This is a genomic window from Aggregatibacter sp. (genome assembly GCF_057314075.1).
Genome location: NZ_DBHLAR010000004.1, coordinates 57,672 through 115,342 on the forward strand (window position 1 = coordinate 57,672; position 57,671 = coordinate 115,342).

Consider the following 57,671-nt stretch of genomic DNA (forward strand, 5'->3'; position numbering starts at 1 on the left):
CGTTGAACGTTATTCTACTTTAGGTGGCGTTTGTTTAAACGTAGGTTGTATTCCGTCTAAAGCCTTATTACACGTTGCAAAAATTATTGAAGAAGCCAAACACGTTGAACATCACGGCGTTGTTTTTGCTGAACCAACGATTGATTTAGATAAAATTCGTGCCGGTAAAGAAGGTGTGGTTTCCCGCTTAACCGGTGGTTTAGCCGGTATGGCAAAAATGCGTAAAGTGCAAGTGGTACAAGGCGAAGCAAAATTTGCTGATTCCCACACTTTAGCAGTGACCGATAAAGACGGTAATGTCACTAACGTGAAATTTGATAATGCGATTATTGCCGCGGGTTCTCGTCCAATTGAATTGCCATTTATTCCACACCACGATCCGCGTGTTTGGGATTCTACGGATGCGCTTGCATTGCGTGAAGTGCCAAAAGAATTTTTGATCATGGGCGGTGGTATCATTGGTTTGGAAATGGGTACTGTTTACCAAGCGTTAGGGTCTAAAGTTGATGTAGTTGAAATGTTTGACCAAGTGATTCCTGCAGCAGACAAAGATATCGTTAAAATCTTCACTAAGCGTATTGAGCAAAAATTCAATTTAATGCTTGAAACCAAAGTGACTGCCGTAGAAGCAAAAGAAGACGGCATCTATGTATCTATGGAAGGCAAAGCAGGCAGCATCACAAAACGTTATGATGCCGTATTAGTAGCTATTGGTCGTACACCGAACGGTAAATTGCTTGATGCAGAAAAAGCCGGAGTGAACGTTGATGAACGCGGTTTCATTCGTACCGACAAACAAATGCGTACTAATGTTTCTCACATTTTTGCTATCGGTGATATCGTTGGTCAACCAATGTTAGCCCATAAAGGTGTTCATGAAGGTCACGTGGCTGCTGAAGTGATTGCAGGTAAAAAACACTATTTCGATCCGAAAGTGATTCCTTCTATTGCCTATACCGAGCCTGAAGTGGCATGGGTGGGTAAAACCGAGAAAGAATGTAAAGCGGAAGGCTTGAACTATGAAGTGGCAAACTTCCCGTGGGCTGCTTCCGGTCGTGCTATTGCTTCTGACTGTGCCGACGGTATGACAAAACTGATTTTCGATAAAGACACTCATCGCGTATTAGGTGGTGCTATTGTAGGGACCAACGCAGGTGAATTGTTAGGTGAAATCGGTTTGGCTATCGAAATGGGTTGTGATGCGGAAGACATCGCGTTGACCATCCATGCTCACCCAACATTACACGAATCTGTCGGTTTAGCCGCCGAAGTATTCGAAGGTTCAGTTACCGACTTACCAAATCCAAAAGCGAAGAAAAAATAATTTGCTTGATTAAACATAAAAGCCTTTCTGTTTAGGAAGGCTTTTATATAGGAGTAATTAATTGCCGGTAGCAATGATTGGTAAAGATATTATTTAGTTTGTCTTTTATCATTGATATTGTCTTTCTCTCTTTTCCGCTTTTATTGTAGTGCTCATTTTGAACATATTTTAAATTATTACAATGGAGCTTACCAAATAAAGCAATTTATTCAAATAGACTATTTATGCCAGTAACTTTATATAAATTTACAGAAGAATGTAAGCATACACATTCATTTCATTGGACAAAAAAACACTCGGAATTTTGTCTAGATAATAAAATTTATCTTTCACATAAAGGAGAAAAAATTTATAAGGAAAAGAAATTTCTTATAACCAAAGGGACAAAGATTGAAATTGAAGATAATGTTATTGTAGAGCAATATTCAACAATGCCAGTCAGAAACTTTTCTAGTGTAGGAGCATTTTCTCTTCCAACCTGTCACTTTACATGTAATGTAAAAATTGGAAGATTTTGTAGTATTGCCTCTAATGTAAAAATCATGGCAGGAAGTCATCCATTAAATCGATTTACAACTCATATGCTTACTTATAATGGAGAGTTCGATAAATTTGCATTAAGTGAATTTGGATGTGATTGGGTATTAAACCCTATAAAAACTATCCCAGAACCTCCAATTATTGGTAATGATGTTTGGATTGCTGAGGATGTGGTTTTAAAGGGCGGAATAACTATAGGCGATGGCGCAGTGATAGCTTCGAATTCAGTTGTCACAAAAGATGTACCACCTTATGCAATTGTTGGAGGAATTCCTGCCAAGATTATTAGATATAGATTTAGCCATGATGTGATTGATGAGTTGCTCAGAATTAAATGGTGGAATTACAACTATGTTGATTTACCTGATAATAGCAAATGTGACGATATTGATTATTTTCTTAATCAGATGAATATTATGATTTCCTCTGGTGAAATAAAAGAGCGTACATATAAAAATTTTAATTTATCTGAGATATTTCTTTCTCTTTAATATCATAATATAAATGTTCTTGAGCTTGTCTTAAGTATTAACCTACTTTATTCAGTGTGCATTGAAAAATGCTCACTATTGTTCTATTCCTTTTCCTCCTTCATTCAACGCATTGATCAACCTGATTTCTTCAAACAAACTCAAATCCGTGGCTAAAATCGACCGCACTTTTATACGACCTTGGGCTAATAATGTCGCCCGTTGGGTGCCCTCAAGGAGTGGCGTGTCGGGCGTGAACCATTGTGTGCCCTGGCGGAAAATAAGGTTGCCGATAGTGCAATCGGTGACATGCCCGTTTTTGATGATCATGATTTCATCGCAATCGCTTTTTTGCGCGAGTAATTCGTTTAATAAGGTGCGGTCAGCGTATTTCAAGCCGTAGTCAATGTGGTCGCAGATAACCGGTTTAAAGGTGCGATAATGTTTGCGTTGATAAGGAAAATAACGGCATTGAATTTGCTCGGCATTGTAATCGATTCGGCAACGAATTAGCGGTTCGGTAGCCAGTTCGAGCGGGACACGAATATGTTCGGCAAGCTGAAAAATGCGAGGAAAAACGACCGCACTTTGTTTGCCATAAAACGCCTGTAAACTGCGTTCGTAGCGTTGTTGATGGAGTGCGATATTGCAGATCTTGCCTTGTTCGATGGCAAGGGTTTCAAATAAAGGAAATTCCATGGTTAAGCCCTCTGTAACGGCACATACACTTTTTGAATCAATTCTTGATATTCTTCTTGTGCATCACTTTGAATGGTAATGCCCCCACCACTGCGGAAAACAAAGCCTTTTTCTGTGTCTTCAATAAAACGAATTGCCACCGCACTTTGTAATTTTTCACCGTCAAAAATACCGAATATGCCGGTGTAATAGCCGCGAGGTTGTTTTTCGGCCTGTTGAATAATTTGTACGGTTTTTTCTTTTGGGGCGCCACTGATCGATCCGGCGGGTAACAGTTTGGCAAGAAGAGAACCGATTTCTTTCTGCCAGTTTTCCGTCAATTCACCACGAATTTCGGAACTGGTTTGCAAAATGGCACCGCGTTCTGTTTGGATTTCTTCCACATAACGAAAGCGCATCACGTGAATATTTTCTGCCACTGTGGCTAAGTCATTGCGCATTAAATCCACGATGGTGTAATGTTCCCGCTGTTCTTTTTGATTGTTGAGCAAGGCGGCTTGGGCATAGGGAAGTGTTGCATCAATCGTGCCTTTCATCGGATAAGTAAAAATCTGGTTGTCGTATAAATTGACAAAACATTCCGGTGAAAAACACACGAATTGATCTTTGAACAACAACTTGTATTTTGCCTGACTGTATTGGAAGAGTTGACGCAGTGAATAATGGGTTTCAATTAGCGTTGGATAGGTCAGATTTAGCAAATAGGAATTACCGAAGCGCTGTTCCTGTTGTACCAAATCAAAGCCTTTTTGATAGGCGGCAAAATCCATTGGCTGTTTATGTAAATGAAAAGGTGGCATCGGCGATATTTTATGCTGCGATGCTTCCTGCCAATTCACGTTGGTATAATCAGGAAATTGGACGAAAATCCCTTGTTCAGCCATTTGATTTAACGGGCACAATATCGGTTTTTGTTGCTCAAAATCGATTAAAAAGAAGAAGGGGGTTTTTGTTTCGCCAAATTGGTTCGTTTGTTGAATAAAATCTTGCCACATAACATTATCTCGTGAAAAAACGGCGAAAATTTTAGCTTAAATCGCCATAAAATTATATACTTCACCGCCTATTTAGCCCTTTGAGAAAGATGTTATGTCACTACTGATCATCAATAATCACGATTCTTTCACGTTCAATTTAGTGGATCTCATCCGCCGGTTGAAGGTGCCATTTCAAGTAGTCAATGTGGAAGAATTGGATTTAGATGCCGTAGGCGATTTTTCTCATTTATTGATTTCTCCCGGCCCGGATGTGCCGCGCGCTTATCCGCAATTATTTGAGTTGCTGGCACGTCATCAGCACAGTAAATCCATTTTGGGCGTGTGTTTAGGGCATCAAATGTTATGTGAATTTTTTGGCGCAGAATTACACAATCTCCCGTCCCCACGTCATGGACAAGCCAAGCAGTTGCAGTGTGTGGCGGAATCCCTTCTCTTTAAAAATATGCCGCAGGCCTTTCAAATAGGCTTATATCATTCTTGGACAGTAAGTGAGCAGAATTTCCCAAGTGCATTACAAATCACTGCCCGTTGTGATGACAACATCATTATGGCCATGCAGCATAAAACGTTGCCGATTTACGGGGTGCAATTTCACCCAGAATCCTATATTTCGGAATATGGTGAGCAAATTTTGCGAAATTGGTTGCTGGACTCTTAAGAATCGCCATCAAAGTGCGGTGCTTTTTCGCTGCATTTTTTAGATCGGGATCACACAAACCACAAAAATCCTTTCTCTCCCTTGTTTTTGCGCAAGGACTCCTTTAGGGTTAGACGATATATTCAAACGTTGTGAAACTAAAGGAGTTTTTGATGAACATTGTTTTTCTCGATCGTACCAGTATTCCCGCAAGCCATGATATTCCACGCCCAAGCTTTCCACACACTTGGACGGAATATGACCGCACTTTGCCGGAGGAAACCTTTGAACGCACCAAAGACGCCGATATTGTGGTGACCAACAAAGTGGTGTTTGACCGAGAATTATTAAGCCGCTTACCGAAATTAAAACTCATCGCCATTACGGCGACCGGTACCAACAACATTGATTTAGACGCTGCGAAAGACCTCGGCATTGCCGTAAAAAATGTGCCCGGTTATTCCAGTGTGGCCGTGCCGGAGCATGTATTGGGCATGATTTTCTCATTAAAACATAGCCTTATTGGGTATCATCGCGATCAAGTGACCTCTGATCGTTGGGCCACCTGCGGACAGTTCTGCTATACCGATTATCCGATTACCGATGTGCGTGGCGCGACGTTAGGTGTATTTGGTAAAGGTTGCTTAGGCACAGAAGTGGGGCGTTTGGCGCAATTATTGGGCATGAACGTGCTGTATGCGGAACACAAAGGTGCAGGCCACATTCGTGAAGGCTACACTGCGTTTGAAACCGTATTGAAACAAGCGGATATTGTTACGCTGCATTGCCCGTTAACCGATACTACCAAAAACCTCATTAATGCGGATACCTTAGCATTAATGAAACCAACGGCTTATCTCATCAATACCGGGCGAGGCCCATTGGTGGATGAAGCAGCATTGTTAGAGGCGCTAGAAAACGGCAAAATTGCCGGGGCAGCGTTAGACGTGTTGGTAAAAGAGCCACCGGAAAAGGACAACCCGCTCATTCAAGCGGCAAAACGTTTGCCGAATTTATTAATCACGCCGCATATTGCATGGGCGAGTGATTCCGCGGTGACCACTTTAGTGAATAAAGTCGCACAAAATATCGAAGATTTTGTGGCGCACGGTAAGTAATTTTCGCTTCCTGTGCTATGATGTGGCGCCTGAAAAAGGGCTCCATTTTTTGTGGCAAATTTCGTCTTTCACATTGGAAAATTTAGAATGAAGAAGAATCTTATTACGACAGCAATGTTATTCAGTTTACCGGCGCTTGCCTTTGCCGCTGAACAAGCAAAAACCGAATTAAAACCTATCAGCGTTTATTCTGCGTACGCCACACCGGTGAACCAAGATCAAACCGCTTCATCTGTTACGGTTCTCACTGAAAAAGATTTTGCTGAGCGCAACGCGACTTATGTGAGCGATATGTTGAAAACCGTGCCGGGAGTGGCAATGGGAGTCAGTGGTGGACGCGGTGCGATAACAAGCCTTTTCCTACGTGGCGCAAATTCAAAACATACTGCGGTCATTATTGACGGCATTCGTGTTAATCCGGCTGATACTAACTTTGATTTCGGTGGTTTAGCGTTAAGTAACATTGAACAAATCGAAGTGTTACGTGGCGAGCAATCTGCACTTTGGGGCAGTGATGCCATGGGTGGCGTGGTTTATATCACCACCAAAAGCGGATTATATAAAGACAAAGAATTTAACGTTGATTTCGACTTAGGTGCAGGTTCACACCGCACCCGTGATGGCTCTGTCACCCTTTCCGGTCAACATCACGGTCTTTACTATGCTCTTCATGGTGATAGTCATCGTACGCAAGGGATCTCTGCGCGTAGCGAACGCGTATTTAATTATACGAGCGTATCCGGCGCAAAAAGTACAAACGTGCCGGCGACTGAAAAGGATGGCTTCCACCGTGATAACGTGTCTATGCGTTTAGGTTTTGATGATGGTCAAAAAGGCGTTGATTTCCTGGCTTCACATTCATCTCAAACGGTTCATTTTGATAATAGTGCAGAGCACGAAAGAAAATTTGATGACAATACCCGTATACGCGAAACTCGCTATAAATTAAGCGGTTATTTTGGTAATGCAGAAGATTTATTCGTGCATAAAGCGGCGGTAAGTCAGGTTAAAACCGATGCTGATACTGCACAATATAGCAGTTGGACTTCTGCTGTTGGTAAAACAGAATACGACAGCAAAAAGTTGAATACGAACTATCAACTTGATATTAACTTCGACCGTGAAGGTGAAGTCAAACAAGCCGTCAGCGTATTAGCGGATTACCAAAATACGAAATATGTTGCTTCCGCTTACAATTTTGCTGAGAAAAAATTAACTGAGAAAAGTGTTGCCGCAGAGTACCGTTTATTTACTGAAGCGGACCACAGCCTTTCTGTTAGCGGTCGTTATACTGACAACAGCGTATTTGAAAATGCTTTCACCGCACGTCTTGCCGGTGCTTATCGCTTCTCACCAAATGTAAAAGCACACGCTAGTTTGGGTAAAGCTATTCACAATCCGACCATGTCCGAATATTACGGTTGGGGTGGCACTTGGTTAGCTAACCCGAACTTGAAAGCAGAAAAAAGCTTGGGGGGCGAATTTGGTGTTTTACTTGAAACCGATGATAAGCGTCATAGCTTGGATACGACCTATTTTGCCCGTAATGTAGATAATTTCTTAAGTGATGAAAATTCTCTTACCGGCAATTACATGAATCCAACAAATCGTGCAGTAAACCGTGATGGTAAAACCAAAATTAAAGGCGTAGAGATTGTGTATAACGGAAAATTCACTGATAGCTTTTCAGGTTATGCAAACTACACTTACACCTATATTAAATCTGAAAATGATCAATATGGTTCAAACTATGTTCGCCGTCCGAAACACACAGGAAACCTAGGGTTAGCTTATCAAATCACGGAAAAATTAGGTTCTGATGTCAATGTGTCTTATGTGGGTAAACGTCTTGATTCCGGCGATTTCAAAATGCCTTCATACACCTTGGCGAATCTCGGCGTAAACTATCAACTCACGTCAAATCTCAACATCTATGCGAATTTAAACAACGTATTTAATAAAAAATACGAAAACGTCCTTGGCTATGGTCAAGACGGACGTCATGTTTATGTTGGCTTGAGAGGATCGTTCTAATCGTAAGGCGGGCTTTGATTCGCCGAATTTTTTAATCATGGCGGGCTGAAAACCCGCCTTCGTTATATGAAAAAAACATCCGTTATTTTCACCGCACTTTTTCTTTCCTTTTCTTCACACGCTGAGGAATTTGTTTCGCTCACCTTGTGTAGCGATCGACTGCTTGCGGAAATTGCCCGTCCGGAACAAATCGCGGCAATGTCGCCTTATTCTCAAAATCCGCGCATGATGCTGGATAAAATTAATCGAGATAAACCTATCCTTGAGCCGCAACTTACTGCATTGTTGCCTTATTTGGATAAAACCCTGTTGATTAATGAAACCTTTTATCCGCAATTGGTCGCCGATTTAAAACGCCTTGGCGTAAAAATTGTACCGATTAATGACAGCCCACAAACCGCTGAAGAATTATTTAAACTCCTGTTGCAACTCGGGAAAATCACCGGTAATGAACCCCATGCGGAACAGTTGGTGGCAAAATTAAAATCACAAAAGACCAAACTGAATGTGCCCTTGACTGATACACTAATGTTATCGGAAACCGGCGTAGTAGAGCCCATTTTCCCGCAATATAACGTGCTATTAACATTGCTTGGTTTAACACCATTAAAAGACCCATTGACCCCGCAAAATTTTTCATTGGAAAAAGTGTTGCTTGCTCAACCTAATGGGTTAATCGAAATCACTGACCAACAAAGCTATAACGAACAGGCAGAATTGCTTGACCATCCGCTGTTAAAAAAATACTTTGAAAATCGACCGCACTTTCGTATTCCGATGAAATATACTTATTGCTTTGATCATGGCGTGTGGCTGGGGGCGGAGAGGGTTTATCAACAATCAATGTCATGGAACTCGACAAGTCTCCCTTGAATGCGATAAATCTCCCCTAACCCCTCTTTACTAAAGAGGGGAATTTCGTTATTAAATTAACCCCAGATGGCATATTTACTGTTTTTATGTATGAATGATTAAAATAAAACATCAGAATGATAAATTATCGATACAATAGTCCCCCCTTTAGTAAAGATGGGCATTTCATTATTAACCATAGATGGCATATTTACTCTTTTTATGTATGAATGATTAAAATAAAACATCAGAATGATAAATTATCGATACAATAGTCCCCCTCTTTAGTAAAGAGGGGCTAGGGGAGATTTGTTAAATTAAAGAGGAGATTTGTTAAATCTAAGGAAGAAATTTGATAACACTAAAACGAAGGACATACCCAATGATATTTGGATGACACAGGAAATAGCCCATTGACAAAAACACAAAAATTAAATACCGCACTTTTTTCATTCTTGCTGTTGATAACAGGCATCGCCCTTTATCATCAACTCGGCGATTTTGCCCATCTTAAAAATGCAGATGGGATGCTGACTGATATGCGTTCGCTTGTGCTGTGGGATGTTCGTGTACCGCGTATTGGTTTAGCGATTTTAACCGGTGCCAGTCTTGCCCTTGCGGGCAATGCCATGCAGGGTATTTTTCAAAATCCATTGGCAAGCCCGGGTTTGCTCGGCAGTAGCGCCGGGGCAACTGCTGCCAGTGTGCTTATTCTTTATTATTTTTCTGTGCCATTTACGGTATTGCTGTTCGGCGGTGTTGCGGGGGCATTAGCGAGTTTTTTATTGGTGTATGCCATTGCCAAAAATCATGGCACGACCATGATGCTCCTCAGTGGTTTGGCGGTGAATATGTTGCTTGGCGCCGCTATTGCGTTGTTGTTATCTAACGCTGAAAGCCCTTGGGCATTGGCGGAGCTTTATCGCTGGTTACAAGGTTCATTAGTGTGGGCGAAGCTTGACACTTTGGTGATTTCACTGCTGATTGTTCTGTTTGGTTTAGTTTGTTTATATCGCGAACGTCGTTATGTGGATTTACTCAGTTTCGGTGAGGAGACCGCCGGCACCATGGGGATCGATCTGAAACGCAGCTTTTTTATCACCACCTTTGGCGTTGCGTTGCTCGTCGGCGCAACCATTCCACAAACGGGTGCCATCGGTTTTATCGGCTTAATCGCACCGCACTTTGCACGAATTTTATTGAAGCAACGCCCATCACAACTTTACATAACAAGTGCCTTATTTGGGGCTTTATTGCTGCTCATTGCGGATCTTTGTGTGCAATATGTGCCGTTTTTCTCTCACATTTACATCGGCACACTCACGGCAATGATTGGTGCACCATGTTTGATTTGGATTTTATTGACGGAACAACGCAGATTGGCAAGGTAACTTTATGATTAAAATCGAGAATCTCTCCCAACCTTACGGCTTAAAAGACATTAACTGTACTATTTCAAAGGGCAAATTGGTCGGCATTATGGGCGCTAACGGTGCGGGTAAATCGACGTTGCTGAAAACCATTGCCAGTATTTTGCCTATCAAAAGCGGTGAAATTTGGTTCGACAATCACAAATTAACCACAATGACCGCTGAACAAAAAAGCCAACAGTTAGCTTACCTTGCACAAAATACCGAGATTCACTGGGATTTATCTGTGTATGATGTTATTGCGTTGGGGTTACCGAATCCGCTTAATCGAGCCAAAGAACAAGAAAAAGTACGGTCGATTTCAGAAACGTTTTCCGTTTCACATTTATTAGAAAAATCCTTTCGGCAACTTTCCGGCGGTGAAAAAGCCCGTGTACAACTTGCCCGTTGTTGTATCAAAAATGCTCCTTTATTGCTTGCTGACGAACCCATTGCCGCCCTCGATCCGTTTTATCAAATCGATATGATGGAACAACTGAAATCTCTTACGCCCAGCCACACCTGCGTGGTCGCAATCCATCATCTTTCTTTAGCCTATAAATTCTGCGACGAAGTGATTTTATTGAATCAAGGACAAATCATCGCTAACGGTGAAACAACAGGTGTATTAACTGCCGAGAATTTGGCAAATGCGTTTAGTATTCAGGTAGAAATTGATGAAGTAAAGAAAGAAATTATGCGTGTTGAGAAGTTAAGTGGTGGGCCATACTAAACCGATTACGCGTAATATGCTCTAACTGTAAGTTATCATTATTGTTTTAATAATGTTAATAAATTCAATGGGCAATGTGATCCTTATCACGAATCCAAGATTCTCCCGCCTATTTAATTGACACCCAATTCCTGCAAGTTTATTAATACACTAATAAATTTAAATAAGCCAAGCAGGAAGGATGTCAACATGGCAAAGTTAGAAATTAAAAATATTACAAAAAAATTTGGTGATTTTTACGCGGCGAATAATATTACTTTTACCGCCGAGGAAGGGGAGTTTGTCACCTTATTGGGACCTAGTGGCTGTGGTAAAACCTCGTTGTTGAAACTCATTGCCGGTTTCCATGTGCCGGATGAAGGTGAAATTCTGATCGGCGGAAAAAATGTTAATGATGTTCCGCCGGAAAAACGCAATACTGCCATGTGCTTCCAATCTTATGCCCTTTTCCCTCACCTTAACGTCTCTCACAATATTTGCTATGGTTTAAAACAACGTTCCATCGATATTGAAGAACAAAAACAGCGTTTAAACCTTGCCTTGAAACAAATGGATTTAGAGTTTCATAAACTAAAATTACCAAGCGAGCTTTCCGGTGGACAACAACAACGTGTTGCATTGGCTCGTGCTATGGTAACCCGCCCTGATGTAATTTTATTTGATGAGCCGCTTTCGAATTTAGACGCCAAATTGCGCGAAAGTGTGCGTTTTGAAATTAAACAACTTTCCAAGCAATATAATTTAACCAGTATTTATGTGACGCATGATCAGGCTGAAGCCTTAACCATGTCCGATAAAATTATCGTGCTAAATAAAGGGGCGATTGAGCAAATCGGTTCTCCGCAAGATATTTATCATCACCCGAAAAATCGCTTTGTAGCAGATTTTATCGGTATCGCGAATATCACAGAAGCTAATGTAAAAAATATTGGTGAGAATCTGTATGCGGTCAGTTCTATTTTTGGTGATTTCACCGTGTTTTCTGAGAAAAAGCCGGAATCGGAACGGATTTATATTTGCTTCCGACCGGAAGACATTGAATTGTTACCAAACGCGCAAACGGAAGTGGAAAACCAAATCACGGTGGACATTGTCAACACCGCATTTATGGGCAATATCACAGAAGTGCAAGGTGTTATTAAACGTAATGGCGAAGAGAAAAAATTACGTTTACAACTGACAAAATGCCCGAGTCTGAGCGATAAACTTACTTTTACGATTCCTCGCCATGCGATTACATTCTTGGAGTCTGTAAAATGAAAAACTTCAAAAATGATTTAAAAGCATGGCTCTTGCTGTGTAGTGGCTTAGGTACGATCTTATTTTTAATGGGATCCACATTCTACATTGTAGTTTCGCAGAGCCTCGGCTTATACAGCATGAGTGGTGAAGAAAGCCGATTTAGTTTGGAATATTGGAAAGCGGTATTAAATAGCCCTGTATTTCAAAATTCGTATATTTATTCCGTAAAAGTGTCCCTATTAGGCGCGATTTTATCCATCATAGTGGCTTATCCTATTGCTATGTGGTTGCGTAAAAAATTACCTGCCAAGGTAACGATCATCACCATCTTACGGGCGCCTATGTTGGTACCGGGTTTGGTTGCTGCCTTTTTGTTTGTCAATATGATTTCTTATCACGGCATTCTTAATGAAGTATTCGTTTATTTAGGCATTTGGAACGAACCGAAAACCCTACAAAATGACGAATTTGGCTGGGGGGTAGTGATTTTACAAATGTGGAAAAACATTCCTTTTGCTTTAATTCTTATTGGGGGCGCGGTCAATTCGTTGAAAACCGATTTATTAGATGCTGCTGCAAATTTAGGTTCAAGCCCTTGGCAACGTTTTCGTTATGTGATCTTTCCGCTGACCTTAGGTGCGGTGCAAGTTTCCTTTATTTTGATCTTTATTGGCGCATTGGGCGATTTTGCCTTTTATAGCATCGCCGGTCCGCGTAGCACTTATTCTTTAGCGCGTTTAATGCAAATGTCCGCCTATGAATTTGAAGAGTGGAATCAAAGTGCGGTCATGGCGTTAACCATTATGCTGACCTCTGCCTTTTTCACCATTTTAGTGTCATTACTGATTAAACCATTAGCTGTCAAACGTGGAGAAGTAAAATGAGTCGTTCCGCACAAATTACAACGAAAAATGGTCGATTAATCGCACGTATTTCTTTAATTTTCTTTATTCTTGCCAATTTTATTTGGTTGTTTTTGCCATTTTTAATGGCGGGGCTTTGGTCATTAGTGGATCCGGCAAAGCCTTGGAGCTATCCGGATATTTTCCCACAATCGTTATCTTTTGAACGTTGGAAAATCGTATGGGAAACCACGTCTTTGCCGGAGGCCATGTTTAACAGTTATACCATTGCGCCTACAGTTTCGCTGATCACGATTTTACTTTCTCTGCCAACTGCCTATGCTTTTGGGCGTATGGAATTTAGAGGTAAAAAATTAGCGGAATTATTAACACTGATTCCGTTGGTTATTCCCGGTATGATTATTGCGTTGTTTTTCAGCCGTATGTTATTGGATTTAAATATTAATAATCCGTTTATTGGTATTGTTATTGGCCACGTCGTACTTACCTTACCTTACGCTATTCGCATTTTATCTGCCGGTTTTTCTTCCGTGCCACAAGACCTCATTGATGCCAGTCGTGACTTGGGGGCATCTAAATTTACCGTATTCAAAGATGTATATATGCCGATGTTAAAACCAAGTTTTTTGGCATCGATTATTTTCTGTTTGGTGAAAAGTATCGAAGAATTTGCTATTGCTTTCGTTATCGGTTCACCGGATTTCATCACCGTACCAACGATTTTGTATTCCTTCCTCGGTTATTCTTTCATTCGTCCGAATGCGGCCGTGGTGTCTATTATCTTGTTGGTGCCGAATATCATTTTAATGATGATTATCGAAAAATTACTGAAAGGGAATTATCTCTCTCAATCCACAGGAAAAGCATAATTTTAACAAGGAGAATCTTATGCAAAAAAATATCCGTAAATTTGTTTCTATTAGTCTCACCGCAGCAGCTTTAGCTGTAAGTACGCTTGCCTCTGCGGCTACAGATTTAACCGGTAAATCTTGGAGTGAAATTGAAGATTTGGCAAAAAAAGAGGGGAAAGTCACCGTAAGTGTATGGTATTTACAACCTCAATTCCGTAATTTTGTCAAAGCGTTTGAAAGCCAGTACGGTATTAAAGTGAAAGTGCCGGAAGGCACACTAGACGGCAATATTAACAAATTAATTGCTGAGAAAAATTTAGACACGGGCAAAATGGATGTTATCGTACTTAATGCGGACAGATTAGGTAACGTGGCGAAAAATGATATTCTTGTCAAACTCAACAATTTACCGAATTTCGATAAACTGAACCATCATTTGCAAGGGGTAGAATTAGGTGATGTAGCAGTAGGTTATTGGGGAAATCAAACGGGTTTGGCGTATGATCCGCTGCGAATTAAAGAAGACGAGTTGCCACAATCTTGGGCTGATATGGAAAGTTATATTGATAAAAATCCGAAAAAATTTGGTTATTCTGATCCAAATGGTGGCAGCTCCGGTAATGCATTTATTCAACGTGCCTTAGTCTATATTAATGGTGACTATGATTATCGTACCGATAAAATTGATGAGGCACAAATTGCTAACTGGAAAAAAACTTGGGACTGGTTTAGCAGTAAAAAAGATGTGTTAATCCGCACCGCTTCCAATGCAGACAGTCTAACTCGCTTAAATGACGGTGAGTTGGTGATTGTTTCCGCATGGCAAGATCACTTGTTTAGTTTGCAAAAACAAGGGGCGATTACTGACCGCTTAAAATTCTATGTACCCAAATTTGGTATGCCAGGGGGCGGTAATGTGGTGACTGTAGCGAAAAATGCGCCAAATCCAGCAGCATCACTTGTTTTTGTTCATTGGATTACGTCACCTGAAATTCAGAAAAAATTAAGTGATGAATTTGGGGTACGCCCACTAGATAGTCAATCTGGCTTGAAAGATACTATTTTCTTCTCAACGCCATGGCGTAAAGCTGAGATGGAGGCTTTTACCAAAGAAGTGATTTCACGCTAAACGGGTAGAACATAGCGGTACGCATTTTGCATGGGTGCCGATTATTTAAAAAGTGCGGTCGGTTTTTTAGATGTTTTTAGGTTTAAAAAAACGTTTGAAAAAATGACCGCACTTTCTATTTAAATCTAATGCTGCAATGTCTCAAAAATCTTTTCTGCCAGCGCTTTTGAAATCCCGGGGACGGAGGCGATTTCATCGAGGGTAGCATTTTTAACGCCTTGTAAGCCGCCGAGGTATTTGAGGAGGGCTTGGCGGCGTTTGGCGCCTACGCCTTCGATGCTTTCTAATCCGCTTTGGGTGAAATGTTGTTGGCGTTTTTTACGGTGTCCGCTGATAGCGTGATTGTGGCTTTCATCGCGGATATGTTGGATTAAATGGAGTGCGAGGCTGTCTGAGGGCAAATGCAATTCTTTATCCCATTTGCTCAAAATCAGGGTTTCTAAGCCGGCTCGACGATCGACGCCTTTGGCCACGCCAATTAAGTGCGGTCGGTTTTTATTCCATTTTACCTTGAGATTTTCAAACACCTGTAACGCACGGTTGAGTTGTCCTTTTCCACCATCGATAAAAATAATGTCGGGGATTTTGTCTTCTTCCAAATCTTTGTCGTAGCGTTTTAACAGTGCCTGTTCCATAGCGGCGTAGTCATCGCCTTTGGTGATGCCGCTGATGTTGAAACGACGGTAATCGGATTTTAGCGGACCGTCTTGATTGAACACCACGCAGGACGCGATGGTTTGTTCGCCCATGGTGTGGCTGATATCAAAACATTCCATGCGTTTGATGGCATCGATGCCGAGTAATTCTTGCAGGGCAGCATAGCGATCATGTTGCAAGGTAGATTGTTTTAACTTGGTCACTAATGCGGCTTTAGCATTCATTTGTGCGAGTTGCAGGTATTTGCTTTTATCACCTTTGGCGTGATCTTGAATGATAACTTTGCGTCCCGCTTGGTCACTTAACAAGGTTTCCAAATCCGCTTTTTCTTCCAGTTTTTGATCCACGATAATGGTGTTCGGAATCGTTCTGCCTTGGTGTGCCTGTAAATAAAATTGCCCAACAAAGGTTTCCGTGAGTTCTGCCAGATTGGTATTGCTTGGTACTTTCGGAAAGTAACTACGATTCCCTAAAATCTTACCCTGACGAATAAACAACACCTGCACGCAAGCTACGCCAAGTTGGTAGGCGATGGCGATAATATCAATGTCATCATGGCGGTCGTTGGCGACAAATTGCTTTTCAATTACCGCGCGCACCGCCTGAATTTGGTCGCGAACCCGTGCTGCCTCTTCAAAATTCAGTTGCTGACTTGCCTGTTCCATTTGTTTGACCAAATGATCCAACACTTGTTGATCTTTGCCCTGTAAGAACAAGCGGGCAAAATTTACCTGCTGCGCATAGGCTTCGTCTGTCACATAACCTTTTACGCAAGGGGCGAGACAACGCCCGATTTGATATTGCAAACAAGGGCGCGAGCGGTTGTTATACACAGAATTTTCACATTGCCGAATAGGGAACAGTTTTTGCAACAAAGACAAGGTTTCACGCACCGCGCCGGCGTTTGGGTAAGGGCCGAAATATTCCCCTTGGATTTTTTTCGCGCCGCGATAAGACGTAATACGAGGATGCGTTTCTTTGGTTAATAAAATATACGGATAGGATTTATCATCCCGTAGCAACACGTTATAACGCGGCTGATAGGTTTTAATGTAATTGTGCTCAAGCAGGAGTGCTTCTGTTTCCGAGGTGGTAATTGTGGTTTCAATATGATGAATTGACGCCACCAATGCTTCGGTTTTTTTGCTGTTTAACTGCTTACGAAAATAACTGGATAAGCGTTTTTTCAGATCTTTCGCCTTGCCCACATAAATCACTGTGTTGCTATCGTCATACATACGATAAACGCCCGGTAAGTGCGGTACGTTAGCGAGGAATTTTTTGGCGTCGAAAGTGATATCAGGCACTGGAAAGATCTCTTTGGATAGCGCACGCTTCCTAGCATGTGCTTGTCATTATGTTTATCGATTTTCGGCACGCGTTAGGAAACGCGCGCCAGCGGTTATTGGGCAGAATTATAAATTGCTTCATTGCATTGAGAAATACATTCTTTTCTCCGTTAATTCCGTCTGTCAAATCTCCCCCGGCCCCTCTTTTCTAAAGAGGGAGCGTTTTTATTAATGCGATTTCTTCGCTAAAATCGACCGCACTTTTTCCAGATCTTCGGCGGTATCCACGCCCACAGCCGGCACTTCTTTGGCAAGTTCTACATGAATCTTTTCGCCGTTCCAAAGCACGCGTAGCTGTTCCAGTTTTTCGATGTGTTCTAGTGCAGTCGGTTGCCATTGCACATAGTGTTTAATGAAACCGGCGCGGTAAGCATAAATCCCAATGTGGCGCAGGTATTGTGTGTTCAGTTGCAATTTTGCTACGTCATCCATTTGCGCGAATTGATCGCGATCCCAAGGAATCACTGCACGGGAGAAATAAAGCACATAGCCGTCTTTGTCTGTTAGCACTTTCACCACGTTGGGATTAAATAATTCCTCAGGCTCGTCGATATTGACCGCAAGGCTTGCCATGTTGACAGGGTATTTCGCGAGATTTTCTGCCACTTGTTTGACGATCACCGGTGGAATCAGGGGTTCATCGCCTTGAATGTTCACGATGATTTCGTTGTCGGGAATCGCCAGTTTTTCCACCACTTCAGCCAAGCGTTCTGTACCGGAGTTGTGGCTTTCTGCCGTCATGCACACTTCTGCACCAAAATTTTTAGCAGCGGTAGCCACTTGTTCATTGTCAGTGGCAATAATAATTCGGCTCGCACCGGATTGTTTGGCTTGTTCAAAAACATGTTGAATCATCGGCTTGCCGGCAATGTCCGCTAAGGGTTTGCCCGGTAAACGGCTGGAGGCGTAACGGGCGGGAATGATTACAGTGAATTGAGTCATGTTACTTTTCCTTTGATTGGCTTAATGTTTCTGCCTGTTCTGCTAACAGCACCGGAATGCCATGTTTAATCGGGTAGGCAAGATTTTCAACGCGACAAATTAAGCGTTGATGTTGTTCATCGTATTCCAAATGCCCGTGACAGGTTGGGCAAGCCAGAATATCCAATAATTGCTTGTTCATGGTGTTTTATTTGGATTTTGGACCGCACTTTTGCACGATTTTTTCAATTAGTTGCTGCGTTTTAGCCCCTTGGATTTCCGTGGTTATCGGCACATACCACCAATTTTCTTGCGCAAAGGCGAGACACTTCACAGCATCTTTTTCGGTCATGAAGAGCGGTTGATTTTTATTGAATTTATCAAACAAAGACACCGTAAAAGCTTGGTGATCTTGAAAGGCTTGGGTTTCACTTAAGGTGATTCCCTGTTGTTCTAACATCGTAAAAAAGCGAGGCGGATTGCCGATGCCGGCGATAGCGGTAGCTTGGTTAAATTCATTTAACGGACGTCGCACATTGGTCACTAAATTGACGGCGTATTGTGGTTTTAAGTACATCACCGCGTCGCTGTACTGATTCTCTGCGCCGTTAGTAATAATGAAATCAACGGCGTGTAAACGGCTTGATAACTCACGTAGTGGGCCTGCCGGCAATAGGAAACCGTTGCCTAAACCACGTTGTGCATCCATGATCACGATTTCAATATCACGTTGTAATTTGTAATGTTGTAAGCCGTCATCGCTAATGATGACATCACAAGGCGTATGTTGTAATAAACATTCGATGGCTTGTTGGCGATTGGGTGAAATGCAAACGGGAACTTGGGTCCGTGTGGCAATTAAAACCGGTTCATCACCGGCTTGCACAGGATCACTGCTTGGCGTAACCAACAAAGGATAGGTTTTCGTTTGGCTACCATAACCTCGGGAAATCACTCCAACATTCAGACCGCACTTGCGGAGTTCTTCGACTAACCAAATCACCGCAGGTGTTTTACCGTTTCCGCCCACAGATAAATTACCGACGACAACGACGGGAACCGGTGCTCGATAAGATGTTAAGACATGAAAACGAAATAAAGCACGGCGAAAAGTGCTAATTAGCCAAAATAGTAAGGAGAAAGGGCAGAGTAGCCATGTGATCCACGAACGGGAATACCAAAACTGCATACTTTCTCCTTAGGTGAATTATTTAAACTGCATGCCGTGTAATTGTTTATATGCACCGCCTTGTGCCAATAGGGCTTGGTGGTTGCCACGTTCTTTAATTTGTCCGTTTTCAATGACAAGAATTTCGTCCGCTTTTTCAATGGTGGATAAACGATGCGCGATCACCAAAACGGTACGATCTTTTTGAATTTCTTCCAATGCGGCTTGAATCGCACGCTCGGATTCCGTATCTAACGCGGAAGTCGCTTCATCTAAAATTAACACCGGTGAATTACGCAATAACGCACGAGCAATAGCTAAACGTTGGCGTTGACCGCCGGATAAACTGGCGCCATTTTCGCCGATAACGGTATCCAAACCATGTTCTAAATGTTCGATAAATTCCATTGCGTGTGCCGCTTTTGCTGCGTTGATAATTTCTTCACGACTATATTTATCTTTCGCTGCATAAGCGATGTTATTGGCGATGGTATCGTTGAATAAGTGCACTTGTTGTGAGACAACGGCGCAATTTTCGCGTAAATCCGATAGGCGATAATCTTGAATATTCACGCCGTCTAACAAAATTTCACCTTGGGTGACATCATAGAAACGGGTTACCAAATTAGCGATGGTAGATTTACCGGAACCGGAACGCCCCACTAATGCCACCGTTTTACCATGAGGAATCTGGAAGGAAATATTATCCAAGGCAAGTTCGTCTTTGCCCTCATAGCGGAAGGTAACATTTTTAAATTCAAGGTCGCCTTTCACATGGTCTGCTTTATACGTGCCGGTATCTTTTTCCGTTTCCATATCCAAAATGCCGAACAAGGTTTGACAGGCTGCCATGCCGCGTTGGAATTGGGCGTTGACGTTCGTTAAGGATTTTAACGGACGCATTAAGGCAAGCATGGAAGAGAAAACAACGGTAAATGTCCCCGCACTTAAGTTTTGATCCATGATAGAAGGGAAACTCGCAAGGTATAACACGGCGGCAAGGGCAAACGAGGCGATGATTTGCACCACAGGATCGGCAATGGCATCTGCTGCAGTCATTTTCATGCCTTTACGGCGCATATCATTGCTGACGTGATTGAAACGTTCTTCTTCAATAATTTGGCCACCGAAAGACAGTACCACTTTATGTCCTTTTAACATTTGTTCTGCCGTTGAGGTTAAATCCCCCATAGAGTTTTGCATGTTACGGCTTAAATTGCGGAATTTTTTAGATACCAGGCTGATCAAGATGCCGATGAGAGGCCCGATAACAAAGAGGACTAAAGAAAGCTGCCAGCTGGTGTAAAACATCACGCAAAGGAGAGAAATTAAATAGGCCCCCTCACGCACGATGGTAATTAATGATCCGGAAGAGGCGCTGGCGATCATTTCGGAGTCATAAGTGATACGAGAAAGGAGTTTTCCGGCAGCGTTTTTATCAAAAAAACTGACCGGCATAAACATTAAATGTTTGAATAAACGGCGACGCATGGTCATGACGACTTTGCCGGAAACCCAAGCCAAGCAATAGTTAGAAATAAAGCTGGACACACCGCGTAAGATAATGATTAACACAACAAAGACAGACATATATTTTAAAAACGATGCGTCTGCTTTACCAAAGCCCTCATCCAATAAGGGTTTGAGTAGGAAAATTAAGCCGGAGTCGGTTAGGGCGTTGAGAATTAAGGCAACAGCGGAAACAATCAAACCGGCTTTATACGGACTAATCATTGGCCACAGACGCTTGAAGGTTTGCACAGTAGAAAGATCTTGATCTTGCATAATAATTTCTGTCTTTGGGTCAAAAATAATGGCGCATTGTACCTTTATTTGCCCTTCAAGCCAATTAATCTGCGATACCATGGCGAAAATTCCGCCCGAGCAGTTTGAATTTCTATTTTATTTTCATCAAATAACAAACTGATTTGACCTGTTTCTGCCGTATTGTAACGTTGTGTGCCTTGCTGCTTTAGCCTTGCCATAACCTCGTTGTTTGGAAAGTGCCAGGGATTCCAACGCCCGCTGGAGATTAACGCTATATCCGGCTGTGTGTGGCGCACTAATGCCTCTCCTGTCGAGGTTTTGCTGCCATGGTGTCCCACTTGTAGTACGTGGATTTTATCTAGCTTGGGTAGAATCTTGTATTCCACGCTGAGATCGGCATCGCCTGTCAGTAAAATATTGTATTTACCATCCGTTAAGAGCAGCGTACAGGAATCGGGATTTTCCGCACGGGGCACGATGTTGTTGGGAGAAAGTACGGTAAAGCGTAAGCCCTGCCATGTCCATTGTTTGCCGGCAAGGCAAAAAGTGCGGTCGTTTTCCGCCGTGTTTTTTTCGCCATAACGTTTTTGCGACGCGGTGGTCAGTTGAATGTCGGGATAAGCGGATAATATCGCACGGGCACCGCCTGAATGATCGTTGTCATCATGGCTTAAAATCAGCCATTCCAACTGAATGCCTTGTCGCTGTAAATAAGGCAGAATTTCTAACTGCGCCATGCTGCCACCTTCCCAACTTGCGCCAGTGTCGTATAGCACGCCTTTGCCCTCTTTAACGATCAATGTTGCTAGCCCTTGTCCCACATCTAAGGTGTCTAATTGCCAGTTTGGACGGAAAAAGGAATGGTGCGCTAACGCAACGCTGCAAAAAATAATTAATCCGCAACCTAATCCATAAATTGCCTTTTGTAACGGTAAACTCAAGGTGCGCTCAGCAGCGAGGTGAAAGCCTTTTAAACGAGCGTATTTGGCTAATTCTAATGGAGAAGAGAGCGGTTTTGGTGGTTTATAAACATAATACAGCAAGCCTAAAAACAGGCAGGTTAAAACAAGTGTAATCCATAAACTGTACGGAAGAGAAATAGCCAGCCAATGATCCTGCAAAGGGGCTAAAAGTGCGGTGATTTTTTCTGCCAGATCATTGGCAAGCCACCATGTGTTCCAGCTGCCTTGGGTGAGCACAGCAAACAGCACTAACGGCACTAATATGAAGCTATAAAGTGGCACGGCAATAAGATTGGCAATAAAACTGTGTAAGGAAATGCCATTAAAAAAGAACAATTGAATCGGCGTGAATAACCAAAGCAAACCAAGTTGCAAATGAAATAAACCGAAAACGTACCGCACCTTTCGCCAAGGGGAACTCGTGAGTGGTTTGCCGCGCCAGTATAATAAGGAAAGCGGAAAACATTGATACCAAATAATTAAACAGGTGACTGCACCGACGGATAGCCAAAAACTGGTGGAAAGCAACATGAGCGGATCGATAAAAATCAGTAGGGCGACCACTCGCAATAACAGTTGCCACACCGTCCAATGCAGCCGTAAATGCTGAATGGCGTAGAGTAAAGCGAGAGCGATCATGGCACGCAACGTAGGGATGGCCAGTCCTGCCAGTTGACTATAAAGCAGAGCTAAAATCATGCCACAGAAAATCGGAAAGGTTGGGGTGATGTAATGGGGTGGAAACGTAAATTGGAGTAAGCGCGCCAAGGCAAAGCCTAACATCATCGCCAGACCGATATGTAATCCTGAAATCGCAATCAAGTGCGCCGTATTGGTTTTTTGATAAATTTGCCAGGTGGCGTTTTCGAGCCATGCCCGTTCGCCAAACCCTAGAGCTAATAACAACCCTTGTTGAGATAACGGTTCTGTTTGCTTGAGTGCATGATGAAGTGCGTTTTGCCGCCATGAAAAAACGTGTTCTATTTTGACCGCACTTTTCACGTCTGCCCACGCAGTAATGCGTTTACTAAAGTACCATTGTTGGCGATCAAAGCCGTCTTTATTGAGTCGGGAGGAAATTGGACGAAGGCGTAAATCTCCAACATAACGTTCACCAATATTTACGTTTTGCTTGAGTTTCCAATTAGCGTAAAGGCGTTGTTCCGGCAAGTTATCCGCCAGTTTCGCACGGATGACCAAGGTTTGATATTGTTGTTGGTGTAGGATCTCGTCAACGGTAAATTCAATATGAATTGTTTTTGGCAAACGGGCAATGTTATCCGCTTGGTTTAGCAATTGTATTGCTGACTGATGCACATAAGCCAGATTGAGCGTGAAAAAAAGTAACCAAAGAAGCGAGTATTTCGTTTTATGACAGGATAAACGTCCGGCAAGCAAAATGAGCGGACATAAAAGAAGGGATAAATAAAGTGCCGTTTGCCAAGAAACTAAAAACCTATCGGGTAAAAACAGCAAGGTGATGCCACTTAAAATTAAACTTCCAGCAAATTTATCTAATGAAATGCCCACATTTTCTACCGTATTTTTGTTCCATGGGAGCACTATGAAAGAATTGAAATAGAGGAAAAATAGGCTTTTAAAAATATTGGAATCTGAATCACAAAATTAGAAAAAAATCCCTAGAAAACTGAATGGATATGTAAATATCATTTGATAAATAGGGTGAGTTCTGCTATTTATACGCCTTCAAAATTTGGCTCCATTTTTTTATCGGTTTTACTTTAGCGTAGTAATCATATTAGGCAACACTGATTGTGGGCTTAACACTATGAAATGGATGAATTTTTTATTAGGAGATACACATGAGTAAAGCGTCTTTAAGTTTATTGGCTTTAGCCGGCGTTGAGCCTTACAAAGAAAAGAAAGGTGAAGAATACATGAATGAGCATCAGGTGTTACATTTCAAAAAAATTCTTCAAGCCTGGCATGATCAAATTAGAGATGAAGCCTCTCGGACCGTTGCTCATATGCAAGATGAAGCGGCTAACTTCCCGGATCCAGCTGACCGCGCGACGCAAGAAGAAGAGTTTAGCTTGGAATTACGTACTCGCGATCGTGAACGCAAATTGATGAAGAAAATCGAAAGTACATTGAAAAAATTAGATACGGACGATTTTGGCTATTGCGATTCTTGTGGTGTAGAAATCGGGATTAAACGTTTAGAAGCGCGTCCGACAGCAGATTTGTGTATTGACTGTAAAACATTAGCGGAAATTCGCGAAAAACAAATGGTCGGTTAATTCGACTCGAAACAGATAAAAGTGCGGTCAAAAAACACCTTATTTTTCGACCGCACTTTCACATTATTTTTCTGATAAACGGAGATGCCTTATCTTTACCTATATTAAAAATCTTTTGAGCAAAAAACTCAAAAAACATTCGGTAGCTCAAAATGACGTTAAAACCTCACCTAAAAGACCCTCTATTACAGTGACTGAACCTTTAAAAAACAAGGCTCAGGGTTCATCCCACAATAAAAGAAACACACCTAAAAAAGATTTCAAACATAGCATTAAGTCATCTATGCATGGCATTACGCCGCGTATGTTTAATCGTAATGCATTGGCGGTGGTTGAAAAGCTACAACGCCAAGGTTATGAAGCCTATGTGGTCGGCGGCTGTTTGCGCGACTTATTGCTGGGTAAAAAACCGAAGGATTTTGATGTGGCGACCAATGCCCGTCCGGAACAAATCCAAGCGGTTTTTCAACGTCAATGTCGTTTGGTTGGACGTCGTTTTCGTTTGGCACATGTGATGTTTGGTCGTGAAATTATTGAAGTGGCGACGTTTCGCGCCGGCCATGCGGAACATCATAATGAAAAGCTTGCCAAGCAAAGCGAAGAGGGTATGCTGTTGCGTGATAACGTGTATGGCACCTTGGAACAAGATGCGGAACGCCGTGATTTCAGCGTAAACGCCCTCTATTACAATCCACAAGACAACACGCTAAAAGATTTCTTTAACGGTATTGAAGATTTAAAAAATGGAAAGTTGCGTTTAATTGGTGATCCGGTGACCCGTTATCAGGAAGATCCGGTACGCATGCTGCGCTCTATTCGCTTTATGGCGAAATTAGATATGTTTTTGGATAAACCAAGTGAAGCGCCAATTAAATCTCTTGCGCATTTACTCAAAAATATTCCACCGGCACGTTTATTTGAAGAAAGCTTGAAGTTATTGCAAAGCGGGCATGGTGTAAAAACATATCATTTATTGCGTCAATATGGCTTATTTGAACAACTGTTCCCGTTGTTGCCAACGTATTTCACTGAGCGTGAAGACAGCATGGCAGAAAAAATGATTTTGCGTGCGTTGACATCCACTGATGAACGCGTGGCAGATAAATTACCGATTAATCCTGCTTTCTTGTTTGCCGCATTCTTCTGGTATCCGTTGCGTGAAAGAGTCGAAATTCTGAAAAATGAAGGTGGCTTAAATAACAATGATGCCTATGCATTGGCCTCTAACGATTTGTTGGATGTGTTATGTAATGCCTTAGCTGTGCCTCGTCGTCACACCACGGTGATTCGTGATATTTGGTCGCTACAGTTGCAGTTCTTAAAACGCACACCAAAATCTGTACAACGTGCCATTGAGCAATCAAAATTCCGTGCGGGCTTTGATTTATTAGTGATGCGTGCTGAAATTGAGGGCGGTGAAGCCGTTGAATTGGCGGCATGGTGGCACGAATATCAATTTAGCAACGAAAGCCAACGACAAGATTTGGTGAAAGATCTGCCGAGTCAACCGAGAAAACGCAAATATCATCGTCGTAAACGGCATCATTCAGCGAAAAAGGTGAGTCATGGATAAGGTATATATTGCCTTAGGGAGCAATCTTGCGAATCCTCAGATGCAACTTATTTCTGCATTACAGGCGATGAATCAACTGCCTGGCTCAAGATTGGTGGCCGTGAGTTCTTTTTATAAAAGTAAGCCTCTTGGCCCACAAGATCAGCCTGATTATGTCAATGCTGTTGCTTGTTTGGAAACTTCGCTTGCACCTCTTGCATTGTTAGATGAATTACAGCGCATTGAACATGAGCAAGGTCGTGTGCGTCTGCGTCGTTGGGGAGAACGTACATTGGATTTGGATATGTTGCTTTACGCTGATCACATTATTCAGTCGGAACGCCTTACAGTGCCACATTATGATATGCACCAGCGTGAATTTGTGATTATTCCGTTGGCAGAAATCGCGCCACATCTTTCGTTGCCAAATGGGCAATCAATCCAAACGCTTGTGCAGAAATTTGCCGATCACCAAATGATGATTGTGAAGCACAAAAATGAAATTCACCTCAAAAACTGACCGCACTTTTCCCGTTGAATAAAAGACGATTTGGCCAAAAGAACGAATTTGTTCATTCAATCGTTTCGGTAAATAAAAAGGCTTTCATCACGAAAGCCTTTTCTTTTGCACCAAAGTGCGGTGTGTTTTTCAAGCGTTTTATTGTGTTGCTTGAATTGCTGTTAATGCAATGGTGTACACGATGTCATCAACCAACGCACCACGGGACAAGTCGTTCACCGGTTTGCGCATACCTTGGAGCATCGGGCCGATAGAAACAAGGTCGGCGGAACGTTGAACCGCTTTATAGGTGGTGTTACCGGTATTCAAATCTGGGAAGATGAATACGGTGGCTTGACCGGCAACCGGAGAATTTGGCGCTTTAGAGCGAGCCACATCTTCCATCACTGCCGCATCGTATTGTAATGGACCATCGATGAGTAAGTCAGGACGTTTTTCTTTCGCAATACGCGTCGCTTCTTTCACTTTTTCAACGTCTGCACCGCTACCGGAAGAGCCGGTAGAGTAGGAGATCATCGCCACTTTCGGCTCAATACCGAAGGATTTCGCCGATTCGGCAGATTGAATGGCAATTTCGGCTAGTTGCTCTGCGGTCGGATCCGGATTCACCGCGCAGTCACCGTAAACCAATACTTGATCCGGTAATAACATGAAGAAGATGGAAGAGATAATGGAGCTACCCGGTGCAGTTTTGATAATTTGCATCGGTGGGCGAATGGTGTTGGCTGTGGTGTGAACTGCGCCGGATACCAAGCCGTCCACTTCGTTGGCTTCTAACATCATGGTACCAAGTACAACATTGTCTTCCAATTGTTCACGTGCCATGGTTTCTGTCATGCCTTTGGCTTTACGTAATTCCACTAAACGTGCAACATAGTTTTCACGTACGCTTGCCGGGTCAACAACAGTGATGCCTTTGACTAATTTTACGCCTTGCGATTCGGCAACGCGTTTTACCTCTTCTGGATTTGCTAACAAGATACATTCTGCGATACCGCGTTCAGCACATAAGATGGCTGCTTTGATGGTACGTGGTTCATCCCCTTCCGGTAATACGATACGTTTATTCGCTGCACGGGCTAATTCTGTTAATTGGAAGCGGAATGCCGGTGGAGATAAACGACGTGAACGACTTGAAGCTTCTGCTAATCCATTAATGAAAGTGGTATCTAATTTTTCGCTGATGTAGCGTTTGATGTTTTCAATGCGTTCTTTATCGTCAACCGGTACTTCCAGATTAAAACTTTGTAAGCTTAATGCAGTTTGCCAAGTATTACCTTCAATACGGAAGACCGGTAATTTTTTGTTTTCAAAAACGTGTTGGCAAAGTTTCTTAATTTGCGGATCTAATTTGTAACCGCCGGTTAATAATAAACCACCGATTTCAATACCGTTAGACACCGCAAGGGCCGCTGCCACGATTACATCAGGGCGGTCAGCAGAAACCACGAGTAAGCTTCCGGCACGGAAGTGTTCCACCATATTTGGCAAACTTCTTGCGCAGAAAGTGATACCGCGAATACGACGGTTGACATCGCCTTCATTAAGAATGGATGCACCTAAATGTTTAATTAAATCAATGGCACGGGTTGCGATAAGATCGGCAGACCATGGAATACAAGCCAATAAGTTGAGCTGGCTTTGTGCAAATAATTTTACCAACTCGGATTCGCTGTTGTGGCTGTGTTGGAAAGAATCGAAAATTTCGCTTAAATCTGGGCGGGTTCTGCCGGATTCATCTACTGGCGCATTGAATTTGTTCACGATCACGCCAAGAAGATTTTTATTGTTTTGACCGCCAAATAGAGAAGCTGCGGCTTCAACACGTTCTTTTAATTGTGCCGGGGTTTCTGTGGCCGGTGCTGCAACTAATACGATTTCTGCATCAAGTGCTTGGGCGATTTCATAGTTAATGCTGTTGGCAAAAGGATGTTTACGGGTTGGAATCAAGCCTTCCACAATGACAATTTCATTGTTTTTAGCCAGACGTTGATGATTTTCAACGATTTTTTCTAATAAAACATCAGATTGATTCTGACCGATCAGTGATTCTGCCACGCTTAGCATAAATGGTTCAGTGGTTTCTAGGCCTGTATTAGTGCGTACGATAGCCGTTGTGCGGTCGATAATATCTTCACCGGTATTGGGTTGGGAAATGGGTTTCATGAAACCGACTTTGGCACCTTTTTGTTCAAGTGCATTGATTACACCAAGGCTTACGCTGGTTAAACCCACGCCGGTACTAATCGGAATTAAAATAATTGTACGAGACATAATTTACCTTCGATTGAAATAGAGGATGAAAAAGAAACTGCCGAATACATCGGCAGTTTATTGATTACGTTTTAGATACAAAGACGTGCGGTGTCTTGTGCGATCACTAATTCTTCATTGGTTGGAATCACCATGGCAATTGGGGTGTTGTCAGCGGTAATCACGCCTTCATTACCAAAACGGGCAGCCAAGTTTTTCTCATTATCCAATTTATAACCAAATAATTTTAAGTGCGCTAAGGTGAGTTCGCGTACGTGGGCAGAGTTTTCACCGATACCGCCGGTAAAGACGATGGCATCCAAACGCTCACCAATAACGGCCATGTAAGAGCCGATGTATTTCGCTAAACGGTAGCAATAAACGTCTAAGGCGCGTTTTGCCGGAATTTCTTTTTCGTAGTTATCTTCGGCATAACGGCAGTCGCTAGTGACTTCGGTTAAACCAAGCAAACCGGATTTTTTCGTTAAGGTGGTGTTGATTTCTTCAACGGACATGCCGAGGGTGTCATGCATGTAGAAAACGATAGCCGGGTCGATGTCACCACAACGGGTACCCATGACTAAACCTTCTAGCGGGGTTAAACCCATAGAAGTATCGATACATTCGCCATGACGAATCGCGGAAACAGAACCACCGTTACCTAAGTGGCACGTGATCACGTTGACTTTGTCTTCTGCCACGCCTAAACGTTTTGCTGCTTCACGGCTGACATAATAGTGGCTTGTACCGTGTGCACCGTAACGACGAACACCGTGTTCGCGATATAAAGAATAAGGTAATGCGTATAAGTACGCTTCTTCCGGCATGGTTTGATGGAATGCAGTGTCAAATACCACCACGTTTTTCTCTTTCAAATGCGGGAAGAGTTTGAATGCTTCTTTGATACCGATTAAGTGTGCCGGATTGTGTAATGGGGCAAATTGAATTGCATCTTCGATGCCTTTAACCACTTCATCAGTAACGATAACGGAAGAGGTGAATTTTTCACCGCCGTGTACGATACGGTGACCGATAGCAACAACGCCTTTTTGTAATTCAGGATCAAGCGAGAAAATGTTATTAACAACAAAATTTAACGCTTCGGCGTGAGCGGCACCGGCACCTAAATCAGCCTGTCCTTTTTCGCCGTGCAATTTCCATTTGATACGGGCTTCAGGTAAGTAAAACGCTTCGGCTAAGCCGGACAATTTTTCTTCGCCGGTGGCAGGATTCAAAATGGAAAATTTTAGTGAAGAACTACCACAGTTGAGGATTAGGACTAATTTTTCAGACATAAGCGACCTATACGGGTTTGAGTTAAACAAAATCCGTTCAAATAGTGAACGAATAATAGAAAATTAAACCGCCATAGAATACACCCTTCACCTTTTAAAATAAATTCTTAACATCAAAAAATGCGACTTGAATCAAAAAATTTAGCAATTTTTTTACATTTCGTAAGTGATTCATTTTTCCTGAAAAAAGATTACCAAAGAAGAGGTATGAATATGGAAAATTAAAAAATCCGTCGGTTTATGGTATGTTGAGCAACCTGACGTTGAGTTGACACAAAGGATAAGCATGACATGGGTTTTTATCGCACATTAAAAGTGGGACAACACTATTTAAATATTTGGCCTTTAGAGCCTAAATTAGGCGCTATCTTCCCCGAAAATCGTGTTATTAAAGCCACTTTATTTGCCCAGAAAATGATGCCGTTTCTTGCGGTATTATTTGTGGTGTGGCAGCAAATATATGCCCGAGGCGACAATATGGCGCTTGCTGTTGCCGTATTGAGTGCATTATTTGCGTTATGTTTGCCGCTACAAGGATTCTATTGGCTGGGTAAACGCGCACAAACGCCATTGTCCCCTCAAAGTGCGGTCGGTTTTCACCACGTTTTGGAAAAATTAAAAGAAAAGCAAGAAGTCATACCGAATTTTTCCGATAAGCCTACTTATTTGGATTTAGCCAATTTACTGAAAATGGCTCAGAAAAAATTACCACGGGATTTTTGGCAAGCTCTTTAATTCCCCGATTTTTTCTATATTCCCAAACATAACAATGGTATAGTGACGCCCCCTTGCTTCTTTTATGCAAAAGGGCGTTTTTTAGCGCGTAAATTTTTGCGCAAACGTTTTCGTTTTTTGCTAGAATACCGCCAGTTGCAAATAGAAGTGTCGTTTTCAACACTTTAGAGATGATTTGATGATTGATTATATTATTATCGGCATTATTGTTTTTTCCGTTCTTGTCAGCTTATTGCGCGGTTTCGTCCGCGAAGTGATGTCATTAGCCAGTTGGGTTGTGGCATTTTTTATTGCAAGTAATTTTTATGTGTATCTGGCGGGGTTATTAACCTCCATTGAATCCTTGTATATTCGTAACGGTGTCGCCATTGCGATCTTATTTATTGCCTCGTTGATTGTCGGCAGTATCGTGAATTATGTGTTAGGTCAGTTAGTGGATCGCACAGGTTTAAGTGGAACAGATCGTGTACTCGGTGCTTGTTTCGGGTTATTACGCGGTGTTCTGATTGTGGCGGCGATGTTATTTTTCTTGGATACATTCACCGCATCAAATCAAAGTGATTGGTGGAAAGAGTCAAAATTAATACCGCACTTTCGTTTTGTGGTGGATTGGTTCTTCCAACAGATACAAGCCAATTCCAGTTTTTTAAATTCAACCTTGAATTTGGAGCAAGTAACTACACCGGCTTCAAATCCAACCCCAACTTCAACGCAGAATCAGTAGAGGAACAACGTGTATGTGCGGTATTGTCGGTATTGTCAGCCAAACCCCGGTAAATCAAGCCATTTATGATGCCTTAACGGTATTACAACATCGTGGGCAGGATGCGGCGGGCATTGTCACCATTGATGACGAAAATCGCTTTCGTTTGCGTAAGGCAAACGGCCTGGTGAGTGATGTGTTTCAACAAGTGCATATGTTGCGCTTGGCGGGCAATACCGGTATCGGTCATGTACGCTATCCGACAGCAGGAAGTTCCAGCGTTTCTGAAGCACAGCCGTTTTATGTAAACTCGCCTTATGGCTTAACCTTGGTACATAACGGAAATTTGACCAATTCATTGGAATTAAAAGAGAAATTATTTAATCTTGCACGCCGTCACGTCAATACGAATTCTGATTCGGAACTTTTACTGAATATTTTGGCATACCATTTGGATCAACCGCAAAAATACGCGTTAACACCGCAAGATATTTTTAATGCAGTGAAACAAACCCATGAAGATATTCGTGGCGCGTATGCCTGTATTGCGATGATCATTGACCATGGCATGGTGGCGTTTCGTGATCCCCATGGTATTCGTCCTTTGGTGTTAGGTAAACGTGAAGAGCATGGCAAAACTGAGTATATGTTCGCTTCGGAAAGCGTGGCGTTAGATGTTGTGGGATTTGAGTTTGTGCGTGATGTGGTGCCGGGAGAAGCCATTTTTATTACGTTCAATGGTGAGTTGTATGCACAACAATGTGCTGACAATCCTGTGTTAACGCCGTGTATTTTTGAATATGTCTATTTTGCCCGTCCGGATTCTTGCATTGATGGTGTTTCCGTGTATGCCGCCCGCGTGCATATGGGGCAACGTTTAGGCGAAAAAATTGCTCGTGAATGGCAAGATATCGACATTGATGTCGTGATCCCTGTGCCGGAAACCTCAAATGATATTGCATTGCGCATTGCCAACGTATTAAACAAACCTTATCGCCAAGGCTTTGTCAAAAACCGTTATGTCGGTCGCACATTCATTATGCCGGGACAAGCGCAGCGCGTCAGTTCGGTTCGCCGTAAATTAAATACCATTGCCGCAGAGTTTAAAGGCAAAAATGTCTTGTTGGTGGATGATTCCATCGTGCGGGGAACCACCTCTGAACAAATTGTGGAGATGGCTCGCGCAGCCGGCGCGAAAAAAGTGTATTTTGCTTCCGCCGCACCAGAAATTCGCTATCCGAATGTGTATGGCATCGATATGCCAACACGCAGCGAATTAATCGCCTATAAACGTAATACCGATGAAATCGCCAAACTGATTGGTGTTGATAAATTAGTGTTCCAAGACTTAGCGGATTTAACCGGTTCCGTACAACAAGAAAATCCGGCTATTCAAGCATTTGATTGCTCGGTGTTTACCGGCTGTTATGTTACCGGCGATATTACAGAAGCCTATTTAGATAATATTGCTGAGCAACGTAATGATGCGGCAAAGAAAAAACGCGAAAAGGATTCTTCTAATCTTGAAATGCACAATGAGAGATAAAAAGACTTTCGTTGTTAAAATAAACGGCGCATTAGGCGCCGTTTTTTAAGATAATGGATTGCTTATGATTTAAATAGAGAGATAAAAGTGCGGTGGATTTTAAAGGTTATTTTTAAAATGAGGAAGCGGGCGTTTTAAAATAGGTTAATGAAAAATAATAATTTTTGATTTTTGAAACGGCACGTGTCAGAGAATGCGTGCCGTTGCTTATTTGTAGCCTATTGCAGTGATTTACATGCTGCTATTCGGCAATTTAACTTCTCTCACCGACATGGTCATTCCATCAATCAACAACAATCTGCCACATAAATTCTTGCCGATTTTTAACCGCACTTTGATGGCTTCCAAGGCTTGAATAGAACCAACTAAGCCGACAATCGGTGCCAACACACCGGCTTCTACACAGCTTAACGCGTTGTCGCCGAATAAGCGGCTGAGGGTGTGATAGGTTGGCGTGTTGTCTTCATAAGTGAAAACGGAAACCTGTCCTTCCATACGAATTGCCGCACCGGAAATGAGTGGGATTTTATGGGCGGCACAAGCTAAATCTAATTGATTGCGAGTGGTGACATTGTCAGTGCAATCCAACACCACATCAAATTTTCCAACCAAGTCGTGAAGTTGTTGCTCATCCAATAGTTGATGGATTGCATTGACCTCAATATGTGGATTTAAACGTTGCAGGGAGAGTTTCGCCGATTCCACTTTTGGCATCCCAAGGCGACTGTCATCATGTAAGACTTGGCGTTGTAAATTGGATAAATCCACGGTGTCGAAATCGAGTAAAGTTAAATGTCCCACACCGGCAACGGCCAAATATTGGCTGGCAGCACAACCTAATCCGCCGAGACCGACAATCAGCATTTTTGTATTCTTTAGCGTTTCCTGCCCGTCAAAATCAATGTCCTTCAACACGATTTGACGGTTGTAACGCAATTCTTCCTGATGGCTTAATTCCATAGCAAACTCAATGTATTAGCGTAATAAATCGTTAAACGGTTCGATGGTGACAGTTTCGCCTGCAACAACGTTGCCACGCTCTTGTTCTAACACGATAAAACAGTTGCTTTTCACAAAGGAGCTAAACAAATGTGAGCCTTGGAAGCCTACCGGTTGTACTTCAATTTGACCTTGTGCATTGAGTTGATAGAAACCCCGTTGGAAGTCTAAGCGTCCCGGTGCTTTTTTCAGATTGCTCGCCGCAATGGCCGGTAAACGCATTGGGGCTTTCCATTGACTGTAACCGCTCAATTTGGCGATAGCCGGTTGTACTAATTGATAGAAGGTCACTAAGGCTGATACCGGATTGCCTGGCAAGCCACAGAACCAGGCTTTTTCTAATTTACCAAAAGCAAAAGGTTTGCCCGGTTTAATGGCGATTTTCCAGAAATTGATTTTGCCGACTTTTTCTAAAATATGTTTGGTGAAATCCGCTTCGCCCACAGACACGCCGCCACTGGTGATCACTAAATCCGCTTGTTGTTGGGCTTCCAAAAAGGCTTTTTCAAATTGTGCTTCGTTATCCGGTAAAATGCCGAAATCCAATACGTCGCAATTGAGTTTTTCTAACAACAGTTTTACGGTGAAACGGTTCGTATCATAAATTTGACCGGCTTGTAACGGTTGACCGACCGGAACCAGCTCATCGCCGGTAGAAAGCACGGCCACTTTTAAACGTGGAAACACAGCCACTTTTTCAATGCCGAGAGAGGCGAGCAAAGGCAAGGAGACCGCGTTTAATAATGCGCCTTGTTGTAATACCACATCGCCCAGTTTCACATCTTCACCAATACGGCGAATGTTTTGACCCAATTTAGGCAGGCTAGTAAACGTTACTGAGCCATCATCGTTCACTTGAACCTCTTCTTGCATCACCACCGCATCAGCGCCTTGTGGAATCATCGCACCGGTCATAATTCTGACCGCACTTTGTGCCGTCCATTCTCCCTCAAAAGGTGCACCGGCAAAGGCTTTCCCGGCAACAGAGAGTGTCATGGATTGTTGTAAATCCGCCAACCGTACGGCATAACCGTCCATGGCGGAATTATCGAAAGAAGGCACGTTAATCGGAGAAATGACATTTTCAGCACAAATTCGTTGAGTGGCTTGATGTATCGGCAGCACTTCCATACCTGTTGGTGAAGGAAGTTGATTTAACATTTGTTCAAGTGCTTGGGATAGCGGCAACATACGGAATCCTTGTAAGAATAAAAAAGTGCGGTCATTATACTCGGGCTTTTGGATGTTTCAAAAAATACTTGTAAGAGAACGGGTTGAAATGGGTTTTAAATAAAACTTTTCATGGTGGCTAGTCATTATCTTCATTTTATTATTGTCGGTGATTTTGTTAAAATGCGACATTATTTTTATTGGGAGCAGTAAATGAACGATATTTCACCTGAAGCAGAGAAAGTCCGCACGGCACTGGTTCAGAAAGGAATTGAAACACCGATGGCGGTGTTGAATGAAACAAAATATGCACGCCGCACAAAAATCGAACAACACATGCGCGAAGTTTTGCGTTTAATCGGTTTAGATTTAAATGACGACAGCATTGAAGAAACCCCGTCACGTCTTGCAAAAATGTTTGTAGATGAAATCTTCAGTGGCTTGGATTACGCTAATTTTCCTAAGATTACTAATATTACTAACCGTATGAAAGTTAGCGAAATGGTGCTAGTGAATGATGTCACATTAACCAGTACATGTGAGCATCATTTCGTGACCATCGATGGTAAGGTTTCTGTGGCCTATTACCCGAAAAAATGGGTCATCGGTTTATCTAAAATTAATCGCGTAGTGTCTTTTTTTGCTCAACGCCCTCAAGTACAAGAGCGTTTAACAGAGCAAATTTTATTGGCATTCCAAACGATTTTAGAAACAGAGGATGTTGCTGTGTATGTGAAAGCGACCCATTTCTGTGTGAAATGTCGTGGCATTAAAGATGCAAACAGTTATACCGTCACTTCTGCGTTTGGTGGTGTGTTCTTAGAAGATCGCGAAACCCGTAAAGAATTTTTGAGTTTGATTAATAAATAATCTTGCGACGGATTCGTCGGTCGCTCAATTAAATTAAAAGTGCGGTGGATTTTAGAGGCGTTTTAAAACGTTTGAAAAATCCACTGCACTTTTTTTAGTTTTAGTCGGTTACATTAATCTTGATAGAGCGCGTTATACACGCCGCTTTCAAATTGCACTAACGGAGCTCGTTTGGTTTTACTTTCTAAATCGCCCGTAGAATATCCATTGATGAATTGTACGAACGCCACTTTTTCACCACGTGCGTTGGTGAGGTAGCCTGCCAAGTTATATACGCCTTTTAATGCCCCGGTTTTGGCTATCACATTTTTTATTAACGGCGGATTGATTAAAGAACCGCGTCCGCTCAATGTGCCATCAACACCGGCAATCGGGAAGGTGTCTAGCAAATGTAATTTGTCTTCATTTTTAGCGATGTAGTCCAACACCTGCAACATGGTTTGTGGTGCGACCAAATTATGGCGGGAAAGCCCGGAACCGTCAGCAATAATGCTGTTACCGAATTTAATGCCTACCTGCGATAACAGGCTTTTCATGGCTAATGTTCCCAATTGGAAGGATGCAGGGCGCTTGTATTTATGATAAGCGATAGTACGGAATAAGGCATCGGCAATTTGGTTATCGGATTTTTTCATCATTTTCTTGATGAGTTCTGGCAACGGTTTCGAAAGATGTTGTGCTAAAACCTGTCCTTGTTGCTGACGATAGGGTTGTTGCACTTGACCGTTAAATTCAATGTTCAGGTGTTTTAGCTGACGTTGAATAATTGCCGCAGCGTAAGCATCAGGGTCTTGTACGGCAAAACTCAACCCGAAAGGCTTGGCTTGGCGTGCCAAACAGCCTTTCACTTGATAGCGGTTATTGTCGTGTACCACCGCATCTAATTGGCAATAGCCGGCTTCCTCTTTACCTGCCACATAAACCTGTCCAAACACTTGAATAGGATACTGTGACGGCACGTTAAATTTGACTTGTTGTCCTTCCGGTAGGTTCGCATCAATATCCACATAGAAACAGTTATTATCAATGTTTACCGCCGCAGGTGGAGAATTAAAACACATGGTCAGATCGTTCCAAATCCAACCTAAACCGCGATCATGGCCGGTAAACACAGAGGTATCCAAGATAAGATTGCCGGTGATTTTATTGATGTTTTGTTTTTTTAATTCTGCGAATAAGTTGAATAATTGGCCGCTGGTGAGATCAGGGTCTCCTGTGAAACGTACGATTAAGTCGCCGTTGAGTTGACCATTTTGCACTTTTCCGTTGGTTAAAAGTGCGGTCTGAAATTGAAATGAATCGCCGAGCGCTAATTTTGCCGCCAACGCGGTGAACACTTTTTGTGTACTGGCGGGTAACATGAAGGTTTGCCCTTGATAGTCGGCGACAATCTTATTTTGATTAATGTTTTTGGCGATAAAAGCCAAATTTGCACCCTCTGGTAGTTTGTCGAGGTAATTGTTTACATCAACATTGGCAAAAGTCGAAGTGGTTGCTGTTAAGCCAAGGAGAAAACAGATTTTTTTGAACATACGAAATGAGTAAAACTGACACATAATTTAGACTTGAGGTTGCTATTTTTTTTCAGGCGAACAATAATAGTACGCGAATACGCGGGAGTAAATGCTTTTCTCCCTCTATAACGGATTAATTTATGCTGTGGAATCCCTGGGATTCCACGGTTTTTCTTTTGTTTAAATTTAGGGAAAAGAAGAATGCAACAAATTCCAATGACCGTTCGTGGCGCGCAATTATTGCGCGAAGAACTGGATTATTTGAAGAATGAACGTCGCCCGGAAATTATCAAAGCCATTGCAGAAGCACGTGAACATGGCGACTTAAAAGAGAATGCGGAATATCATGCAGCGCGTGAACAACAAGGTTTCTGTGAAGGGCGTATCCAAGAAATCGAAGGTAAACTTGGTAACAGCCAAGTCATTGATGTCACCAAAATTCCTAATAACGGTAAAGTGATCTTTGGTGCAACCGTGGTGTTGTTTAATACTAATACAGATGAAGAAGTGACTTATCGTATTGTGGGCGATGATGAAGCTGACATTAAAAACGGGTTGATTTCTGTGAATTCGCCGATTGCACGCGGTTTGGTGGGTAAAGAAGTGGACGATGTCGTCAATATTGCTACGCCGGGCGGTGCGGTTGAATTTGAAATTATTGAAGTAGAGTATGTGTAATTTTCTTCTTTATCAATAACAAAAAAGGCAGTTAAATAACTGCCTTTTTTCATGTTTGCGTTTTGTCCTATTTGCGCGGAAGCTGAATTTTATTGTCTTCACTTGGGCGATACAACACTAATACATGACCGATAGTTTGTACTTCCGCAGCACCGGTTTCACGCACGATAGCATTAATAATCAATTGTTTGGTTTCGCGATCAGAACCGTTGATTTTCACTTTAATCAATTCGTGATGATTGAGCGACAAATCAATTTCCGCCAACACGCCTTCCGTTAAACCATTGCCACCGAGCATGACGACCGGGCTTAAATGGTGGGCGAGGCTTTTTAAATATTGTTTTTGTTTGGTTGATAATGTAATTGACATAATAATCTCGTTGAAAAATTTGATGGCTGATTCTAAAGCAAAACGGGCGTTTTAGCCAATAAATTCTGATGAAAAAACGCCACTAAAAACCACCGCACTTTTAGGCTTCTTTCTGCGCCAAATAACGTTCCACCGTATCCACAATAGCTTGCGTTTGCGGATCGATTTCAATATTGACTTTGTTACCGATGTCTTTCTTGTCGATCAATGTACGATGAATTGTTTCCGGAATGAGATTCACGCAGAAGCTTTGTTCACGGACTTCACCGATGGTTAAACTAATGCCATCCACGGCAATAAAGCCTTTGGTTAACACATATTTCATCATGGTTTTATTCGGCAGTTGGAACCAAATTTGCAGGTTGTTTTCGGACGGAATGCGTTCAATGATGTCTGCGGTGCAATACACATGGCCGGATAAAATATGTCCACCGATTTCTGTACCCATTTGCATGGCGCGCTCGATATTCACAAAATCGCCGATCTTTAACTCGCCCAAATTAGTGATTTTCAAGGTTTCTTGCATTAAGTCGAAACTCACCAAATTGCCTTTGATTTCCGTGACAGTTAAACACACGCCGTTGTGCGCAACAGACGCACCGATTTGTAATCCTTTCAGCATTTCTTGTGGCATTTCCACCACGTGTGTTCTAAAATTAGTCCCTTCTGTAATAGCCTTAATTTGTGCCGTACCTTGCACAATGCCTGTAAACATAATGACCTCGACATCTATTTATTTATGAATGTAAACTTCGTCAAAGAATATCATATTGAAGCCAAAAAATTAATTGCTATCGCCATACCGATTTTACTTGCACAAATTGCGCAAAATTCCATGGGCATGGTGGATACTATCATGGCAGGACGCGTGAGTGCAGCGGACATGGCCGCCATTTCCGTGGGTGCCTCCATTTGGTTGCCGTTGGTGTTATTCGGGCACGGTTTGCTACTTGCCTTGCCGCCGACCATTTCCTATTTGAATGGCTCCGGTCAGCGTAAACGGATTGCTCATCAGGTACGTCAAGGCATCTGGATTGTGTTCTTTAGCTGCATTCCGCTCGGTTTATTGATTTATCACAGTGATGTTGTCTTACAAAACATGGAGATGGAACCTCGTTTGGCGGAGATCACAAGTGGCTATTTACACGCCATGGTTTGGGGCTTGCCTGGCTATTTGTTGATGGTGAATTTTCGTTGTTTAAATGACGGCATTGCCAAAACCAAGCCTGCCATGGTGATTACGTTCCTCGGTTTAATGCTCAATATTCCGCTGAACTATATGTTTATTTACGGCAAGTTCGGTGTGCCGGCATTCGGTGCCGTAGGCTGTGGTATTGCCACGGCAATCGTGAACTGGATGATGTGCTTTTTCATGGTGGTTTATTGTATTCGCGCGAAGAATCAGCGGGATCTCAAGGTATTTGAGCATATTTTGGAACGCCCAAATCCGACAACCTTACTGAAATTGTTAAAACTGGGTTTTCCCATTGCAGTGGCGCTGTGCTGTGAAGTGGCGCTATTCGCATTAACGTCTTTGCTTCTATCGCCGCTTGGCGCGCATGTGGTGGCAAGCCATCAAATTGCATTAAACACCAGTTCGTTTATCTTTATGTTGCCGATGTCGATTGGCATGGCAACCACGATCCTCGTAGGGCAACGGTTAGGCGAAAAATCACCGCATGGGGCAAAATTGGTGGCCTATTCCGCCTTGGCTGTGGGATTATCGGTTGCGATCGTGACTGCCTTTTTAACGGTGATTTTGCGCGAGCATATCGCAGCTATTTTTGTGAAAGACATTGATGTGATTGCCATGGCAGGCACATTATTATTAATTGCCGCCTTATACCAATTTTCTGACACGGTGCAAGTGATTATTGGAGGCGTGTTGCGTGGGTATAAAGACACGAAGGCCATTTTGTACATCACGCTATTTTGCTACTGGGTGGTCGGCATGCCACTGGGTTACACTTTGGCGCGCACTGATGTGATCATTACCGGTGGCATTGCAGCAAAAGGGTTTTGGATTGCCTTTATCGTGAGTTTAACCTTAGCCGCCATTTTATTAATTTATCGTCTTCGAAAAATTCAGCGTTTGCCGGACGAAGTATTGTTAGCACGCTTAGAAAAATTGAAATAAGACACTGCCTGTTACTGTTGTAACAGGCTTTTTTATCTAAAGTGCGGTGGTTTTTTAACATGTTTTAATGATTTTTCAAAAGAGAATAATTCTCTTTTTCAGCTAAAACTTTTCAGCTATAATGCCGCCGTTTTTTAACTCGAAAAGGTAATGTTATGAAATTTAAATTAAGCGTGATTTCCACCGCACTTTTAACGGCGGTATCCATGTCAGCTTATGCGGAAAATAAAACAGAAAATCTTGAACAAATTAATGTGGAAGATACCGGCATTAAGCAAAACGGTTATCAAACCACCGGGACGTCTGTGGTCTCAAAAGCTGAAGTGCCTGTATTGGATACACCGAACACGGTGAATATTCTTTCCACCCAATTATTAAAAGATCGCAAACCTGAATCCTTAATTGATGCGCTTTACAATGTGAGTGGCGTTAGTCAAGCCAATACCCTAGGCGGCATGTTTGATTCCATTCAAAAACGCGGTTTTGGCGGCAATCGTGATAACTCAATTATGCGTAACGGCTTGCAGGCCGGCCCAGCCAAAAACTTTAGTGCTACCACGGAAACCGTTGAAGTTTTAAAAGGCCCAGCCTCTGTGCTTTATGGTATTCAAGATCCAGGCGGTGTCGTTAATATTGTGACGAAAAAACCACATCAAACACCGAAATATGTGGTTGGTGGCACATTGGGAAATCATAGTTTGTGGGGAACACAAGTGGATTTTACCGGCGGCTTAGGTAACGGCTTTGCTTATCGTTTTATTTATGACAAACAAGAAAAAAATTATTGGCGTAATTTCGGCAAAGTTAAAAACACCACTTACGCGCCTTCTCTTTCTTGGGAAAATGACGCTACCAAAGTCTTAGTGGCGTATGAACATAAAGATATTCTTGAGCCATTTGATCGTGGGACGAATTTATTAACGGCGACAAATTCTCTGCCGAATATTCCGGTCTCCCGCCGTTTAGATGAGCCGAATAATGAAACCACGGCAAAAACCGATAACATTGATTTTAAAGTTGAGCATAAACTTAACGATAACTGGAAGTTAAACGCCGGTTATAACTATGCCCGTTATGAATATTTCTATCATCAAGCGCGTATTTCAAATATCAATGTTGCAGACACAGCGATTCCTGCGGTTAAAAATAAAAAAGGTGTGATTACCTCTCCGGAATTAAAAGCACGTCATGTGCGCCGTGCCATTGAGCAACAACAAGGCGATCAACGCGTGCATAGCGGAACCTTAAATATTGTCGGTGAATTCGGTATCGGTAATATTGCCAACCGTTTTGTGGTCGGTGTGGACGCGATGCGTAATATTCGTGAGATTGGTCCGATTTATAACCAAGGCATCATGGATTCTGACCTTAGCATTGATCATCCAAACTATACCAATCCGGTGGCACAGAAGAAAAACGGCAACGGCAATGCCTATCAATATAACCATCTAAAAACCCTTGGCGTTTATGTTCAGGATACAGCCTATTTAACGGATAGCGTTATTGTTACCGGCGGTTTGCGTTATGAATATTTTGACCAATTTGCCGGTCGCCATTGCTTAAATGCGGCGAATTGTGATCTGTCAAAAGGACAAAGCTTAACGAAGACCGGTAATACGGATCAGCACGCTGGTAAGTTACTTTATCAGTTAGGGGCAGTGTATAAATTTACACCTGATCTTGCCACTTTTGCTAATTACTCGGAATCTTTCCGTCCGCAAATGAGCGTTGTCACCCCCGTGAACGGGGATTTGAAACCGGAACAAGGTAAATCCATTGAAATGGGGGTGAAGTATGAAAATGCCGATTTTAACGCCATGGTGTCTTTATTTAATATTAATAAACGCAATGTGGCAGAAACGGTAGGCAGCGGCGCCAATGCGGAGTTAAACATTGTTGGTAAACAACGCTCTCGTGGTGTTGAATTTGATTTAAATGGCCAACTTACCGAACGCTTGAGTGCCGCCGCGAACTATACTTACACGAAAGTGAAATCCCTAGAAAATGCAAGATACCCAGAGGCAGTGAATCAACAGCTTTCCGGCGTACCGAAACATCAAGCTTCTTTATTCTTGGCTTACAATGTGGGGGAATTTGATTTCGGTAATATCCGTGTTGGCAGTGGTGCACGCTATTTAGGTTCTTGGTATGCTTATACCAATAACTACGCGAAATCGTATAAAATTCCACATGCCGTGGTGTATGACGCCTTCATTGCCTACGATACCAAAATCTCCGGTAAGAAAGTGTCATTCCAACTTAACGGTAAAAACTTAACGGATAAAACCTACTTCCCATCTACTTCAGGCAATGCAACAAACACGCTGATTCCTGTGGCGTTGGGTTATGGACGTGAGTTTATCTTTAATACCAAAGTGGAATTCTAATTAAATACATTCATCCCTAAAGGGCGTTTAACGCCCTTTCTTTTTGGATATTCAAATGGATTGGCAAACAGAAGTTAATAATAGTTTATCTTGGATTTTGACCGCACTTTTGGGCGTGTCGGCGGTGTTGGCAGTATTGGCATTGGCGCTTAAACGAACAGACTTCGGGCAACGCTTTTGGCTGATTACACAGCCCTGTGTGCACACCTCTTCGGCATACAAAATCATCGGTTTGCTTTTATTATTGCTGACGTTGATTTTGCTGGAAGTACGCATCAGCGTGCTGAATTCTTTTTTCTATAATGGGCTTTATACCTCATTACAAGAACAAAAGCCTGATGCGTTCTGGTTCTTTGCCAGTTTGAATGCGTTGTTGGTGATGTTCAAAATCGTGCATTCTATTATTAATTATTTTGTACGCCAGCTGTTTGAAATTCGTTGGTTAGAAAAACTGAATAATGAAATGGTGATGCGTTGGTTGCGCCATAAAACGTATTATCGTCTGAAATACGAAAAAGAATTGCCGGATAACATCGATCAACGTATCGAACAAGATGCCCGCGAATTTATTAGTGGCACGGTTACTATGTTGCAAGGCTTGATTAATTCCGTAATGTCCACTATTGAATTTACGATTATTCTGTGGGGGTTGTCAGGAATATTGATGTTGCTTGGCGTTTCCATTCCGAAAGGCGTGGTGTTCTTTATTTATATTTTTATTATCGTTGCCACCGCCCTTTCTGTTTGGATTGGGCATCCGTTGATTAAATTGAATTTTGATAAAGAACGATTAAATGGAGATTACCGCTATTCTCTGATTCGCGTCCGTGATAACGCAGAAAGTATTGCGTTTTACGGTGGTGAAGCAAAAGAGCGGTCAAATTTACAAGCGAAATTTCACGCTATTATTCACAATCGCTGGGTGATTGTGCGCCGCATGTTGGGATTGGATGGATTTAATACCGGCGTGACGCAAATTGCCATGATTCTGCCACTCATGTTGCAAGCGCCACGTTTCTTTGCCGGGCTGGTGAAATTAGGCGATATGCACCAAACGGTGCAAGCCTTCAATCGTCTTATGCGTGCGTTGTCTTTTTTTCGTTTGTTCTATGAAGAATTCACCTTGTATCAAGCGCGCCTCAACCGTTTATATGGTTTCTTTACGAAATTAGATGAATTGGAGGGGACTGAAATTCATCAACCGGTGGAGTGTGCTAATAAGGTATCGTTACATCATTTCGGCATTAAAGATGGAAACGGAAAAGTCTTATTGAAGGATCTGAACGTGGATTTGCAAAATGGCGATGCCTTGCTTATTCAAGGCCCGTCAGGTGCAGGAAAAACCTCGTTACTCAAAGCTATTGCGGGGATTTATCCGTTTGATACGGAAGGTCGGGTAGAGCGTCCGTGTAGCAACAGTCTGTTTTTGCCACAACGCCCGTATATGCCGCAAGGCACGTTACGCGAAGCGATTTGTTACCCGAATATTGAGCCCAAACGTGGCGAATTGGAGTTGGCAATGGAGCAGTGCCGTTTGAGCAAATACATTCCGTCTTTAAATGAGGTGAATGATTGGCAAGCAGTTCTTTCACCGGGAGAATTGCAACGAGTGGCGTTTATCCGCATTATTTTGATGAAACCGGATGTGATTTTTTTAGACGAAACCACATCGGCACTGGACGAACCGACGGAAGCATTGCTGTATAAAATTATCCGCAGCCGTTTCCCAAACATGATTATTCTCAGTGTCGGGCATCGTTGTACGTTGCAACAATTTCATAACAAGCAGTTAGTGCTGTAAAAGTACGGTGATATTTTAGGACAATTTTTTGGGGGAAACATTAAAAAATATTTCCCCTCATTTTTGAGCGAGGGGAGAGGCTTGGGGTTAAATAATAAAAACGTGCTGAAAATCGACCGCACTTTTATCCTTCATCCACAATGTCCACAAATTGCGCATTTAAGATCTTTGCTAGATCTTGCGGAGCGAGCTCCACGCTTAGGCCGCGTTTGCCGCCGGAAACATAAATGTGATCAAAGTTTAAGGCGGAATGTTCAATGACCGTGCTTACCCGTTTCTTTTGACCTAATGGACTGATGCCACCTACCAGATAGCCTGTACTTTTTTGGGCGGCGTCTTTGTCTGCCATCTCTACTTTTTTTACACCGAGGGCTTTCGCGGCTTTTTTCAAACTTAACATGTGGCTGGTCGGTAAGACGAAACAGGCGAGCTTTTTCTGATCACCGTTTTCTGCCACTAATAAGGTTTTGAAAGATTGGTCGGGATTGATGCCTAATTTTTCAGCGGCTTCATCGCCAAAATGCGTATTGTCAGGATCGTGATCGTAGTGATGTAACGTGAAAGGCACCTTGTGTTTTTTCAGTAAGTCAATCGCCGGTGTCATTGTATTTCCTCATGATAATTCAGTAAAATGTAGCCCGTTTATTTTACTGCGGAGAAAAAAATGAGTACAAGTTTAAATGTCGCCCTTGTCGCGGAATTTGATTTATGCGAGAAGTTGGCAGAGGCGTTAGAGCAGAGTTGTTTAGATATTGAGAAATTGTCCGTCGTTGAACTTTTCCCTTTCAGTGAAGAACAAGGCGTTCGGTTTAATAATAAAAGTGTTGAACAACTTCCGTTAGACGAAACGGAATGGTCAGATTTCAATTATGTTTTCTTTGCCGGCGATGTAACGCATGCCGCGCATATGGCTAAAGCGGCGCAAGCGGGTTGTGTCGTGATTGATTTGAAAGGTGTGTGTGCCTCGTTAAATGATGTGCCGTTGATTGTGCCAAATATTAATGATGAACAGTTAGTTGTATTACAACGTAACATTGTTTCGTTACCAGATCCGCAAGTCACTCAATTTGTTTTCTCTGTGTCACAATTTGCCCGCGAAAATACGCTTTCTCAGGTGTTGGTCACCTCCTTATTACCGGCATCTTATATCGATAGTGATACCGTGAATAAACTGGCTGGGCAAACGGCGCAGTTGTTAAACGGTATCCCGTTAGACGAAGAACAACAACGCTTGGCGTTTGATGTGTTCCCGTCTCCGAAATCAACGGCAAGTCTTACTGCGCAAGTAGAGAAAATTTTTCCTCAATTATCGAATGTGATTTTCCATCAAGTGCAAGTACCGGTATTTTATGGCATGGCGCAAATGGTGACGTTGCGTTCAGAGTATGAATTTGATGCGCAAGCACAGCTTCAAGCATGGCAAGCTAATAAGCTTGTGGATTATCGTGAGGCCTCTGCATTGACACCGGTCACAAGTGGCGAAACGGAAGCCGGTGAAGAATCTAAATTACATATTGGCGGCTTAACTGCACTCGAAAACGGCATACAATTTTGGTTGGTTGCCGATGAGCAACGCTTTGATATTGCGTTGCTTGGTGTGAAATTGGCGGAATTGGTGTATCAAAAAGGATATTAGTTTAAGTTAAAAGTGCGGTAGAAATTTACCGCACTTTTTTATTGTTAGAGAATTCATCATGTTTTTATTTTCAAAAATCAGAAGTGCAATCAATAAATATCACAGACGATCTATTAATCGCGAATTAAGAGAACGATTACAAAATCACGGGATGTCTGTGCTGTCGAGTAATTGTGTTGGTGCGTTCATTTTGCACGATTTAAACGAGCCGTTTAATTCGCCTTTTGTGAATTTATTTATTAAACCGCGGGATTTTATTTGTTACTTGCAAAATATGTCCCATTATCATCAGCAAACCTTAGTATTTAAGCCGAGTGATAAAGCGTATCCCATTGGTTGGTTGGACGACATTCCCATTCATTTTATGCATTACCGCAGCGAGCAGGAAGCTCAAGAAAAATGGGAAAACCGTTTAAAACGTGTCAATTTGGATAATTTATTTATCATGATGACGGATAAAGACAGCCCTCAAGGTATGATTGAAGAAGAGCTTGAAGCCTTTGATCGCTTACCCTTTAAAAATAAAGTGGTGTTTACCCATAAACCTTATCCGCACTTGAAATCGGCGTTTTATATTCGTGGTTTTGAGCAAGATGATCAGGTGGGCGATTTATTCGCATTCTCTGGTTGGAACGGCAAAAAATATTACGATCAATTTGATTACGTAGCCTGGTTTAACCAAGCTTAAATGAAATTTACGATAACAAGAGAATAAAAAAGTGCGGTGGATTTTCACCGCACTTTTTTCATGGTGAGTGAATTTAATTTTCCATTAATTGTTTAATTTGCGCCGTGCCTAAATGCCCCGGTAAAGTTTTTTGAAGGGTGAAATTGGCATCCAATATTAAACTGGACGGATAACCGCGTACTTTTCCGCGTTTAATGACTTCGCCGCTTTCATCAAGCAATACAATGATGTTTTTGTAATCCAACCCTTTGTACCACTCAATGAAATCTTGGGTTTCCTTTTCGCCTTTGGCTCCCGGAGAAACGATGGTGATCACATCAAAGTTTTTATTTTGATCGGCACTAAGTTCGTTAATTTCTGCTAAACCGGCAAGACAAATCGGGCACCAAGACGCCCAAGTTTTGACGTAAACCGGTTTGCCTTTGGTGGTCACTTGATCGAGCGTGACCACGTTATTATTTAAGTCTTTAAATTGAACGTCTTTCAATGTGTTTTCTCCTTCAGCAACGCTATTTAAGCTGAATGCGAGTAAGAATAATGCAATAATTTTTTTCATCGTTAATATTTCCTTTTATTGTAAGTTATTGGTGATGAGTAAAACGCCCATGACGATAATTAATACTCCACCGACAATTTTGAATTTACCCAAGTGTTTATTCAGTGCTTTGCTGCGTTTGAGCAGTTCTTGGGAAAATAAAGAGAACAGCACAAACGGGGTAGCCAAACCGAGTACATAAACCAACATCATTCCTGCGCCATATAATGCAGATCCTTCGTCACCGGAAAGTGCCAACACGGAAGCCAAAATCGGGCCGATACAAGGTGTCCAACCAAGACTAAATGTCAGCCCTAAGAAGAAGGCTTCAAAGGAGGCACTTTTGCCTTCGGTTTTTACTTCTACCACTTTGGTTCTTTCTAAGAAATTCAACTTGATAATACCTAATTGGTGAATCCCTAAAATAATGACGATAATGCCGGCAATGATTCTGACGTTGTCATTAAAGAACAAATTGCCGAGAAAACCGAAGCTAAATCCAAGGCTCACAAAGGTTAAGGACAAGCCTGCAATGAACAAAAAGGTGTTCAGAATCTTTCTACCGCCTTTTGCCAAAATACCAAAATAAATGGGAATAATGGGGAAGATACAAGGCGACAAAAAGGAGGCAAGCCCGGCAAGGAAAACCGTGCCGATTAATAATTGCTGATCAAACATTTTTTACTCCTTCACCGCATTAATCAGGTAGCCATAGTTTTCCTTTGCCATGTCTTCTAATGGAATGAATTTGATGGAGGCGCTGTTAATGCAATAGCGCAAACCGCCTTTATCTTTCGGACCATCGTCAAACACATGACCTAAATGGGCTTTTCCGCTACGGCTGATAACTTCCGTTCTGAGCATATTAAAGCTGTGATCGTCTTGATAGGTCACCACCTCTTTGGCAATCGGTTTGGTGAAACTCGGCCAACCGCAACCGGACTCAAATTTATCTTTCGAGGAAAACAACGGTTCGCCGGTGGTGACATCCACATAAATACCCGGTTTGAAGTTATCCCAATATTCATTGCTGAAAGAATGTTCGGTATTTTTGTTTTGCGTCACGCTATATTGCAATGGGGTTAATTTTGCTTTGAGTTCCGCATCGCTTGGTTTTGGGTAGTCTTTTTCGTCAATAATGACATTATTGGCTTGTTCCAAATCGATGTGGCAATAGCCATTCGGATTTTTCTTTAAATAATCCTGATGGTAGTCTTCCGCTAACACGTAATTGCGTAACGGTTCCACTTCAATTTGAATTTTATTTTTGTATTTTTCTTGCAGAGTGGCAATTTCTTTCTCAATCAGTGGCTTATCTGCGGCATCTTGATAATAAATGCCTGTGCGATATTGTCTGCCACGGTCGTTGCCTTGTTTGTTTACACTGGTCGGATCAATCACTTGAAAATAATATTTCAGTAACTTATCTAGCGAAATTTTATTGCGATCATAGGTCACTTTTACCGTTTCTGCGTGATCCGTAATCCCGATCATTTGATAACTGGTTTTGTCACCTTTACCGTTAGCATAGCCGGACACGGCATCTTCCACGCCATAAATACGTTCCATGTAAGCCTCAATGCCCCAGAAACAGCCACCGGCTAAATAAATCTCGTGAAGATCTTTTGTTGCTTCAGGCATATTGCTTTTCTCCATGGTTGGTTGAACGTGATTTTCTGCCATAACACTTGTCGGGATTGCCGCACAGGATAAAAGTGCGGTCAATATCAGGACTAATTTTGATTTTTTCATAAGGTCTCCTTAGTAACTTGAAAAGAGTGTAATGCCGATTCCTTTGTATTTATTAGACGAAGTGGCTAGAGGTTTCTTACACATTTTTCATAAATTTTGGGCACAATTAAATCATGAATAGAAGAAGAGGGGATAATAAAAAGAAATTTTATCGAAAAAATAATTGGGCTATACTGAGCACCTTTTGATTTTTGAGGAAAGAGGATTAGCAATGAAAAAAATAGAAACCTTGTTTGCCAACAATTATGCGTGGGCAACGCAAATGAAAGAGGAAAACTCTACTTACTTTCAAGAATTGGCCGAGCATCAACAGCCGCATTATTTATGGATTGGTTGCTCAGATAGTCGTGTGCCGGCAGAGAAATTGACGAACTTGGAGCCGGGAGAATTATTTGTTCATCGTAACGTGGCTAACCAAGTGATTCATACGGACTTTAACTGCCTCTCTGTGGTGCAATATGCTGTGGATGTGCTGAATATTGAACACATCATTATTTGTGGCCATACAAATTGTGGCGGTATTCATGCTGCAATGAATGATAAAGATTTGGGTTTAATTAATAACTGGTTATTGCATATCCGAGATATTTGGTTCAAACATGGTCATTTGCTTGGCAATCTTTCACCGGAACGCCGTGCCGATATGTTGACTAAATTAAATGTGGCGGAGCAGGTATATAATTTGGGACGCACATCCATTGTGAAAAATGCGTGGAAAAACGGCAAGAAATTGTCTTTGCATGGTTGGGTTTATGACGTGAATGATGGTTTCTTGGTCGATCAAGGCGTAATTGCCACCAGTCGTGAAACTCTCGAAATTTCTTATCGCAATGCGATTGCTCGTTTATTGAAATTAAACGAAGAAGAAATGTTGAAAAAAGATCATGAGCGAGAGGCGGAATAATATAAAAAGGGTTGAACGTAGATGTTTAACCCTTTTAGTTTGAGTCATGTTTGGTTGAAAAAGTGTGGTCATTTTTGACCGCACTTTTCAGGCATTAATTCAAGTAATTAAAGACTTTCACTACTTTAGTCACGCCGGAGACATTGCGGGCAACTTCTGCCGCAGCATTGCCTTGGTCATGAGTGACGTTACCCAATAAGAAGACTTCATTATTTTCGGTGATAACTTTCACGTCACTAGTTTTGACTTTGGAATCTACGAGCATTTTGGATTTGATTTGACTCGTAATCCAAGCATCTTTACTGATTTGAGAAAAGTTTACTTTGGGGCCAACGCGTACTTCGTTATAAACATCATTTACATTTTGTACACCTTTAGCTAAGGATGTCGCGATTTCTCTTAAATTATCATTAGGTACTTGGCCGGTTAATAAAATTCGGCCGCTATATGAGGTGATACTAATGCGCGCTTCAGATTTAATTTGTTGATCTTTATAGATGGCTGATTTTACTCTTTCTTCTAAGGTTTCATCATCAATTTGGGTGCCCACTGTTCTTGGATCCGTTGCGACCTTAGTGGCACCGGCGACGGCTGCACCACCAATAGCTGCGGCAACACATCCTTGTAATAACATGGCGCCGGCAAAAATGAATGCCAGTTTTTTTAGTGAAGTTGGTAACATAGTCATCTCCTTTTTATGTTTGATTATTGGCGTTAGTGTGACTTGAACGCTTACTTTCTGTCAAGTTACGAATGTGAGAACAGTTTGAAATCAATCAGTTCGCAAATGCTGTTAATAATGAATAAATGATTTTCCAAAATTCGACTTTCTTTTGAACTTGGTACGGAAATGTGTAAATCCTTTTCCGTTAAAATCCCTTGAATATGATCGTTACTGTTTCCCGTTAAGACAATCACATTAATCTCTTTGTTCACGGCATGCGTGATAATGTTGAGAATATTGCTCTCATTGCCTAATGGTGAAAAGACCACCAAAATATCACCTTGCTGTGCAATGGCATTGAATTGGTGTTGATAAAGCTTTTCTAAGGTATTGTCGGAAACGAAAGTAGAACCGACCGCATTATCTAAACTTAATAGGACGGAGGGAAAGCTTGGGCGTTTTAACTCATAGCGATTGAGTAAATTTGCTACCAAGCATTGTGCGTTAATGTAAGAACGTCCTTCTCCGCAAGCAATAACTTTATTTCCGCGTAAGAGACTGTTGATTAATAGCTGTGTGGCCTCAGAAATTTGTGGGCTAAGCAAGCTTTTTGAGTAAATATGCGTTTTGATATTTTCTTCATATAACGCATTGAGTTTATTTAACATAGTCATCAATCAAGAAAGTTAGGAATCCATTGAATGTCATGCTCGGAATGACCAAAAGCAACCAAATCGAAACGACAATCCGTATCTTCTAAGCTTTGCTTTCGTTGTGCTAACCAAAGCGTTGCCGCATCCATCCAACGTTGCTGTTTTTTCCAATCAACACTTTCTACGGCGGAACCGAAATGATCGTTTTTACGTTGGCGTACTTCTACAAATACGATAGTGTCTTGATCTAACATGACGAGATCTAATTCACCGCATTTGAAATTCTGATTGGCTGCAAGAAAAGTTAAGCCTTGAGATTCTAAAAAGAGGCGAGCTTTGTGTTCAAATCTCGCCCCTTGTTGCCGTTTTAGAGAGAACATACGTTCAACTTAGTTTAATACCTGGATGCCACCATTTTGGTATTGGAACCAAGTCATATCGCGTTCGATATTGCAGTTTGGACCGGCGCTTAATTTACCGGTTAAACCGTCAATTTGATAGCCGGGTACTTGGCGTAATTCATTGAAATGATTGATGAGCAACCAAGCATCTGCGCCCATGGCATATAAACGCATGAGAGAGTAATCGCCATTCGTATTGTTGGCAATTTTTTGATATTGGGCGGAGTCCGTATCTTTAAAGAACGGAATATCGCTGAATTGTAATCCGTTCATCAATAAACGATATTCAGGGCTGTTATTGGATGAGTTGCTACGTGAGCTGGCATACAATTTGATGTTGCTACCGCTGTTATCAATAACCGTTTTTAAATCAGCCAACTCATCGCTTTTGGCCACAACATATAATCCTTGTAGATTTTGACCTTGTAATGCAACGCCGATATCTGCAGATTGATTGTAGTATTTGATATTTGCATCCGTACCGGCCAATTGTTGCCAACGTATGTTAAATGCCGTTGCGGTGCGTTGTCCTAAATCATTTTGTGGTACGGCAACCATCGGTTCACGAATACCGTCTGCCCACATTTTATTGGCGGCAGATTCCGCTTCATCTTCCGGCGATAAACCGTAATAGCACACTTGACCAATGGCACGGGCATTTTGTGTTGCATTTAAGGTTAACACGCTTAGATCTTGAAGTGCGGAAGGGTTGTTGAGAAGAGTATCAACGTTTTGTTTCAATAACGGACCGATAATCGCACGGGTACCGGCTTGTTTTGCTTGCGCAATAATGTCATTCACCGGTGTTGCTACGGTGTCATAAAATTGTACTTGAACGGAGGTGTCGCCGCCTCTTGCTGCATCAAAACCTGATTTAATCGTATTGCCTAGAATTTGACCATTACCGCTTAAAGGTAAAAGTAAGGCTACTTTGGTCAAAGAAGTTTGTTGGAAGTTAAACAAACCTTGCAATTCTGTCGGGAATAAATAAGCCGCAGAGTGGTTTGAATAAGATGTTTTCCAATTTTGTAGTGCTTGGCTTAATTGTGTCGGTTGATTGATATTGTCGTTATATGCACGGGTTAATGCCAACCAGCCGGCTAAAGCAAGATTGCCTTCATCTTGTGTGTTATTGATGATGCCACGATTTGCACTGCGTAATAACGCCCAAGTGCGGTCGTTATTTTCTTGTTTTCTTTGTACATCGCTAAGCACTTGATCCATTTGAATACGGGCTTTTACTGCTTCAATAATGTCTGCTTTATTTTCAGCAATGCGTGCTTTTACAGCATAATAGCGACCGGTTTGAGATGGACTTAATTGTGCTAAATTCACGCTTTTTAATACATTTGCTGCACTGACATTATCGTTTTTTACTGCCGCGATATGTGCCTCAATAAGGGATTTATCGACAAGTTGATCCGGGGTGAGATCTTTTAATTCATTTAATAAAGCTTGTGCTTGAGGAATTTTATTTTCAGTTATCAAGACACGAGCGGCCAACAATTTATAGGTTTGTTGTTCTTCCACTTTTTGTGTTTGTTCGATTTTGTTCATATAAAAATCGGAACTGGCATTCGCATCCTCTTTTAGCATGTTGGCGGTATTGCCACCAAAAAAACTTGTGGTACAACCGGCGAGCAACAGCGTAAAGAAAAAAGGCATGAATCCTTTTTTAAAATTAATGCGTTGTAATAGAATAGGCATAATTACTCCATTTGTTGAAACAATTGGAGCGATCTTACTTATGTCACTAACTAAAAGCAAATAAAAGAAACACGAAATGAGCAATTCAAAAGGAATTTTATACATCGTCGCCACGCCGATTGGTAATTTGCAGGACATCACTCAACGGGCATTAGAAACCTTTGAAAAAGTAGATTTAATTGCTGCGGAAGATACTCGCCACAGTGGGCTATTATTAAGCCGTTATGGCATTAAAAAGCCGTTTTTTGCTTTGCACGATCATAATGAACAACAAAAAGCGGGCGCATTAGTAGAAAAGTTATCACAAGGCACGAATATTGCGTTAATTTCAGATGCGGGCACGCCACTGATCAGCGATCCCGGATTTCATTTAGTGCGTCAATGCCGCCAAGCGGGAATTCAAGTTGTGCCCTTGCCGGGTGCCTGTGCGGCAATTACCGCGTTATGTGCTTCGGGTGTTGCTTCCGATCGTTTTTGCTTTGAGGGATTTTTACCGGCAAAAAATAAAGCACGTTTGGATAAACTAAAAAACGTGGAGAATGAGGGCCGCACTTTGATCTTCTATGAATCGACCCATCGCATTTTAGACAGCCTTGCAGATATGCAAACCGTGTTTGGCGACGAACGTTATGTGGTGTTGGCGCGTGAAATTACCAAAACATGGGAGACGATCCATGGCGACAAGTTAACCGATTTAATCGCTTGGTTAGTGCAAGATCCGAATCGTACCAAAGGAGAAATGGTGTTGATTGTTGAGGGAAAAACACAAGAAGAAATCAATAATGAAATTTCTCCGCAAGCGGTAAAAGCCCTTGAATTGATTAGTCAAGAATTACCATTGAAGAAGGCGGCGGCTATTGTAGCGGAGCTTTATGGCTATAAGAAAAATCAGTTGTATCAGTTCGGCTTGGAATTTTTAAGCTAAAAGTGCGGTTGGTTTTTTAAGTATTTTTTATCTTGAAAATCGCGAAATACTGTTTCCATTTTCTTCCATATAAAAAGGCGAGAGGAAAATCTCTCGCCCATATATAAAAGATGTAGGAAGGTTAAATTTTTTATTCCTCCTCCCACGCCAATGCACGCTGAACCGCTTTCTTCCAACCTTGATAAAGTGCGGTGCGTTTTTCCGGCGTTTCTTTCGGCTCAAATGTCCGTTCGACAATAGCTTTGCCACGCAATTCTTCCAAGTCTTTCCAGAACCCTACAGCAAGCCCTGCCAAATAGGCAGCACCGAGTGCGGTAACTTCGCGGATTTTCGGACGTTCTACTTTCACATCTAAAATATCCGCTTGGAATTGCATTAAGAAATTATTGGCAACCGCGCCACCGTCCACGCGTAAAGCCGCTAATTTTTCACCACTGTCCGATTGCATCGCATCTAATACTTCACGGGTTTGGTAGGCGATGGCTTCTAGAGTAGCGCGGACGATATGGTTACGATTGGCGCCACGGGATAAGCCGACAATCGCACCGCGTGCATATGGATCCCAATATGGTGCGCCTAAACCGGTAAAGGCTGGAACGACATACACGCCATTGGTATCTTTCACTTTAGTGGCGAAATATTCGGAATCGGCGCTGTCGTGAATTAAACGCAATTCGTCACGTAACCATTGGATTGATGCGCCACCCATAAAAATAGAACCTTCTAAGGCGTAGCAAGGCTTACCTTTGGCATTGCACGCAATGGTGGTGAGCAATCCGTTTTTAGATTCGACCGCTCTTTCTCCGGTATTCATGAGCATGAAGCAACCGGTACCGTAAGTGTTTTTCGCCATACCGGGTTCCACACATAAATGACCGTAAAGCGCGGCTTGTTGGTCACCGGCAATACCCGCTACCGGAATCCGCACACCGCCTTTACCCCCGATGTTGGTTTGTCCATACACTTCAGAGGAATTGCATACTTTCGGCAACATGGCTTTTGGAATATCCAGCAACTCAAGCATTTTGTCATCCCATTGCTTGGTGTGGATATTAAATAGCATGGTGCGGGATGCGTTGGTGTAATCGGTGACGTGGGCGCGACCTTGGGTGAGTTTCCAAACCAACCACGTATCCACGGTGCCGAATAATAATTCACCTTTTTCAGCCCGTTCTCTGGCGCCTTCTACATGATCCAAAATCCATTTAATTTTTGTACCGGAAAAATAAGGGTCAACCACGAGACCGGTGGTTTTACGAATGTAACTTTCGTGCCCGTCAGCTTTTAATTGGGTACAAATATCGGCAGTACGACGACATTGCCAAACAATTGCGTTATAAATCGGTTTACCTGTTTCTTTTTCCCAAACAATCGTGGTTTCACGCTGGTTAGTAATCCCGATAGCGGCAATTTTATCGGAAGTAATACCCGCTTTAGCAACGACTTCGTTTAATGTGGAACTTTGGCTTGCCCAGATTTCCATCGGATTATGTTCAACCCAGCCTGCTTGCGGATAAATTTGGGTAAATTCACGCTGTGCCACTTCGACGATATTGGCGTTTTTATCTAATAAAACCGCACGGGAGCTTGTAGTGCCTTGGTCGAGAGCAATAATGTATTCTTGAGTCATGAGTTTCTCCTTATATAGAAATAAAGCGGGTAAACTAGGATTCGCCGCAGTTACACGGTAAATGTTTACCGATAAAACGTTGGTATCCCCAAGCGCCAAGCAAACCACCGACAATTGGTGCAATTAAAGGGACGAGGAAATAAGGAATGGCTAAACCACCGGTGAGCGCAATGTCGCCCCAGCCGGCAAAATAGGCAAATGATTTCGGGCCAAAGTCACGTGCAGGGTTCATGGCAAAGCCGGTTAATGGACCGGTTGCACCACCGATGACGGCAATGAGTAAGCCAATCAATAGGGGAGCCATCGGGCCTTTGGGTACGCCGTTGCCATCATCGGTTAAGGCTAAGATTAAGCCCATTAAAATGGCGGTAATCACTGTTTCCACTAAAAATGCTTTGTAAAATGTGATGTGTGGATGCGGATAGGTTGAGAATACATTGGCAACACCAACGGTTTCTCCGCGAACGATATTTTGTGCGGCTTCCGTTGCGGCAAAAAGATCTTGATAAAGCAAATAAATCAACGCGGCGGCAACAAATGCACCAGCCATTTGTGCGATGATGTAAGGAATAACTTTTTTGCCGTCAAAGCAAGCAAATTTCCATAAAGCAATGGTTACTGCCGGATTTAAGTGGGCTCCCGACACGCCGGCAGTACAGTATACCGCCATAGCGACCCCGATCCCCCAAACTATAGATATTTCCCAAAGCCCGAATGCCGCACCCGCTAGTTTTGCTGCTGCGACACAACCGCAACCAAAGAAAATCAGAAGTCCTGTACCTAAAAACTCCGCAATACAAGCGCCTTTCAGTGTGTGATTTGTAGCCATAAGCTCTCCTTAATGAGAAGGAATTGATAAGAAGCATTTCGTTTTAAAACAGAATGCGGCGTCAAATTAATGAATAAATTTTCGCCAAGCAAACAAAAATAGTTTAATTTGTGAGCAGGTTCACAGAATATTTAATCGTTTAAGCAAACGTTTGCGTAAATTTTAGAATGATTGAGTGTTAATCGTGATCATGATCACAAATTCAGAAATTTATATTTTCTTTTGTTACCTTTATTTTCGTTTGGCGTGTTAAAATGCGCACAAACGAACATTTCGTATTAAAAATAAACAATTCGATATCAATCTTCGAGGTGAAAAAATGCAAAGAAATACGCAGCTTGAAAAAGTAAAAAATACAGAACAATGGGATTTTATTGTTGTTGGTGGCGGTGCCAGTGGTTTAGGTATTGCTTTAGATGCAGCATCACGTGGCTACAAAACATTGTTATTGGAAGGCTATGACTTTGCAAAAGGTACATCAAGCCGTAGTACTAAATTAGTACATGGTGGTGTGCGTTATTTAGCTGCAGGTGATGTCGCTTTAGTAAAAGAGGCTTTACGTGAACGTGGTCGTTTAGCAAAAAATGCTTCCCACTTATTTAAAAACCAAAATTTCATCATTCCTAACTACAATTTTATTGATAGCGTGAAGTACCGCATCGGTTTAGGTTTATACGATTATTTGTCCGGTAATTTAAGTTTAGGTAAAACCATTGCTATCAGTAAAAATACGACTATGCAACGTTTGCCAACCTTAAATGGGGCAGATTTGAAAAACGGCGTAGTGTATAAAGATGGTCAATTTGATGATTCCCGTTTAGCGGTGAATATTG

53 protein-coding genes (2 of these 53 cut by a window edge) are annotated in these 57,671 nt (G+C 42.2%); 28 read left to right on the forward strand and 25 right to left on the reverse strand.

Annotation, left to right across the window (positions count from 1 at the left end; translation table 11 throughout):
• Both lpdA and ACO5E4_RS02060 read left to right on the forward strand, forming a co-directional pair.
• Positions 1-1,324 carry the 3' portion of a dihydrolipoyl dehydrogenase gene (lpdA, locus tag ACO5E4_RS02055; RefSeq protein ID WP_485861901.1) on the forward strand. Its footprint begins 101 nt before the window's first position, so only the last 1,324 of its 1,425 coding nucleotides appear in the window; its start codon lies beyond the left edge, outside the window; its stop codon occupies positions 1,322-1,324.
• 224 nt (positions 1,325-1,548) lie between these two features.
• Positions 1,549-2,355, forward strand: coding sequence for a CatB-related O-acetyltransferase (locus tag ACO5E4_RS02060; RefSeq protein ID WP_485861902.1), 807 nt, complete (start codon positions 1,549-1,551; stop codon positions 2,353-2,355).
• Between the two features lie 75 nt (positions 2,356-2,430).
• Here ACO5E4_RS02060 and ACO5E4_RS02065 read toward each other — a convergent pair whose 3' ends face one another.
• Together ACO5E4_RS02065 and ACO5E4_RS02070 are read right to left on the reverse strand one after the other, a co-directional pair.
• Positions 2,431-3,033, reverse strand: a complete 603-nt coding sequence (locus ACO5E4_RS02065; protein ID WP_485861903.1) for an aminotransferase class IV family protein — start codon at positions 3,031-3,033, stop codon at positions 2,431-2,433.
• A gap of 2 nt (positions 3,034-3,035) precedes the next feature.
• Positions 3,036-4,028, reverse strand: coding sequence for an aminodeoxychorismate synthase component I (locus ACO5E4_RS02070; protein WP_485861904.1), 993 nt, complete (start codon positions 4,026-4,028; stop codon positions 3,036-3,038).
• Positions 4,029-4,122: 94 nt separating this feature from the next.
• Here ACO5E4_RS02070 and ACO5E4_RS02075 point away from each other — a divergent pair, with 94 nt between their 5' ends.
• The 10 genes from ACO5E4_RS02075 to ACO5E4_RS02120 all read left to right on the forward strand — a co-directional run bounded on the left by ACO5E4_RS02075 (position 4,123) and on the right by ACO5E4_RS02120 (position 14,899).
• Entirely contained in the window at positions 4,123-4,689 is a 567-nt protein-coding gene (locus tag ACO5E4_RS02075; RefSeq protein ID WP_485861905.1) for an anthranilate synthase component II, read from the forward strand.
• A 152-nt stretch (positions 4,690-4,841) separates the two neighbouring features.
• On the forward strand, positions 4,842-5,786 hold the full coding sequence (locus tag ACO5E4_RS02080; protein ID WP_485861906.1) for a 2-hydroxyacid dehydrogenase: 945 nt from the start codon (positions 4,842-4,844) through the stop codon (positions 5,784-5,786).
• An 87-nt stretch (positions 5,787-5,873) separates the two neighbouring features.
• Positions 5,874-7,820: a TonB-dependent receptor plug domain-containing protein gene (locus ACO5E4_RS02085; RefSeq protein ID WP_485861907.1), complete on the forward strand. Its 1,947-nt coding sequence runs from the start codon at positions 5,874-5,876 to the stop codon at positions 7,818-7,820.
• A 66-nt stretch (positions 7,821-7,886) separates the two neighbouring features.
• Entirely contained in the window at positions 7,887-8,693 is an 807-nt protein-coding gene (locus tag ACO5E4_RS02090; RefSeq protein ID WP_485861908.1) for a substrate-binding domain-containing protein, read from the forward strand.
• Between the two features lie 392 nt (positions 8,694-9,085).
• Complete coding sequence (locus tag ACO5E4_RS02095) at positions 9,086-10,063, forward strand: FecCD family ABC transporter permease (protein WP_485861909.1); 978 nt, start codon at positions 9,086-9,088, stop codon at positions 10,061-10,063.
• A 4-nt stretch (positions 10,064-10,067) separates the two neighbouring features.
• Positions 10,068-10,814 carry an ABC transporter ATP-binding protein gene (locus ACO5E4_RS02100; protein WP_485861910.1) on the forward strand — a complete coding sequence of 249 codons (747 nt, stop codon included), beginning with the start codon at positions 10,068-10,070 and terminating at the stop codon, positions 10,812-10,814.
• A gap of 189 nt (positions 10,815-11,003) precedes the next feature.
• Entirely contained in the window at positions 11,004-12,074 is a 1,071-nt protein-coding gene (locus tag ACO5E4_RS02105; protein ID WP_454905052.1) for an ABC transporter ATP-binding protein, read from the forward strand.
• Positions 12,071-12,940, forward strand: coding sequence for an ABC transporter permease (locus tag ACO5E4_RS02110; RefSeq protein ID WP_485861911.1), 870 nt, complete (start codon positions 12,071-12,073; stop codon positions 12,938-12,940). The genes ACO5E4_RS02105 and ACO5E4_RS02110 overlap by 4 nt, the downstream gene beginning before the upstream one ends.
• Positions 12,937-13,788: an ABC transporter permease gene (locus ACO5E4_RS02115; protein ID WP_485861912.1), complete on the forward strand. Its 852-nt coding sequence runs from the start codon at positions 12,937-12,939 to the stop codon at positions 13,786-13,788. Before ACO5E4_RS02110 ends, ACO5E4_RS02115 begins: the two co-directional genes overlap by 4 nt.
• 19 nt (positions 13,789-13,807) lie before the next feature.
• On the forward strand, positions 13,808-14,899 hold the full coding sequence (locus tag ACO5E4_RS02120) for an extracellular solute-binding protein (RefSeq protein ID WP_485861913.1): 1,092 nt from the start codon (positions 13,808-13,810) through the stop codon (positions 14,897-14,899).
• Between the two features lie 125 nt (positions 14,900-15,024).
• Here the strand turns inward: ACO5E4_RS02120 and uvrC are convergent, their stop codons facing one another.
• The 6 genes from uvrC to ACO5E4_RS02150 all read right to left on the reverse strand — a co-directional run bounded on the left by uvrC (position 15,025) and on the right by ACO5E4_RS02150 (position 23,253).
• The gene (gene uvrC, locus ACO5E4_RS02125; RefSeq protein WP_485862071.1) at positions 15,025-16,854 is read right to left on the reverse strand and encodes an excinuclease ABC subunit UvrC; all 1,830 of its coding nucleotides are present in this window, start codon (positions 16,852-16,854) and stop codon (positions 15,025-15,027) included.
• A 219-nt stretch (positions 16,855-17,073) separates the two neighbouring features.
• Positions 17,074-17,847 (reverse strand): 3-deoxy-manno-octulosonate cytidylyltransferase, encoded by a 774-nt coding sequence (kdsB, locus tag ACO5E4_RS02130; protein WP_485861914.1) that lies wholly within the window; start codon positions 17,845-17,847, stop codon positions 17,074-17,076.
• Between the two features lies 1 nt (position 17,848).
• On the reverse strand, positions 17,849-18,028 hold the full coding sequence (locus ACO5E4_RS02135; protein WP_296027256.1) for a Trm112 family protein: 180 nt from the start codon (positions 18,026-18,028) through the stop codon (positions 17,849-17,851).
• A 6-nt stretch (positions 18,029-18,034) separates the two neighbouring features.
• Positions 18,035-19,015, reverse strand: a complete 981-nt coding sequence (gene lpxK / locus ACO5E4_RS02140) for a tetraacyldisaccharide 4'-kinase (RefSeq protein WP_485861915.1) — start codon at positions 19,013-19,015, stop codon at positions 18,035-18,037.
• Between the two features lie 18 nt (positions 19,016-19,033).
• Positions 19,034-20,779 carry a lipid A ABC transporter ATP-binding protein/permease MsbA gene (gene msbA, locus ACO5E4_RS02145; RefSeq protein WP_485861916.1) on the reverse strand — a complete coding sequence of 582 codons (1,746 nt, stop codon included), beginning with the start codon at positions 20,777-20,779 and terminating at the stop codon, positions 19,034-19,036.
• Positions 20,780-20,823: 44 nt separating this feature from the next.
• Positions 20,824-23,253: a DNA internalization-related competence protein ComEC/Rec2 gene (locus ACO5E4_RS02150; protein WP_485861917.1), complete on the reverse strand. Its 2,430-nt coding sequence runs from the start codon at positions 23,251-23,253 to the stop codon at positions 20,824-20,826.
• 293 nt (positions 23,254-23,546) lie between these two features.
• On the opposite strand from ACO5E4_RS02150, the gene dksA reads away from it, so the two are divergent.
• The 3 genes from dksA to folK all read left to right on the forward strand — a co-directional run bounded on the left by dksA (position 23,547) and on the right by folK (position 26,056).
• A complete protein-coding gene (dksA, locus tag ACO5E4_RS02155; protein ID WP_448757302.1) occupies positions 23,547-23,984 on the forward strand; it encodes an RNA polymerase-binding protein DksA in 438 nt (145 codons plus the stop codon).
• Between the two features lie 283 nt (positions 23,985-24,267).
• Positions 24,268-25,557 (forward strand): polynucleotide adenylyltransferase PcnB, encoded by a 1,290-nt coding sequence (gene pcnB, locus ACO5E4_RS02160; protein ID WP_485861918.1) that lies wholly within the window; start codon positions 24,268-24,270, stop codon positions 25,555-25,557.
• Entirely contained in the window at positions 25,550-26,056 is a 507-nt protein-coding gene (folK, locus tag ACO5E4_RS02165; protein ID WP_485861919.1) for a 2-amino-4-hydroxy-6-hydroxymethyldihydropteridine diphosphokinase, read from the forward strand. Before pcnB ends, folK begins: the two co-directional genes overlap by 8 nt.
• Positions 26,057-26,194: 138 nt before the next feature.
• Here folK and pta read toward each other — a convergent pair whose 3' ends face one another.
• Both pta and ACO5E4_RS02175 read right to left on the reverse strand, forming a co-directional pair.
• Positions 26,195-28,330, reverse strand: a complete 2,136-nt coding sequence (pta, locus tag ACO5E4_RS02170; RefSeq protein WP_485861920.1) for a phosphate acetyltransferase — start codon at positions 28,328-28,330, stop codon at positions 26,195-26,197.
• A gap of 71 nt (positions 28,331-28,401) precedes the next feature.
• Positions 28,402-29,604, reverse strand: a complete 1,203-nt coding sequence (locus ACO5E4_RS02175) for an acetate kinase (protein ID WP_485861921.1) — start codon at positions 29,602-29,604, stop codon at positions 28,402-28,404.
• 291 nt (positions 29,605-29,895) lie between these two features.
• Here ACO5E4_RS02175 and yfbV point away from each other — a divergent pair, with 291 nt between their 5' ends.
• The 3 genes from yfbV to purF all read left to right on the forward strand — a co-directional run bounded on the left by yfbV (position 29,896) and on the right by purF (position 32,588).
• Entirely contained in the window at positions 29,896-30,339 is a 444-nt protein-coding gene (gene yfbV / locus ACO5E4_RS02180) for a terminus macrodomain insulation protein YfbV (RefSeq protein WP_314170856.1), read from the forward strand.
• A gap of 178 nt (positions 30,340-30,517) precedes the next feature.
• Positions 30,518-31,063 (forward strand): CvpA family protein, encoded by a 546-nt coding sequence (locus ACO5E4_RS02185; protein WP_454901641.1) that lies wholly within the window; start codon positions 30,518-30,520, stop codon positions 31,061-31,063.
• Positions 31,064-31,076: 13 nt separating this feature from the next.
• Positions 31,077-32,588, forward strand: a complete 1,512-nt coding sequence (purF, locus tag ACO5E4_RS02190) for an amidophosphoribosyltransferase (RefSeq protein ID WP_485861922.1) — start codon at positions 31,077-31,079, stop codon at positions 32,586-32,588.
• A 231-nt stretch (positions 32,589-32,819) separates the two neighbouring features.
• On the opposite strand, the gene moeB is transcribed toward purF, so the two are convergent.
• Both moeB and moeA read right to left on the reverse strand, forming a co-directional pair.
• On the reverse strand, positions 32,820-33,548 hold the full coding sequence (gene moeB, locus ACO5E4_RS02195) for a molybdopterin-synthase adenylyltransferase MoeB (protein WP_485861923.1): 729 nt from the start codon (positions 33,546-33,548) through the stop codon (positions 32,820-32,822).
• Positions 33,549-33,563: 15 nt separating this feature from the next.
• Positions 33,564-34,778 (reverse strand): molybdopterin molybdotransferase MoeA, encoded by a 1,215-nt coding sequence (gene moeA, locus ACO5E4_RS02200; RefSeq protein WP_485861924.1) that lies wholly within the window; start codon positions 34,776-34,778, stop codon positions 33,564-33,566.
• Positions 34,779-34,970: 192 nt separating this feature from the next.
• On the opposite strand from moeA, the gene folE reads away from it, so the two are divergent.
• Positions 34,971-35,627 (forward strand): GTP cyclohydrolase I FolE, encoded by a 657-nt coding sequence (gene folE, locus ACO5E4_RS02205; protein WP_485861925.1) that lies wholly within the window; start codon positions 34,971-34,973, stop codon positions 35,625-35,627.
• Between the two features lie 113 nt (positions 35,628-35,740).
• On the opposite strand, the gene dacB is transcribed toward folE, so the two are convergent.
• Positions 35,741-37,159: a serine-type D-Ala-D-Ala carboxypeptidase gene (gene dacB / locus ACO5E4_RS02210; RefSeq protein WP_485861926.1), complete on the reverse strand. Its 1,419-nt coding sequence runs from the start codon at positions 37,157-37,159 to the stop codon at positions 35,741-35,743.
• Positions 37,160-37,342: 183 nt separating this feature from the next.
• Between dacB and greA the strand changes: the two genes are divergently transcribed.
• The gene (gene greA / locus ACO5E4_RS02215; protein WP_109127911.1) at positions 37,343-37,819 is read left to right on the forward strand and encodes a transcription elongation factor GreA; all 477 of its coding nucleotides are present in this window, start codon (positions 37,343-37,345) and stop codon (positions 37,817-37,819) included.
• Positions 37,820-37,886: 67 nt separating this feature from the next.
• Here greA and yhbY read toward each other — a convergent pair whose 3' ends face one another.
• Together yhbY and ACO5E4_RS02225 are read right to left on the reverse strand one after the other, a co-directional pair.
• Positions 37,887-38,189 carry a ribosome assembly RNA-binding protein YhbY gene (gene yhbY / locus ACO5E4_RS02220; RefSeq protein ID WP_485861927.1) on the reverse strand — a complete coding sequence of 101 codons (303 nt, stop codon included), beginning with the start codon at positions 38,187-38,189 and terminating at the stop codon, positions 37,887-37,889.
• Between the two features lie 100 nt (positions 38,190-38,289).
• A complete protein-coding gene (locus ACO5E4_RS02225; protein WP_485861928.1) occupies positions 38,290-38,904 on the reverse strand; it encodes a riboflavin synthase subunit alpha in 615 nt (204 codons plus the stop codon).
• A gap of 24 nt (positions 38,905-38,928) precedes the next feature.
• Here ACO5E4_RS02225 and ACO5E4_RS02230 point away from each other — a divergent pair, with 24 nt between their 5' ends.
• The 3 genes from ACO5E4_RS02230 to ACO5E4_RS02240 all read left to right on the forward strand — a co-directional run bounded on the left by ACO5E4_RS02230 (position 38,929) and on the right by ACO5E4_RS02240 (position 44,514).
• Positions 38,929-40,326: an MATE family efflux transporter gene (locus ACO5E4_RS02230; protein ID WP_485861929.1), complete on the forward strand. Its 1,398-nt coding sequence runs from the start codon at positions 38,929-38,931 to the stop codon at positions 40,324-40,326.
• Between the two features lie 155 nt (positions 40,327-40,481).
• Positions 40,482-42,713: a TonB-dependent siderophore receptor gene (locus ACO5E4_RS02235; protein WP_485861930.1), complete on the forward strand. Its 2,232-nt coding sequence runs from the start codon at positions 40,482-40,484 to the stop codon at positions 42,711-42,713.
• A gap of 55 nt (positions 42,714-42,768) precedes the next feature.
• Positions 42,769-44,514 (forward strand): ABC transporter ATP-binding protein/permease, encoded by a 1,746-nt coding sequence (locus tag ACO5E4_RS02240; RefSeq protein ID WP_485861931.1) that lies wholly within the window; start codon positions 42,769-42,771, stop codon positions 44,512-44,514.
• A 124-nt stretch (positions 44,515-44,638) separates the two neighbouring features.
• On the opposite strand, the gene ybaK is transcribed toward ACO5E4_RS02240, so the two are convergent.
• Complete coding sequence (ybaK, locus tag ACO5E4_RS02245) at positions 44,639-45,118, reverse strand: Cys-tRNA(Pro) deacylase (protein WP_442539023.1); 480 nt, start codon at positions 45,116-45,118, stop codon at positions 44,639-44,641.
• A gap of 60 nt (positions 45,119-45,178) precedes the next feature.
• Between ybaK and ACO5E4_RS02250 the strand changes: the two genes are divergently transcribed.
• Together ACO5E4_RS02250 and ACO5E4_RS02255 are read left to right on the forward strand one after the other, a co-directional pair.
• A complete protein-coding gene (locus ACO5E4_RS02250) occupies positions 45,179-46,150 on the forward strand; it encodes an oxidoreductase (RefSeq protein WP_485861932.1) in 972 nt (323 codons plus the stop codon).
• A gap of 58 nt (positions 46,151-46,208) precedes the next feature.
• Positions 46,209-46,838 carry a DUF1919 domain-containing protein gene (locus tag ACO5E4_RS02255; protein WP_485861933.1) on the forward strand — a complete coding sequence of 210 codons (630 nt, stop codon included), beginning with the start codon at positions 46,209-46,211 and terminating at the stop codon, positions 46,836-46,838.
• Between the two features lie 73 nt (positions 46,839-46,911).
• Here the strand turns inward: ACO5E4_RS02255 and ACO5E4_RS02260 are convergent, their stop codons facing one another.
• Genes ACO5E4_RS02260 through msrB form a run of 3 tightly spaced genes read right to left on the reverse strand, consistent with a single transcriptional unit; the run spans position 46,912 to position 49,125 of the window.
• Complete coding sequence (locus ACO5E4_RS02260; protein WP_485861934.1) at positions 46,912-47,394, reverse strand: redoxin family protein; 483 nt, start codon at positions 47,392-47,394, stop codon at positions 46,912-46,914.
• Between the two features lie 15 nt (positions 47,395-47,409).
• Positions 47,410-48,051 (reverse strand): cytochrome c biogenesis protein CcdA, encoded by a 642-nt coding sequence (locus ACO5E4_RS02265; protein WP_448758280.1) that lies wholly within the window; start codon positions 48,049-48,051, stop codon positions 47,410-47,412.
• A gap of 3 nt (positions 48,052-48,054) precedes the next feature.
• Positions 48,055-49,125, reverse strand: a complete 1,071-nt coding sequence (msrB, locus tag ACO5E4_RS02270; RefSeq protein WP_485861935.1) for a peptide-methionine (R)-S-oxide reductase MsrB — start codon at positions 49,123-49,125, stop codon at positions 48,055-48,057.
• Positions 49,126-49,336: 211 nt separating this feature from the next.
• Between msrB and can the strand changes: the two genes are divergently transcribed.
• Positions 49,337-50,029 (forward strand): carbonate dehydratase, encoded by a 693-nt coding sequence (gene can, locus ACO5E4_RS02275; protein WP_032997846.1) that lies wholly within the window; start codon positions 49,337-49,339, stop codon positions 50,027-50,029.
• A gap of 94 nt (positions 50,030-50,123) precedes the next feature.
• On the opposite strand, the gene dolP is transcribed toward can, so the two are convergent.
• The 4 genes from dolP to ACO5E4_RS02295 form a co-directional block, all read right to left on the reverse strand.
• Positions 50,124-50,711, reverse strand: coding sequence for a division/outer membrane stress-associated lipid-binding lipoprotein (dolP, locus tag ACO5E4_RS02280; protein WP_314953508.1), 588 nt, complete (start codon positions 50,709-50,711; stop codon positions 50,124-50,126).
• 65 nt (positions 50,712-50,776) lie between these two features.
• Positions 50,777-51,361 (reverse strand): D-sedoheptulose-7-phosphate isomerase, encoded by a 585-nt coding sequence (locus tag ACO5E4_RS02285; RefSeq protein WP_485861936.1) that lies wholly within the window; start codon positions 51,359-51,361, stop codon positions 50,777-50,779.
• Between the two features lie 5 nt (positions 51,362-51,366).
• Positions 51,367-51,726, reverse strand: coding sequence for a YraN family protein (locus ACO5E4_RS02290; RefSeq protein ID WP_006717984.1), 360 nt, complete (start codon positions 51,724-51,726; stop codon positions 51,367-51,369).
• Positions 51,727-51,735: 9 nt separating this feature from the next.
• Positions 51,736-53,454 carry a penicillin-binding protein activator gene (locus ACO5E4_RS02295; RefSeq protein WP_485861937.1) on the reverse strand — a complete coding sequence of 573 codons (1,719 nt, stop codon included), beginning with the start codon at positions 53,452-53,454 and terminating at the stop codon, positions 51,736-51,738.
• Positions 53,455-53,530: 76 nt separating this feature from the next.
• Here ACO5E4_RS02295 and rsmI point away from each other — a divergent pair, with 76 nt between their 5' ends.
• Positions 53,531-54,379 (forward strand): 16S rRNA (cytidine(1402)-2'-O)-methyltransferase, encoded by an 849-nt coding sequence (rsmI, locus tag ACO5E4_RS02300; RefSeq protein WP_485861938.1) that lies wholly within the window; start codon positions 53,531-53,533, stop codon positions 54,377-54,379.
• Positions 54,380-54,509: 130 nt separating this feature from the next.
• On the opposite strand, the gene glpK is transcribed toward rsmI, so the two are convergent.
• Positions 54,510-56,009, reverse strand: a complete 1,500-nt coding sequence (gene glpK / locus ACO5E4_RS02305; RefSeq protein WP_485861939.1) for a glycerol kinase GlpK — start codon at positions 56,007-56,009, stop codon at positions 54,510-54,512.
• Positions 56,010-56,043: 34 nt separating this feature from the next.
• Positions 56,044-56,838 carry an MIP/aquaporin family protein gene (locus ACO5E4_RS02310; RefSeq protein WP_485861940.1) on the reverse strand — a complete coding sequence of 265 codons (795 nt, stop codon included), beginning with the start codon at positions 56,836-56,838 and terminating at the stop codon, positions 56,044-56,046.
• A 319-nt stretch (positions 56,839-57,157) separates the two neighbouring features.
• On the opposite strand from ACO5E4_RS02310, the gene ACO5E4_RS02315 reads away from it, so the two are divergent.
• Positions 57,158-57,671, forward strand: partial view of a glycerol-3-phosphate dehydrogenase/oxidase gene (locus ACO5E4_RS02315; RefSeq protein WP_485861941.1) — the 5' portion only. 1,076 nt of this gene lie beyond the right edge of the window; the window shows 514 of its 1,590 coding nt (coding positions 1-514); it begins with the start codon at positions 57,158-57,160; its stop codon lies off the right edge, out of view.

Coding starts and splice junctions, on each gene's coding strand:
- ACO5E4_RS02175 (WP_485861921.1), bottom strand. CDS start 29,604: ATGTCTGAAAAATTAGTCCTAATCCTCAACTGTGGTAGTTCTTCACTA.
- can (WP_032997846.1), top strand. CDS start 49,337: ATGAAAAAAATAGAAACCTTGTTTGCCAACAATTATGCGTGGGCAACG.
- dacB (WP_485861926.1), bottom strand. CDS start 37,159: ATGTTCAAAAAAATCTGTTTTCTCCTTGGCTTAACAGCAACCACTTCG.
- ACO5E4_RS02240 (WP_485861931.1), top strand. CDS start 42,769: ATGGATTGGCAAACAGAAGTTAATAATAGTTTATCTTGGATTTTGACC.
- ACO5E4_RS02090 (WP_485861908.1), top strand. CDS start 7,887: ATGAAAAAAACATCCGTTATTTTCACCGCACTTTTTCTTTCCTTTTCT.
- folE (WP_485861925.1), top strand. CDS start 34,971: ATGAACGATATTTCACCTGAAGCAGAGAAAGTCCGCACGGCACTGGTT.
- lpxK (WP_485861915.1), bottom strand. CDS start 19,015: ATGCAGTTTTGGTATTCCCGTTCGTGGATCACATGGCTACTCTGCCCT.
- ACO5E4_RS02285 (WP_485861936.1), bottom strand. CDS start 51,361: ATGTTAAATAAACTCAATGCGTTATATGAAGAAAATATCAAAACGCAT.
- ACO5E4_RS02080 (WP_485861906.1), top strand. CDS start 4,842: ATGAACATTGTTTTTCTCGATCGTACCAGTATTCCCGCAAGCCATGAT.
- pta (WP_485861920.1), bottom strand. CDS start 28,330: ATGTCTCGTACAATTATTTTAATTCCGATTAGTACCGGCGTGGGTTTA.
- ACO5E4_RS02120 (WP_485861913.1), top strand. CDS start 13,808: ATGCAAAAAAATATCCGTAAATTTGTTTCTATTAGTCTCACCGCAGCA.
- yhbY (WP_485861927.1), bottom strand. CDS start 38,189: ATGTCAATTACATTATCAACCAAACAAAAACAATATTTAAAAAGCCTC.
- ACO5E4_RS02265 (WP_448758280.1), bottom strand. CDS start 48,051: ATGTTTGATCAGCAATTATTAATCGGCACGGTTTTCCTTGCCGGGCTT.
- ACO5E4_RS02255 (WP_485861933.1), top strand. CDS start 46,209: ATGTTTTTATTTTCAAAAATCAGAAGTGCAATCAATAAATATCACAGA.
- moeB (WP_485861923.1), bottom strand. CDS start 33,548: ATGGAATTAAGCCATCAGGAAGAATTGCGTTACAACCGTCAAATCGTG.
- moeA (WP_485861924.1), bottom strand. CDS start 34,778: ATGTTGCCGCTATCCCAAGCACTTGAACAAATGTTAAATCAACTTCCT.
- ACO5E4_RS02070 (WP_485861904.1), bottom strand. CDS start 4,028: ATGTGGCAAGATTTTATTCAACAAACGAACCAATTTGGCGAAACAAAA.
- rsmI (WP_485861938.1), top strand. CDS start 53,531: ATGAGCAATTCAAAAGGAATTTTATACATCGTCGCCACGCCGATTGGT.
- ACO5E4_RS02065 (WP_485861903.1), bottom strand. CDS start 3,033: ATGGAATTTCCTTTATTTGAAACCCTTGCCATCGAACAAGGCAAGATC.
- ACO5E4_RS02075 (WP_485861905.1), top strand. CDS start 4,123: ATGTCACTACTGATCATCAATAATCACGATTCTTTCACGTTCAATTTA.
- ACO5E4_RS02235 (WP_485861930.1), top strand. CDS start 40,482: ATGAAATTTAAATTAAGCGTGATTTCCACCGCACTTTTAACGGCGGTA.
- ACO5E4_RS02260 (WP_485861934.1), bottom strand. CDS start 47,394: ATGAAAAAAATTATTGCATTATTCTTACTCGCATTCAGCTTAAATAGC.
- glpK (WP_485861939.1), bottom strand. CDS start 56,009: ATGACTCAAGAATACATTATTGCTCTCGACCAAGGCACTACAAGCTCC.
- msrB (WP_485861935.1), bottom strand. CDS start 49,125: ATGAAAAAATCAAAATTAGTCCTGATATTGACCGCACTTTTATCCTGT.
- yfbV (WP_314170856.1), top strand. CDS start 29,896: ATGGGTTTTTATCGCACATTAAAAGTGGGACAACACTATTTAAATATT.
- greA (WP_109127911.1), top strand. CDS start 37,343: ATGCAACAAATTCCAATGACCGTTCGTGGCGCGCAATTATTGCGCGAA.
- dksA (WP_448757302.1), top strand. CDS start 23,547: ATGAGTAAAGCGTCTTTAAGTTTATTGGCTTTAGCCGGCGTTGAGCCT.
- ACO5E4_RS02085 (WP_485861907.1), top strand. CDS start 5,874: ATGAAGAAGAATCTTATTACGACAGCAATGTTATTCAGTTTACCGGCG.
- ACO5E4_RS02110 (WP_485861911.1), top strand. CDS start 12,071: ATGAAAAACTTCAAAAATGATTTAAAAGCATGGCTCTTGCTGTGTAGT.
- ybaK (WP_442539023.1), bottom strand. CDS start 45,118: ATGACACCGGCGATTGACTTACTGAAAAAACACAAGGTGCCTTTCACG.
- ACO5E4_RS02295 (WP_485861937.1), bottom strand. CDS start 53,454: ATGCCTATTCTATTACAACGCATTAATTTTAAAAAAGGATTCATGCCT.
- dolP (WP_314953508.1), bottom strand. CDS start 50,711: ATGTTACCAACTTCACTAAAAAAACTGGCATTCATTTTTGCCGGCGCC.
- ACO5E4_RS02225 (WP_485861928.1), bottom strand. CDS start 38,904: ATGTTTACAGGCATTGTGCAAGGTACGGCACAAATTAAGGCTATTACA.
- ACO5E4_RS02250 (WP_485861932.1), top strand. CDS start 45,179: ATGAGTACAAGTTTAAATGTCGCCCTTGTCGCGGAATTTGATTTATGC.
- kdsB (WP_485861914.1), bottom strand. CDS start 17,847: ATGACTCAATTCACTGTAATCATTCCCGCCCGTTACGCCTCCAGCCGT.
- ACO5E4_RS02060 (WP_485861902.1), top strand. CDS start 1,549: ATGCCAGTAACTTTATATAAATTTACAGAAGAATGTAAGCATACACAT.
- ACO5E4_RS02135 (WP_296027256.1), bottom strand. CDS start 18,028: ATGAACAAGCAATTATTGGATATTCTGGCTTGCCCAACCTGTCACGGG.
- folK (WP_485861919.1), top strand. CDS start 25,550: ATGGATAAGGTATATATTGCCTTAGGGAGCAATCTTGCGAATCCTCAG.
- ACO5E4_RS02100 (WP_485861910.1), top strand. CDS start 10,068: ATGATTAAAATCGAGAATCTCTCCCAACCTTACGGCTTAAAAGACATT.
- ACO5E4_RS02105 (WP_454905052.1), top strand. CDS start 11,004: ATGGCAAAGTTAGAAATTAAAAATATTACAAAAAAATTTGGTGATTTT.
- ACO5E4_RS02230 (WP_485861929.1), top strand. CDS start 38,929: ATGAATGTAAACTTCGTCAAAGAATATCATATTGAAGCCAAAAAATTA.
- ACO5E4_RS02310 (WP_485861940.1), bottom strand. CDS start 56,838: ATGGCTACAAATCACACACTGAAAGGCGCTTGTATTGCGGAGTTTTTA.
- msbA (WP_485861916.1), bottom strand. CDS start 20,779: ATGCAAGATCAAGATCTTTCTACTGTGCAAACCTTCAAGCGTCTGTGG.
- ACO5E4_RS02115 (WP_485861912.1), top strand. CDS start 12,937: ATGAGTCGTTCCGCACAAATTACAACGAAAAATGGTCGATTAATCGCA.
- purF (WP_485861922.1), top strand. CDS start 31,077: ATGTGCGGTATTGTCGGTATTGTCAGCCAAACCCCGGTAAATCAAGCC.
- ACO5E4_RS02290 (WP_006717984.1), bottom strand. CDS start 51,726: ATGTTCTCTCTAAAACGGCAACAAGGGGCGAGATTTGAACACAAAGCT.
- ACO5E4_RS02185 (WP_454901641.1), top strand. CDS start 30,518: ATGATTGATTATATTATTATCGGCATTATTGTTTTTTCCGTTCTTGTC.
- pcnB (WP_485861918.1), top strand. CDS start 24,268: ATGCATGGCATTACGCCGCGTATGTTTAATCGTAATGCATTGGCGGTG.